At 64.0% G+C, this 55,347-nt stretch carries 61 protein-coding genes (2 of these 61 running past the window's edge); 23 read left to right on the forward strand and 38 right to left on the reverse strand.

Features of this window, described 5'->3' with window-relative positions; all coding sequences use genetic code 11:
• The 22 genes from fliO to AAGW05_RS05035 all read right to left on the reverse strand — a co-directional run.
• Positions 1–81, reverse strand: the start of a protein-coding gene (fliO, locus tag AAGW05_RS04930; RefSeq protein WP_411803359.1) for a flagellar biosynthetic protein FliO. The gene continues 384 nt to the left of window position 1, outside the view; the window shows 81 of its 465 coding nt (coding positions 1–81); the start codon lies at positions 79–81; the stop codon falls past the left edge of the window.
• A complete protein-coding gene (gene fliN / locus AAGW05_RS04935) occupies positions 82–783 on the reverse strand; it encodes a flagellar motor switch protein FliN (RefSeq protein ID WP_411803360.1) in 702 nt (233 codons plus the stop codon).
• On the reverse strand, positions 780–1,688 hold the full coding sequence (locus AAGW05_RS04940) for a flagellar motor switch protein FliM (RefSeq protein WP_411803361.1): 909 nt from the start codon (positions 1,686–1,688) through the stop codon (positions 780–782). The genes fliN and AAGW05_RS04940 overlap by 4 nt, the downstream gene beginning before the upstream one ends.
• A gap of 32 nt (positions 1,689–1,720) precedes the next feature.
• Entirely contained in the window at positions 1,721–2,533 is an 813-nt protein-coding gene (locus AAGW05_RS04945) for a flagellar motor protein MotB (protein ID WP_411803362.1), read from the reverse strand.
• Positions 2,530–3,333 (reverse strand): motility protein A, encoded by an 804-nt coding sequence (locus AAGW05_RS04950; protein ID WP_411803363.1) that lies wholly within the window; start codon positions 3,331–3,333, stop codon positions 2,530–2,532. The genes AAGW05_RS04945 and AAGW05_RS04950 overlap by 4 nt, the downstream gene beginning before the upstream one ends.
• 4 nt (positions 3,334–3,337) lie before the next feature.
• Positions 3,338–3,616, reverse strand: coding sequence for a flagellar FlbD family protein (locus AAGW05_RS04955; RefSeq protein ID WP_411803364.1), 279 nt, complete (start codon positions 3,614–3,616; stop codon positions 3,338–3,340).
• A gap of 209 nt (positions 3,617–3,825) precedes the next feature.
• Positions 3,826–4,998: a flagellar hook protein FlgE gene (locus tag AAGW05_RS04960; RefSeq protein ID WP_411803365.1), complete on the reverse strand. Its 1,173-nt coding sequence runs from the start codon at positions 4,996–4,998 to the stop codon at positions 3,826–3,828.
• Positions 4,999–5,030: 32 nt separating this feature from the next.
• Positions 5,031–5,567 (reverse strand): flagellar hook assembly protein FlgD, encoded by a 537-nt coding sequence (locus tag AAGW05_RS04965; protein WP_411803366.1) that lies wholly within the window; start codon positions 5,565–5,567, stop codon positions 5,031–5,033.
• Positions 5,568–5,582: 15 nt separating this feature from the next.
• On the reverse strand, positions 5,583–6,917 hold the full coding sequence (locus AAGW05_RS04970; RefSeq protein WP_411803367.1) for a flagellar hook-length control protein FliK: 1,335 nt from the start codon (positions 6,915–6,917) through the stop codon (positions 5,583–5,585).
• The gene (locus AAGW05_RS04975; protein WP_411803368.1) at positions 6,914–7,369 is read right to left on the reverse strand and encodes a flagellar FliJ family protein; all 456 of its coding nucleotides are present in this window, start codon (positions 7,367–7,369) and stop codon (positions 6,914–6,916) included. Before AAGW05_RS04975 ends, AAGW05_RS04970 begins: the two co-directional genes overlap by 4 nt.
• Entirely contained in the window at positions 7,370–8,695 is a 1,326-nt protein-coding gene (locus tag AAGW05_RS04980; RefSeq protein ID WP_411803369.1) for a FliI/YscN family ATPase, read from the reverse strand.
• On the reverse strand, positions 8,692–9,363 hold the full coding sequence (locus AAGW05_RS04985) for a hypothetical protein (protein ID WP_411803370.1): 672 nt from the start codon (positions 9,361–9,363) through the stop codon (positions 8,692–8,694). Before AAGW05_RS04985 ends, AAGW05_RS04980 begins: the two co-directional genes overlap by 4 nt.
• The gene (fliG, locus tag AAGW05_RS04990; protein ID WP_411803371.1) at positions 9,353–10,366 is read right to left on the reverse strand and encodes a flagellar motor switch protein FliG; all 1,014 of its coding nucleotides are present in this window, start codon (positions 10,364–10,366) and stop codon (positions 9,353–9,355) included. Before fliG ends, AAGW05_RS04985 begins: the two co-directional genes overlap by 11 nt.
• A complete protein-coding gene (fliF, locus tag AAGW05_RS04995; RefSeq protein ID WP_411803372.1) occupies positions 10,366–11,964 on the reverse strand; it encodes a flagellar basal-body MS-ring/collar protein FliF in 1,599 nt (532 codons plus the stop codon). The genes fliG and fliF overlap by 1 nt, the downstream gene beginning before the upstream one ends.
• Positions 11,964–12,272, reverse strand: coding sequence for a flagellar hook-basal body complex protein FliE (locus tag AAGW05_RS05000; protein WP_411803373.1), 309 nt, complete (start codon positions 12,270–12,272; stop codon positions 11,964–11,966). The genes fliF and AAGW05_RS05000 overlap by 1 nt, the downstream gene beginning before the upstream one ends.
• Before the next feature lie 3 nt (positions 12,273–12,275).
• Positions 12,276–12,662, reverse strand: a complete 387-nt coding sequence (locus tag AAGW05_RS05005; protein ID WP_411803374.1) for a flagellar basal body rod protein FlgC — start codon at positions 12,660–12,662, stop codon at positions 12,276–12,278.
• Positions 12,663–13,004, reverse strand: a complete 342-nt coding sequence (locus tag AAGW05_RS05010; protein WP_411803375.1) for a flagellar basal body rod protein FlgB — start codon at positions 13,002–13,004, stop codon at positions 12,663–12,665.
• A 164-nt stretch (positions 13,005–13,168) separates the two neighbouring features.
• Positions 13,169–13,441 carry a hypothetical protein gene (locus tag AAGW05_RS05015; protein WP_411803376.1) on the reverse strand — a complete coding sequence of 91 codons (273 nt, stop codon included), beginning with the start codon at positions 13,439–13,441 and terminating at the stop codon, positions 13,169–13,171.
• A gap of 38 nt (positions 13,442–13,479) precedes the next feature.
• Positions 13,480–13,902: a flagellar export chaperone FliS gene (gene fliS / locus AAGW05_RS05020; RefSeq protein WP_411803377.1), complete on the reverse strand. Its 423-nt coding sequence runs from the start codon at positions 13,900–13,902 to the stop codon at positions 13,480–13,482.
• Positions 13,899–15,284 (reverse strand): flagellar filament capping protein FliD, encoded by a 1,386-nt coding sequence (fliD, locus tag AAGW05_RS05025; protein WP_411803378.1) that lies wholly within the window; start codon positions 15,282–15,284, stop codon positions 13,899–13,901. Before fliD ends, fliS begins: the two co-directional genes overlap by 4 nt.
• Positions 15,285–15,418: 134 nt before the next feature.
• Positions 15,419–16,600, reverse strand: a complete 1,182-nt coding sequence (locus tag AAGW05_RS05030) for a flagellin (protein WP_411803379.1) — start codon at positions 16,598–16,600, stop codon at positions 15,419–15,421.
• A 119-nt stretch (positions 16,601–16,719) separates the two neighbouring features.
• Positions 16,720–17,625, reverse strand: coding sequence for a sigma-70 family RNA polymerase sigma factor (locus AAGW05_RS05035; protein ID WP_411803494.1), 906 nt, complete (start codon positions 17,623–17,625; stop codon positions 16,720–16,722).
• 177 nt (positions 17,626–17,802) lie between these two features.
• On the opposite strand from AAGW05_RS05035, the gene AAGW05_RS05040 reads away from it, so the two are divergent.
• From AAGW05_RS05040 to AAGW05_RS05055, 4 genes are read left to right on the forward strand one after another with little or no spacing between them, the layout of a single operon-like run.
• A complete protein-coding gene (locus AAGW05_RS05040; protein ID WP_411803380.1) occupies positions 17,803–18,285 on the forward strand; it encodes a flagellar protein FlgN in 483 nt (160 codons plus the stop codon).
• 17 nt (positions 18,286–18,302) lie between these two features.
• On the forward strand, positions 18,303–19,712 hold the full coding sequence (gene flgK / locus AAGW05_RS05045) for a flagellar hook-associated protein FlgK (protein WP_411803381.1): 1,410 nt from the start codon (positions 18,303–18,305) through the stop codon (positions 19,710–19,712).
• A 1-nt stretch (position 19,713) separates the two neighbouring features.
• Positions 19,714–20,601: a flagellin gene (locus tag AAGW05_RS05050; RefSeq protein WP_411803382.1), complete on the forward strand. Its 888-nt coding sequence runs from the start codon at positions 19,714–19,716 to the stop codon at positions 20,599–20,601.
• Positions 20,598–20,990, forward strand: coding sequence for a flagellar assembly protein FliW (locus tag AAGW05_RS05055; protein WP_411803383.1), 393 nt, complete (start codon positions 20,598–20,600; stop codon positions 20,988–20,990). Before AAGW05_RS05050 ends, AAGW05_RS05055 begins: the two co-directional genes overlap by 4 nt.
• A 100-nt stretch (positions 20,991–21,090) precedes the next feature.
• Here the strand turns inward: AAGW05_RS05055 and fdhA are convergent, their stop codons facing one another.
• Positions 21,091–22,302, reverse strand: a complete 1,212-nt coding sequence (gene fdhA, locus AAGW05_RS05060; RefSeq protein WP_411803384.1) for a formaldehyde dehydrogenase, glutathione-independent — start codon at positions 22,300–22,302, stop codon at positions 21,091–21,093.
• A gap of 178 nt (positions 22,303–22,480) precedes the next feature.
• Positions 22,481–22,957: a MarR family winged helix-turn-helix transcriptional regulator gene (locus AAGW05_RS05065; RefSeq protein WP_411803385.1), complete on the reverse strand. Its 477-nt coding sequence runs from the start codon at positions 22,955–22,957 to the stop codon at positions 22,481–22,483.
• 108 nt (positions 22,958–23,065) lie between these two features.
• Here AAGW05_RS05065 and AAGW05_RS05070 point away from each other — a divergent pair, with 108 nt between their 5' ends.
• Entirely contained in the window at positions 23,066–24,487 is a 1,422-nt protein-coding gene (locus AAGW05_RS05070) for an MFS transporter (protein ID WP_411803386.1), read from the forward strand.
• Between the two features lie 210 nt (positions 24,488–24,697).
• Here AAGW05_RS05070 and AAGW05_RS05075 read toward each other — a convergent pair whose 3' ends face one another.
• The 4 genes from AAGW05_RS05075 to AAGW05_RS05090 form a co-directional block, all read right to left on the reverse strand.
• Complete coding sequence (locus AAGW05_RS05075; RefSeq protein WP_411803387.1) at positions 24,698–25,333, reverse strand: LutC/YkgG family protein; 636 nt, start codon at positions 25,331–25,333, stop codon at positions 24,698–24,700.
• Positions 25,330–26,856 carry a LutB/LldF family L-lactate oxidation iron-sulfur protein gene (locus tag AAGW05_RS05080; RefSeq protein WP_411803388.1) on the reverse strand — a complete coding sequence of 509 codons (1,527 nt, stop codon included), beginning with the start codon at positions 26,854–26,856 and terminating at the stop codon, positions 25,330–25,332. Before AAGW05_RS05080 ends, AAGW05_RS05075 begins: the two co-directional genes overlap by 4 nt.
• Positions 26,853–27,650, reverse strand: coding sequence for a (Fe-S)-binding protein (locus AAGW05_RS05085; protein WP_411803389.1), 798 nt, complete (start codon positions 27,648–27,650; stop codon positions 26,853–26,855). The genes AAGW05_RS05080 and AAGW05_RS05085 overlap by 4 nt, the downstream gene beginning before the upstream one ends.
• Positions 27,651–27,720: 70 nt before the next feature.
• Positions 27,721–28,176, reverse strand: coding sequence for an Lrp/AsnC family transcriptional regulator (locus tag AAGW05_RS05090; protein ID WP_411803390.1), 456 nt, complete (start codon positions 28,174–28,176; stop codon positions 27,721–27,723).
• A 115-nt stretch (positions 28,177–28,291) separates the two neighbouring features.
• Here AAGW05_RS05090 and AAGW05_RS05095 point away from each other — a divergent pair, with 115 nt between their 5' ends.
• Positions 28,292–29,008, forward strand: coding sequence for a LysE family translocator (locus AAGW05_RS05095; RefSeq protein ID WP_411803391.1), 717 nt, complete (start codon positions 28,292–28,294; stop codon positions 29,006–29,008).
• 15 nt (positions 29,009–29,023) lie between these two features.
• On the opposite strand, the gene AAGW05_RS05100 is transcribed toward AAGW05_RS05095, so the two are convergent.
• Positions 29,024–30,049: a hypothetical protein gene (locus AAGW05_RS05100; RefSeq protein ID WP_411803392.1), complete on the reverse strand. Its 1,026-nt coding sequence runs from the start codon at positions 30,047–30,049 to the stop codon at positions 29,024–29,026.
• A 366-nt stretch (positions 30,050–30,415) separates the two neighbouring features.
• Between AAGW05_RS05100 and AAGW05_RS05105 the strand changes: the two genes are divergently transcribed.
• The 13 genes from AAGW05_RS05105 (at position 30,416) to AAGW05_RS05165 (ending at position 42,533) form a co-directional block, all read left to right on the forward strand.
• Positions 30,416–31,513, forward strand: coding sequence for a DUF475 domain-containing protein (locus tag AAGW05_RS05105; RefSeq protein WP_411803393.1), 1,098 nt, complete (start codon positions 30,416–30,418; stop codon positions 31,511–31,513).
• A 45-nt stretch (positions 31,514–31,558) separates the two neighbouring features.
• Positions 31,559–32,152 (forward strand): TerD family protein, encoded by a 594-nt coding sequence (locus AAGW05_RS05110; RefSeq protein ID WP_411803394.1) that lies wholly within the window; start codon positions 31,559–31,561, stop codon positions 32,150–32,152.
• 66 nt (positions 32,153–32,218) lie between these two features.
• Positions 32,219–32,800, forward strand: a complete 582-nt coding sequence (locus tag AAGW05_RS05115; RefSeq protein ID WP_411803395.1) for a TerD family protein — start codon at positions 32,219–32,221, stop codon at positions 32,798–32,800.
• Between the two features lie 106 nt (positions 32,801–32,906).
• Positions 32,907–33,488: a TerD family protein gene (locus AAGW05_RS05120; protein ID WP_411803396.1), complete on the forward strand. Its 582-nt coding sequence runs from the start codon at positions 32,907–32,909 to the stop codon at positions 33,486–33,488.
• A gap of 53 nt (positions 33,489–33,541) precedes the next feature.
• Positions 33,542–34,735 (forward strand): toxic anion resistance protein, encoded by a 1,194-nt coding sequence (locus AAGW05_RS05125; protein WP_411803397.1) that lies wholly within the window; start codon positions 33,542–33,544, stop codon positions 34,733–34,735.
• Positions 34,736–34,770: 35 nt separating this feature from the next.
• Positions 34,771–35,328: a hypothetical protein gene (locus tag AAGW05_RS05130; RefSeq protein WP_411803398.1), complete on the forward strand. Its 558-nt coding sequence runs from the start codon at positions 34,771–34,773 to the stop codon at positions 35,326–35,328.
• Positions 35,316–35,867: a TerD family protein gene (locus tag AAGW05_RS05135; protein ID WP_411803399.1), complete on the forward strand. Its 552-nt coding sequence runs from the start codon at positions 35,316–35,318 to the stop codon at positions 35,865–35,867. Before AAGW05_RS05130 ends, AAGW05_RS05135 begins: the two co-directional genes overlap by 13 nt.
• A 7-nt stretch (positions 35,868–35,874) precedes the next feature.
• On the forward strand, positions 35,875–36,675 hold the full coding sequence (locus AAGW05_RS05140) for a hypothetical protein (RefSeq protein WP_411803400.1): 801 nt from the start codon (positions 35,875–35,877) through the stop codon (positions 36,673–36,675).
• 114 nt (positions 36,676–36,789) lie between these two features.
• A complete protein-coding gene (locus AAGW05_RS05145; RefSeq protein ID WP_411803401.1) occupies positions 36,790–37,935 on the forward strand; it encodes an HpcH/HpaI aldolase/citrate lyase family protein in 1,146 nt (381 codons plus the stop codon).
• A complete protein-coding gene (locus AAGW05_RS05150; protein WP_411803402.1) occupies positions 37,932–39,380 on the forward strand; it encodes a phosphoribosyltransferase domain-containing protein in 1,449 nt (482 codons plus the stop codon). The genes AAGW05_RS05145 and AAGW05_RS05150 overlap by 4 nt, the downstream gene beginning before the upstream one ends.
• Positions 39,377–40,546 carry a cysteine protease StiP family protein gene (locus AAGW05_RS05155; RefSeq protein WP_411803403.1) on the forward strand — a complete coding sequence of 390 codons (1,170 nt, stop codon included), beginning with the start codon at positions 39,377–39,379 and terminating at the stop codon, positions 40,544–40,546. The genes AAGW05_RS05150 and AAGW05_RS05155 overlap by 4 nt, the downstream gene beginning before the upstream one ends.
• On the forward strand, positions 40,543–41,358 hold the full coding sequence (locus AAGW05_RS05160) for an HAD family hydrolase (protein ID WP_411803404.1): 816 nt from the start codon (positions 40,543–40,545) through the stop codon (positions 41,356–41,358). Before AAGW05_RS05155 ends, AAGW05_RS05160 begins: the two co-directional genes overlap by 4 nt.
• Positions 41,359–41,456: 98 nt before the next feature.
• A complete protein-coding gene (locus AAGW05_RS05165; protein WP_411803405.1) occupies positions 41,457–42,533 on the forward strand; it encodes a DUF1524 domain-containing protein in 1,077 nt (358 codons plus the stop codon).
• A 75-nt stretch (positions 42,534–42,608) separates the two neighbouring features.
• Here the strand turns inward: AAGW05_RS05165 and AAGW05_RS05170 are convergent, their stop codons facing one another.
• The 8 genes from AAGW05_RS05170 to AAGW05_RS05205 all read right to left on the reverse strand — a co-directional run bounded on the left by AAGW05_RS05170 (position 42,609) and on the right by AAGW05_RS05205 (position 51,584).
• A complete protein-coding gene (locus AAGW05_RS05170; RefSeq protein ID WP_411803407.1) occupies positions 42,609–43,610 on the reverse strand; it encodes an adenosine deaminase in 1,002 nt (333 codons plus the stop codon).
• Positions 43,607–44,026, reverse strand: a complete 420-nt coding sequence (locus AAGW05_RS05175; protein ID WP_411803408.1) for a RidA family protein — start codon at positions 44,024–44,026, stop codon at positions 43,607–43,609. The genes AAGW05_RS05170 and AAGW05_RS05175 overlap by 4 nt, the downstream gene beginning before the upstream one ends.
• Complete coding sequence (locus tag AAGW05_RS05180; protein ID WP_411803409.1) at positions 44,023–45,738, reverse strand: dipeptide ABC transporter ATP-binding protein; 1,716 nt, start codon at positions 45,736–45,738, stop codon at positions 44,023–44,025. Before AAGW05_RS05180 ends, AAGW05_RS05175 begins: the two co-directional genes overlap by 4 nt.
• Positions 45,735–46,532 carry an ABC transporter permease gene (locus AAGW05_RS05185; RefSeq protein ID WP_411803410.1) on the reverse strand — a complete coding sequence of 266 codons (798 nt, stop codon included), beginning with the start codon at positions 46,530–46,532 and terminating at the stop codon, positions 45,735–45,737. The genes AAGW05_RS05180 and AAGW05_RS05185 overlap by 4 nt, the downstream gene beginning before the upstream one ends.
• Positions 46,529–47,578 carry an ABC transporter permease gene (locus tag AAGW05_RS05190; RefSeq protein ID WP_411803411.1) on the reverse strand — a complete coding sequence of 350 codons (1,050 nt, stop codon included), beginning with the start codon at positions 47,576–47,578 and terminating at the stop codon, positions 46,529–46,531. Before AAGW05_RS05190 ends, AAGW05_RS05185 begins: the two co-directional genes overlap by 4 nt.
• A gap of 31 nt (positions 47,579–47,609) precedes the next feature.
• Entirely contained in the window at positions 47,610–49,196 is a 1,587-nt protein-coding gene (locus AAGW05_RS05195) for an ABC transporter substrate-binding protein (protein WP_411803412.1), read from the reverse strand.
• A gap of 79 nt (positions 49,197–49,275) precedes the next feature.
• Positions 49,276–50,487, reverse strand: a complete 1,212-nt coding sequence (locus tag AAGW05_RS05200) for an amidohydrolase family protein (RefSeq protein WP_411803413.1) — start codon at positions 50,485–50,487, stop codon at positions 49,276–49,278.
• A gap of 146 nt (positions 50,488–50,633) precedes the next feature.
• Positions 50,634–51,584, reverse strand: coding sequence for a nucleoside hydrolase (locus AAGW05_RS05205; RefSeq protein ID WP_411803414.1), 951 nt, complete (start codon positions 51,582–51,584; stop codon positions 50,634–50,636).
• A gap of 287 nt (positions 51,585–51,871) precedes the next feature.
• On the opposite strand from AAGW05_RS05205, the gene AAGW05_RS05210 reads away from it, so the two are divergent.
• On the forward strand, positions 51,872–52,903 hold the full coding sequence (locus AAGW05_RS05210) for a LacI family DNA-binding transcriptional regulator (RefSeq protein WP_411803415.1): 1,032 nt from the start codon (positions 51,872–51,874) through the stop codon (positions 52,901–52,903).
• Positions 52,904–52,978: 75 nt separating this feature from the next.
• Complete coding sequence (locus tag AAGW05_RS05215; protein ID WP_411803416.1) at positions 52,979–53,386, forward strand: hypothetical protein; 408 nt, start codon at positions 52,979–52,981, stop codon at positions 53,384–53,386.
• A gap of 19 nt (positions 53,387–53,405) precedes the next feature.
• Here the strand turns inward: AAGW05_RS05215 and AAGW05_RS05220 are convergent, their stop codons facing one another.
• The gene (locus AAGW05_RS05220) at positions 53,406–54,050 is read right to left on the reverse strand and encodes a LysE/ArgO family amino acid transporter (protein ID WP_411803417.1); all 645 of its coding nucleotides are present in this window, start codon (positions 54,048–54,050) and stop codon (positions 53,406–53,408) included.
• Between the two features lie 46 nt (positions 54,051–54,096).
• On the opposite strand from AAGW05_RS05220, the gene AAGW05_RS05225 reads away from it, so the two are divergent.
• Together AAGW05_RS05225 and AAGW05_RS05230 are read left to right on the forward strand one after the other, a co-directional pair.
• Positions 54,097–54,984, forward strand: coding sequence for an ArgP/LysG family DNA-binding transcriptional regulator (locus AAGW05_RS05225; RefSeq protein ID WP_411803418.1), 888 nt, complete (start codon positions 54,097–54,099; stop codon positions 54,982–54,984).
• Positions 54,985–55,144: 160 nt separating this feature from the next.
• A protein-coding gene (locus AAGW05_RS05230; RefSeq protein ID WP_411803419.1) for an MFS transporter crosses the window boundary here: on the forward strand, positions 55,145–55,347 show its beginning. The gene runs 1,075 nt beyond the window's last position; the window shows 203 of its 1,278 coding nt (coding positions 1–203); the start codon lies at positions 55,145–55,147; its stop codon lies beyond the right edge, outside the window.

A 55,347-nucleotide genomic window follows, 5' to 3' on the forward strand; every position in this document is an offset into this window, starting at 1 on the left:
GCGCTTCTGCGCCATCCACAGCAGGACCATGACCACACCGAGGGACAGTCCAACCCGGAGGACCAGGAGGAATGCGTCCACCTAGCCGACCGTCTCAGCCGTGTCCAGGATCTTGGTGATGCGCACGGCATAGTCCTGGTCCACGACAACAACTTCCCCATGGGCGATCAGCCTCCCGTTCAACAACACGTCGGCGGGAGAACCGGCGGAGCGGTCAAGGTCCACAACGTGGCCCGGCTCCAGCCCCAGGACGTGGGCAACGCTCATGCGGGTGCGCCCGATCACCACTGACAACGCCATTTCCACGTCGTGGATGCGTCCGAGCTTCGCGGCGCTCAGTTCCCCGGCGCCCTGCGCGGCGGAACGGCGGATCTTGATTGCCAGCCAGGCGAACGGTTCCTGGTTCGCACCGGTACTGCCGCCGTCGTGCAATTCAAAAAGGGTGGAATCGCTGTCCTGGAAGAGGGCGGCGGAGGCGTTTTCGTACACTTCCCCCAAAACACCGGAGCCGAGCTGGGCCGTAGCCGCCTCAAGGGCCGGCCGCATGACGTCGGCCAGTGCGAACGTGCCGGCGCCGCCCGCCGCACGTGCGGAGGACTCGGCGCGGGCGGAGAGAACCACTGAAATCTCGGCCGACAGCGGGCCAACATAGTCCACAAGGATGCCGACGTTTCCGGCGGGGGCGGCGGCACCTTCGGGCGCAGTTGCGACAAGGGACGTCGGGGAAGGCAGCAGATTGGCCAGCGCGGTGGCCGCCGCCTGGGTGGCCGGGGTCATGGTCATGGGTTTGTCTCCTCGGTAGTAACAATTTGCCCGGCCTTGCGGGATCCGCGGGTCACGCCGATGGCACAGGCAATCGGCTTGCCTCCCACTGTCAGGTCAAACGGCCTCGAAGTGGGGTGGGGAAGGTTCAAGACATCGCCCACTGCCAGATTCAGGATGGTGTCGGGGGTGACGGGCACAGGGGTCAGCGCCAACGCGACGTCAACGGGCACCCCGCCCAATTGAGCGCGTAACTGTGCGGGCGCTGCGGCTGTGTCACTGAGCGGGTTGCTGCTGCCCAATTGCTGGACGAGCACTTCGGCGGGGAGCGCGATGGTGGCCCGCCAGCTGCGTTCACTCATCCTGACGGTGAAACCGGCAACAATCATGAGCGTGTTCGTGGCCGCGGCCTGGGCGAACTGGGAGTTGAAGTGGATGCCGTCGACGGCGGGTGCCTCCACCAGCAGGGAACCGAAGGAGTACCGCAGGTCCTCCAGCGCTTCCTCCATCAGCCGCTGGACCAGCGCGTGCTCAATTTGGGTGAACTTCCGATCAGGCACAGGAGCGGTGGTGGACCCGCCGAGCATGCGCGTTACCCACACAAGTGCCGCCTCGACGGGGAACTGTATGACACCCTTGGATTCCTTGCCGTCCAGGGAAAACAACACCATGGCTGTCGTCGCCGGCAGGGAAGCGGCGTATTCGTCGTAACTTGCCATGGTCACCTGGTCGGTGATCACGGTGGAGGCGCTGCGAATCTTGGTCGTCAGCTGGGTCCCCCACTGCCTAGCGAATGTTTCGAAGGCAAGCTCGAGGACGCGGCTGTGTTCGCGGGCAAGGGTTGTGGGCCGCCGAAAATCGTAGACCTCTAACACCTGGCTGGCCCGGGACTCGGGCAGGGCTGAAGCAGGGGAAAGGACTGGCATATCTGTCACTATCGGCAGGTAGGGACGAGCCGTTAGGAGGAAACCGCCTTTGCTTTCAACGCTTCGGGAATAAGCGCCCGCACAGCCTCGGGCTGATCAGAGAGCACCACGATGTCAACGCGGCGGTTTAGCTCGCGCAGCGCTTCGGTCGAGTTGTCGTTGACCGGGCGTGAGCTGCCGTAGCCGATGGCTCCGATCGTCCGGCCCGGAATTCCCCTGCCCTCCACCAGGTGCCGCACCACACCAACGGCACGTTCTGCTGAGAGTTCCCAGACGGATGGATAGTTCGTGATGGCGTTGGCGGCGTGGCCTTCCACTGAAATGTCCAGTCCGGAGGACTTCAGCACGGGGGCGATGGTATCGAGGACCTCCATGGCCCGGGCTGACAGCTCGGGACTGTCGGGCTGGAAAAACGACTGCGATCCGACGAGTTTCACGCTCAGGCCGCGCTGGTCGATCTGAAATTGCACGTTCTCGGCGAGGCCTTTTGCGTCCAGGCCGGACCGCATGGCTTCCTTCAAGGCGCTAAGCTTGTCCACCTCGACCACGGCGAGGTCCAAGGGGGATTTCACCAGGCCCCCTTTCTTGGCCACATCCTTGGGCGGCACGATAATTCCCGATGCGGTGTCGACCTTGCCGACCTCCACCTGGCCGAAGCCGGTGGCCAGGGATTCCCGAAGCTTCACGTATTTGTCATCATCGACGGTGGACATGGCGTACAGGACAATGAACATGCACATCAGGACGGTGACCATGTCCATGTAGGAGGCCATCCAGCGTTCATCGGGATGGCTTTCCTCCGGCTTGCCCGGGCGTTTACGGCCGGATTTGCGCCCCTTGCTCATGCCGCATCGCGCGCCTGGACGCCGCTGCCTCCGGATTTCTTGCCACCGTGTTGACGGTAGGCAGGCACCATGGCTGTCAGGCGCTCTCGCAGCAACGTGGGCTGCGAACCGGCCTGCACGGCCAGAACGCCTTCGGTGATCAGTATCATGCGGTCCACCTCAAGTTCGGACAGGCGGCCCAGCCGTCCACCAATGGGAAGCCAGATAAAGTTCGCGGACAGCAGTCCCCATAGGGTGGCAACAAACGCGGCGGCAATCATATGGCCGAGCTCTTCGGGTTTGGACAAGTTCTCCAGCACGTGCGTCAGCGACACGACGGTGCCGATGATGCCCACTGTGGGCGCGTAGCCGCCGAGGGTTGTGAAGAACTTGGCAGCCGTGTGGTCGCTCTTGATCTTGGTTTCCACGGCATCGTCAAGAAGTTCCCGCAGGTCTTCCCCGTCGGTGCCATCGGCGATGTTCTGCAGCGCGTTGCGCAGGAACGGGTCCTTTGTTTCGGCCGCGGCAGCCTCCAATGACAGCAGGCCCTCACGCCGCGCCTTGTCTGCCAGTGCAACGATCTGCTCGATGCTCTCCCCCGGCTTCGGCGGCTTGCCGGTGAAGGCCTTCGGCAGTGACTTCACCGCGTGGACAAAGTCCTTCATGGTGGAACCTGCCATGCCGACAGCCACCGTGCCAACCAAAACCAGCAGCATGGGCGCGGGCAGCGTGATGCTGGCAACCGAGGCACCCTCAAGGGTGATCGTGCCGAACAAGGCACCGAAGGCTATGAGCAGGCCGAGAATTGTTGCGGGATCCATCGGTTTACGATCCTGACGTGTGGGGGTTTCCGGAAGGGTGGATGATGCTCAACTTGGGCGGCGTCGGCAACGGCATTTCTTCTTCGACATAGTCGCGTGCCATGGAGATGATACGTGCACGAAAGCAGGCAATCTTTTGGATTATCCCCGCCATGGATTCGGTGACAATGTAATTTGCCCCGTCGGCCATGACCACAGTCGTGTCGGGTGATTCGAAAATGCGTTCAATCAGGTCCGGGTTCAGCGCGAATTCCCGCCCATCCAGACGGGTGACAATGATCATGGACTCATCCTTATGCTTACTGGGACGCCAGCCGTCCCCCACCAGTACTGTCGGCTGTACAGGCGTATTAGTTAGGCAAGGTCACTACGAAGATTGCCCAAAAGGATGATGTCGCCGCCCGCAGCAAATGAACATCCGTGCGGACGACGGCGGCCGGTGGGGGCCGCCGTCGTGCTTGGGACGCCTGCTTACGCGCAGCGGCAGGGCCGTCAGCGCTTGAGCTGGGTCAGTTCCTGCAGCACCTCGTCGGAGGTGGTGATGATGCGGGCGTTCGACTGGAAGCCGCGCTGGGCGACGATCAGGTTGGTGAATTCCTGCGACAGGTCCACGTTGGACATTTCCACGTAGCCGCTGGCCAGGGAGCCCAATCCGTTGCTGCCTGCCGTTCCGACTGCGGCCGCACCGGATGAGGCGGTGGCCCGGTAACTGGAGTTGCCAGCCTTTTCCAGGCCGCCGGCGTTGGTGAAGTGTGCCAGGGCGACGCGGCCGATGATCATGTTTTCGCCGTTGCTGAACGTTCCCGTCAGTGTCCCGTCGGTGCCCATGCTGAAGGAATCCAGGGCGCCTGCCGGGTTGCCGTTGCTTTCGGTGACGGCAACAGTGGCCATGTCGGCGAAGCCCGTGACGGCGCCCATGTTCACGGCAATGTCGCCAATGTTCATGGTCCCTGCCCCGTTCATGGCGCCATTGGTGAAGGTCAGCGCCGTTGTGCCTGTTGCACCGTTGGCGTCGGCGCCGGTAACATCCCAGCCTGCCGTCGACTTGGTGAACGTCAGGGTCACGTTGCGGGCGTTGCCGTTGGCGTCATAAACCTTCATGTCGCGAATCTGCTGGGCGTTGATCGCGGCGTCGCTGGGCAGGTTGCCGCCAAAGGTTGCTGTGGTCGTGGCAGCTGCGGGTGCCACCATTGCCTTGGAGACGGCAACGTTGCCCAGCCCGGCCCCGGCGTTGATCCCGCCGTTGACGGCCGACCAGCCCTGCAACAAGGCACCGTCGGGCGAGACAAGGCGGCCTCGGGAGTCGAAGTCGAAGGAACCGGCTCGCGCGTAGAGCTGCTGCCCGCCCTTGGAGGTGATGAAGAAGCCGTCACCTGAGATCATCATGTCCGATGAGCGGCCTGTCGCCTGCGCCGAGCCCTGGGCGAAGTTGGTGGAAACGCCAGCGACCTGGACGCCGAGACCCACCTGGGCCGGGTTGTTTCCGCCGGCAGCCGCCCGGGCAGCCGAGCCTGAACGCGTTACCTGGGACAGCGTGTCCTGAAACTGCACGGTGGAGGACTTGAAGCCGGCCGTGTTGACGTTGGCAATGTTGTTGCCGGTGACATCAAGCATGGTCTGGTGGGCACGAAGCCCGGAAATGCCTGAATACAGGGAGCGAAGCATGGGTGAAGCCTTTCAGTGAGCGTAGCTGGTGGCTAGCTGGTGCGTGTGTCAGGTGTTGGTGCCGCCTGGGGCATGGGGTCCGGGACAGGCAACGGTGCGGGTTTGGATATTTCTGTGCCGGTGATGCTCTTGGCACCTGAGATGTGGTCGAGGGGTATCGTTTTGTCCCCGACATTGACCAGGGGGACGGCGTTGGCGAAGGAAACTGACTTGGCCACACCGCTGTGCTTGGTCCCGTCGGCGTCCTCCCACGTGACCTGTTGGCCAATCAATGCCGATGCGGCTGTGCGCATCTGCAAGGAGAAACTCTCCGTGGCGGTCCTGTCCATAGCGGTCAGCTTTTCCATGGTGGCAAGCTGGGTGGTTTGGCTGATCATTTGATTGGTGTCCATGGGTGAGGACGGGTCCTGGTGGCGCAGCTGGGCGACAAGGAGGTTCATGAAAACCTCGGAATCCATGACCTGCTTGGGCTCGCGGCGCCCCGGGGTGGTGTTGATCCCGTTGACTACCGACGGCGGCGCCATTGAACTGCCGGTGTTCGTAATCGGTGGAATCGCATTCTCACTCATGATGGGCGTGCCTTTCTATACAGTGATATCGAGTGAATCGTTGGCGGCAACGGGGTGTTCCGGTGCGCGAGCCCTTGGCGTTTGCCTGTCCTGTTTGGCGTCCCGCCCAGGGGGACCCCATGGATTGGCGGGGCCCTGGAAGCTGCGGTGTCCGCCGTGGTCCGGGGTCGTGTTTCCGCCGCCCAAGGAGAGCGTTGACGTCATGCCGCCAGCGGCCAGATCCCTTCGCAGGTCCGCAAGGATACTGCGCAGGCCCTCCCTGCCGGCCTCGGAGGCCGACATCAGTTCGATACGGACCCCATCGGCACCAAGGTGGGCACGAACGGTGACCGGGCCAAGGGAATCGGGGACCACATCGATTTTCATGACGTGCTCGCCCAGCGGTGCCGCCGCCAAGGTGAACAGCGGGCGGGCCAGCTGCTCGGCCAGCGGCGAAGCATGCACCGGGGCCGAAACGGGCACGGCGACAGGGGCCGGCGCCTGGACCTGGGCCTGCGGCGTTGGAGCCATGGCGACGGTGGGCAGGGCCGTCGCGTCGACGTGGACTGCAAGATGCGCTTCGGTTGGGGGCACAGTGCGGGACGACGGCCCGACGGCGGGCTCCGTGACCGCGGCACCAGCGGGCGCACCGGCAGCCACAACGCCGGATGCAATGACTGGCGCAACGCCTGCGGGGGCACTTTGGCTGGCCGCCGCACCCCTGGCACCCATCGCGGCAAGGCCTTCCGCCTGCAAAGCTGCCGTAGCAGCGGGCTCCCCCCCCGCTGCCTGTATCTGCTGCGCGGCGTCAGTTCGCCCGGTTTGCAGCGCTGAATCGGCGGCGCCTGCCTGCACGGCGGGAAGCTGAATGGCCCAGAGTGTGCCGGCGGCACGTGCCGCGGCAGGACCCGGAGCCAGCTCCTGCCCTGCACCCTGAACTGCGCCCGGCTGCGCGCCGTCGCCGCCAGCGCCGGAGGTGTCGCCGTCATCTCCGGCGTCGGAGTCATCGGCGACGGCGTCGCCCGGCAGGCCCGGCAAGGTCGGCAGAGCCTGGCCGGCTACCAGAAGGTCCGCCTGCTGCAGCGCCGTAGCCCAGAAATGGCTGATCGAGGCAGCAAAGGCAGGCGGGCGCCCGGGCAGGGCCGGCCCACCCGTGGGGGCCGGGGACCCGGCGTCGAAGGTTTCGGAAAGGTCCGCAGGATTGCCTGCATCGGACAGGTCCCGTTCCGTCATGACGTTGCGTCCCGGCGCACCGTCAAGCACACTATCTAGGCGGGCATCAAAACTTGCACCCGCATCGGCGGCGGCGCCCGCACCGACAGTGCGCAGGGCACTCTGTTGCACCGGGGACGGTGCGGCAACGGGCTTCACCGGTTCCCCTTCAACGACGTGGCCGTGCCCTGGGTGGTCGGGTCGCCCGCCCGCGAGACCGCATGCTCGTCAAGGAAAAGCTGTTCATCGCGGAGTTCCATCTGATGGCGGTCGAGCTGGTGCCGGCCCGCCAATTTTTCCAGTGATGCCGCGGTTTTTTTGGCGGCCAAAAGTCCCCGCTGGGCTGCCGCGGCGTCCTCGTCCGCGGAAGCCGACAGTGCCGTAAGTTCAAGGAGCATGCTGCGCGAGGCAGACCTCGCGGCAGCGCTGGCCCGCAGTGCGGCGGCCGATCCGGGATCCGTCGGCGCGCCCGCCAGGGTGCCGCGTGCAGTATTGACGGAATCCTGCCGTTCCTTGCGCCGGGCGTTGGCATGGGCCAACGCGGCCGCTGCCTGGTCCTCCTGCGCCTGGCGGAAGCGCAGGAGGCCTGCGAGGCGGAATGTGCGGTCCATCTATGCTCCTGAAATCATGGTGGTCAGGGCGTGCAGCTGTGCCCACGACTGTTGGGCCGGAACTTGTTCGTCCATGCTTTGGTGAAGAAAATCATTGATTGCCGTCCCGTGCTGCACGGCCGCATCAACCAACGGGTTGCTGCCGCCTTGGTACGCCCCGACGTCGATCAGGTCCTGGGCCGCCGCCTTGGCCGCCATCACCTTGCGCAACGTTCCGGCGTCGCGCTTTTGGTCCTGGCTGCACACCTTGGAGGCAACCCGGGAGATCGAGCCCAGCACGTCGATGGCCGGGAAATGCCCCGCCACGGCGAGCTTGCGTTCGAGCACCACGTGGCCGTCGAGGATGGAGCGGACGGCGTCGGCGATCGGCTCGTTGTGGTCGTCGCCGTCAACGAGGACCGTGTACAAGCCGGTCACGGAGCCGGTTTTGTCGGTCCCGGCGCGCTCAAGCAGCCGGGCCAGCACGGAAAAGGTCGACGGCGGGTACCCGCGGGTGGCGGGCGGCTCGCCGACGGACAGGCCAATCTCGCGCTGCGCCATGGCCACGCGGGTCAGCGAATCCATCATGAGCATGGCGTCGACCCCGCGTTCCCTAAAGGACTCCGCGATCCGGGTTGCCGTGAAGGCGGCGCGCAGGCGCAGCAGGGCGGGCTCGTCACTCGTGGAGACCACCACGATGGAGCGGGCCAGACCTTCGGGCCCTAGGTCGTCCTCGAGGAATTCACGCACCTCGCGGCCGCGCTCCCCCACCAGTGCGATGACCGAAACATCGGCCTCGGTCCCGCGGGCGATCATTGACAGCAGCGAGGACTTGCCAACCCCCGAACCGGCAAACAGGCCCATCCGCTGGCCGCGTCCCGTGGTGGTCAGGGTGTCCAGGACCCGCACACCAGTCTGCAGGGGGGCGGTGATGCGTGCCCGTTCCATGGAGTTGGGCGCCTTATTCTCCAACGACACCCCGCTCACACCGGTCAGCGGTCCCAGCCCGTCAATGGGGCGGCCCAGCCCGTCAATGACCCGACCAAGGAGTCCGTCGCCGACGGGTACCAGAAGGGGTTCACGTTTGGCGCGCACGGGGTCGCCCTCGCCGAGCCCGTTCATGGATCCAAGCGGCATGATCTTCACGCTGCCTGCACCGACGGCGACCACCTCGGCGTCCACAGGGTTGCGATCACCAATGCTCACCATGTCCCCCACGGCGCAGCGCAGTCCGCTGACCTGGGCTGCCAGGCCAACCACACCCGTCACCACGCCAACCCGTTCCGGGGCAGCTGCCCGCACGGCCGAGGCCAAGCGGTGCGAGCCCGGCGATGTCAGTGCGCTCATGCCTGCCCGGCCTCGGTGGCGGGCATGCCGTTGTTGGGCGCGGCGGCGGGCAGGGAATCGCCCAGCAGTGCGTCCCGGGCCCTGCGAACGGCAGAGGCAAGGCGGGCGTCGAGGAACCCGTCCGGGTATTCAGCAACGGCGTCCCCCCTGCTGATGGCGGCGTCTTCCGCCAGCACCACGCCGTCGGGCAGCTCTGTGCCCGCCAGTGCGGCGATGTCCGCTGCGTTCATGTGGATGCTCAGCGGAACCTCAGTGCCCACCTTGCCGCAGGCCCGGGCGAGTGCCGCGCGGGCGGACGTTTCACCGTCGCGCAGTTCATGCCCCAGCAGTGCCTCGGCCAGCTCAAGTGCATGGCTGAACAAGGCCGCCTCGGCGTCGGCCAGGACAGGCGCGGTGCGTTGGATCAGCGCGGCACCGGCAAGTCGCAGCGCGTTCAGTTCGGCCGCATTGCGCGCGGCCGAGGCGGCCATCATGGCTGCGTGGTCGGCGTCCTGCCGTGTCCGTGCAACCTCTGCTTCCCCGCGGGCCAGCTGCAGTCCCGCCGCGTAGCCTGCCGCGTGGCCCTGGGTGAACCCGCTGGCCTTGGCGGCCGCGAGGGCCTGGGTCTGTGCTGAAGTGGAGACTACAGGGAAAACAGCCGGGATGGGAGGGGGGTTGTTAGTAGACAATGTCGTCCTCGTCTCCGCGCCGGACGGTAATGTCCCCGACCGCCTCCAGTTCGCGGATGATCCGCACAATGTCGGCCCGCGCCTGTTCCACGTCTGAACTGCGTACAGGGCCCAGCGCCTCCAACTCATATTCAAGCAGTTCACGGTTGCGCTCGGAAATGTTGGACCGGATGGCTTCCAGGACAGTTGCGTGCGCACCCTTCATGGCCAGGGCCAGGATGTTGGCGTCGAGGCCGCGCAGCACCAGCTGCACGTCCTGGTTGTCCAGTTTCACCAGGTCGGCGAAGGTCAGCATGCGTGAGCGGACTTCCTCGGCCAGCTCCGGGTCCCGCAGCGCCAGCTCTTCCAACAGTGCCCGTTCCGTGGCAGCGTCCGAGCGGTTGATGATGTCCACCAGCGGCTGGACGCCGCCAATCACTGCTGTCTGCTCGCGAGGGCCCACCAGTGCTAGGGCACGCTGCTTCAACGTTTCGGCCACGATTCCAAGAGCTTCAGGCGTTGCCGAACCCATGACGGCGATGGCCTGGGCGACGTCGGCACGAAGGTCCCGCGGCAATCCCGCAAGTGCCGCCGATGCCCGGTCCGGACGCAGGTGGGCAAGGATCAGGGCAATGGTTGCCGGCAGTTCGTCTTCCAGCAGCGACAACAGCTGCCCCGGCTCTGCTTCATCCAGAAACTCGAAGGTCTTCCCGGCCATTGAGGAAGCCAGCCTGTTCATGAAACCGGCAGCCCTTTCGCTCCCGAAGGAAGCAGCCAGCAGGCCTGCCGCAAAATCCTTGCCGCCCAGGGCCGCATGCCTGCCCCTCACCGCCATGCCATGGAACTCATCAACAACGGCGTCGGCAACCTCGGGCTGCACCCTGCGCATGGTCACGATCTCCGCGGCAATCGCCTCAGCCTCCGCATCCGACAGGTGGGACATGACGGCCGCCGCCGCGGTTTGGGAAAATTGCATCAGCAGGGCCGCAGCCTTCTGTGTGCCAGACAGTGTTTCACTGGCCATCAGACACTGGCCCGATCATCCATGAGCGAGCGCAACAAGGAGGCTGTCTTTTCCGGGTCGGTGGTGGCCAAGGCCTCCAGCGAGGCGCGCTTTGTTTCGGCTTGGCTGCTTTCGCCCACGGGCAAGGCCACGGGTGCCGGAATAGCCGGCAGCGCCGTCGTGGTGGGTTCAGGGTCCACCGGCACCTTGCTGGCAGTCACCATGAGAGGCGTCTGCTCGCCGAGGTCCACCAATTCCCGCACCTGGCGGCGGTTCTTGCGTGCATAGATGACAGCCGCGATCAAGAGAGCCAGCAGCACCAGGCCGCCGATCATGAGGTTCTGCCACGTCTTTGCCGTCGCGGCTGCACCGGCTTCGGCCTTGGCCGCATCAAGGGCGGCCTTGGCGGCGTCCGCCTGGGCCGTAGAGAAGGGCACAACCTTCATGCTGACGGTGTCCCCCCGCGCGGTGTTCAGGCCTGCGGCCGTTGAGACCATTTCTGTCAGGGTGGCAGCGCTGATCTTGGCTGCCGCGGCAGTGTTGATCGCTACGGCCAGTGACTGCCGCTGCACCGTGCCGGCAGGAATGGCGGTGTTTTCAGTGACCTTGTCGACGGCGTTGTTCTTCGTCGTCGAGCTTGACTTCGAGGAACTTCCTGCCGCGCCTGCACCACCCGGGACGGCGATGTTGTCGGGGCCGAGCACACCGGCACCCGAGCCGGTTCCGCCCGTCACCGTCTCGGCGGAGGTTGCCTCGTTCAGCGCCGGGGCCCCTTTGGGGGAGGTGAAGGATTCCTTGACCCGCTCGGTCGCTGAGTTGTCCATGGTCGCCGTCAAAGTCACCGTGGCGTTGCCAGGGCCCACCACCTTGTCAAGCATCGACTGCACGGCGGCACTGACGCGTTGTTCGTAGGCTTGGGCCTGCTTGTCGCCGCCCCCCGTGGTGCCGGTACCCGCCGCGGAGAGCACGGCTCCGGAGGCATCGACGACAGAAACGTTTGAAGGCTTCAGTCCCTCAATGGAGGATGAGGTCAGGTGCACTATGGCGTTGACCTGCTCATCGGAGAGGTGCACGCCCGGGTTCGTTTCAATGAAGACCGACGCGGTGGGATCCTCCTTGGTGGAGGTAAACACTGTCTTTTCCGGGACGGCAAGCTTCACTGAGGCGGTCGTGAGGCCCTTCATGGCCATGATGGTCTGCGCCAGTTCGCCTTCCATGGCGCGTTTGTAGGTGATGTTCTGTTGAAACTCCGAGGAGGTGACGCCCATGCTGTCAAGCAGCGAGTAGCCGGCAGTGGTTGCCGCGGGCAGCCCTGCCGACGCCGCCTTGAGCCGCTCGTCATACACGTTGGCGTCGGGCACCAGAATGGTGGAACCGCCGTTGACCAGCTGGTACGGGACGTTGTCGGTTTTCAGCTGCGTGACGATGGCGTTGGCGTCAGCTGCGGCAAGGCTGGAGAAGAGCGGCGAGTAGCTGGGTTTCGTGAGCCAGCTGACTAGGGCAATGCCGCCAAGGACAAGGACGGCGAGGCCGATCACGACCAGTGTCTTCTGGGCGAAGGAGAAGCCCTTGGCCATGCCGGAGAATCGTGCAGGCAGCGCGGTGAGGAACGGTGGCATCAGCCCTGCATCCTCATGATCTCGTTAAACGCTTCGACGCCTCGGTTGCGTAGGGTGGAGACCAGCTCGAGGGTCACTGCGGCCCGCGTGGAGGCGATGGTTGCCTGATGGATGTCGTCGAGGTTTCCAGTGACTGCCTTAAGGCTCAGTTCGCCCGAGGTCGACTGCAGTGACTGCAGCTCGGAGAGGGCACCCGTCAGGGACACCCCGAAGACTCCCCCGCCGCTGCCTTCCACACCGCTGTCGATTTTCGGCAGGTAGCCTGTGCCGGTGCTTGCCAGCACGCCTTCGATTCCCGAAACACTCATCGGTTACTTTCCAATCTGCAATCCGGATTCGTACATGGCTTTGGCCCGGTCCACCACAGCGGCGTTGGACTGGTAGCCGCGTTGGGCCATGATCAGCTGGCCCATTTGGGAGGCGAGGTCGATGTCCGGGTACCGCACGTACCCATCCTTGTCAGCCAGGGGATGGTCGGGTTCGTGCACAAGGCGCCCTTCGGCGCTGCCATAGGCGGCACCGGCCACGTATGCGCCGGAGTCACCTTCGCCTGCCCGGGCGATGATGTATCGGGCGCGGAAGGCTTCAGCGTTGGTGGCTGTGGCGTTGTTGACGTTGGCAAGGTTGTCGGAGACGGCATCCAACCATTTGCGGTGCAGTGTCAGGCCAGTGGATGCAATGCCTATTGCGTCGCTCAATTACTGGGCCTTCAGGACGGTGCGCATGGAGTTGAACTCCCCATTCACTGCTTGCGCGGCAAATTGGTAGCGCAGCACGGTTTCAATGTTTGACAGCGTTTCCGTGTCAAGGTTGACGTTGTTGCCGTTGAGCTGGGTCGGCTCAAGGGAGCGTTCGGTCGTGGCCCGGACATTGCCGTCGCGGCGGCTGACGGATTCGGCCAGGGCTTGCTCAAATTTCACCCGCTGGGCCGTGTATCCGGGGGTGTTGACGTTGGCAATGTTGTCGGCAATGGCGCGTTGGCGCAGGGACAGTCCATCCAAGGCGCTCGTGAGCGCCACAGTGACCACAGAATCAAGCACTGCGCTCTTCCTTGATAAAAATGGCGGCCTGTCCGTGGCCAAAGGGGTGAGCCATCCGTGCTCGTCTGTAACTATCGGATGCCAGCGTGCTCCGGTAAGTCTCTTTTCAAACAATTCTTGCTACATCCATACTGCTGCTGGGTCCTGCCAATCGTGTGGACCTGCTAACCCATGACGTCAAGGTAGATCGGCGAAGCATCTCGGCGGCCCGGTTTCAATGCCGTGAGCTCTTCGGCCGCCGCGTCCAAGGAGGAATCGAGTGCCGCGACGAGGTCTTCCTGCGCCAGGGCCAGCTGGCGGGCCCGTCCCAGCAGAGCTGCGGGCAGGGGTCCAAGGTTCGACGGCGGGAACCAGTCAGGCTCGTTTGCACCCTCCAAGGAGAGCCGCCCTTCCAAGTCGTCAAGGACCTCTTCCCAGGGGTCTCTCGTATTGCTCATGGCTACATCTTCCGTGACCCCGGCGAAGTGTGGCCAGGTCATGAGCTGTAGCTGCCATCCGGAGCCACGGGTACGGCCGCTGACGGAAGTGCAGCCGCTTCATGCCACGTGAGCCGCAGGGGTTCCAACAAGGCGATGCACTCCCGGGTCAGGGCCGGATCTCGTTTTATATTTGCCGTCATGAGCGAGGTTCCGGCGTAGTTGTAGATTCCCAGAAGCTGGTCGGCACCCGACCACAGCTCGGGCTGCAGCGAACCGGAAAGCTCGCTGATGATTTCCTGGGCGTGCAGCAGGTTTTCACTGGCAACCGCCCAATCGGCGTCGGTTTGCGCGGCTTCGGCACGGGCCAGATCCAGCAGCAGCCTGTCGTAAAGCATTGTCAACAGGCGGGCAGGGGAGGCCGAAAGGATGGCCTCGCGCTGGTAGGAGTTCAGCGCTCTGGCGCGGTTAGTGGCGATCATTTCTTGCCCGCCGCATCGAAGGAACTGATCTGGGCGGTGAGCCAACTTTGCTGGGACTGCATCTTGCTCATCTGGACCTCAAGGTTGGTGTAAACGGCCTGCAAGGTGGCCCGCCGGCTTGTCAGCCTCAGATCCCAGTCAACAATCTGGGCGTTGAGGCTATCAATGACCGTTTGCTGCCCCTTGACCCGTTGTGTGAGAGCACCGTCGTACGGGTCAGAGATTGACTTGGCTGCCTCGGCAACACGGGAGGCGATGGTTTGGAGCGTTTTCTCCGTGGCGGCGGGGTCCTTGGCGTAAGCAGCGGCAAAGGTTTCAGCATCAAAGGCCAAATCACCGTTCTTGGTGGAGTTGATGCCAATGGTTGACGGGGACAGGCCGTTCACCGGTGCGGTGGCGGCCGTGAACAGCTTCGTTTTGGCATCTGAAACGGTTCTTTCGCCGGTAAACAGTCCACCCGTGGCGCTGGCAGTGCCACCGGCCCCCGATCCAGCGGTCACCGTGGACTGGGTGAAAATAGAGCCGAGAATGACGTTGACGGCGCTGGCCAGCTCCTTGGCGGCCGTTGTAACCTTGCCGGCATCCCGCGAGACGGTGACGGCGACAGGATCTGGCGAAAGCTTGTTGACGGTGATCTCGATGCCCGGCGCAATGGCTGCAAAAGTGTTGTTGGCCGAGGTGATGGACTGCACGGCACCCGTGCCGGCCCAAAGAGTCACCTGCGCGTCCTGGCCTGTGCGCAAGGTGGCCGAACCGGTAACCCCGGTCAGGTCCGTGGCGGTGCCAGCCTCAACCTCGGCAATCGATCCCTGGTGGGCGGTGAAGGCGTTTGCTGTTCCTGTGTCCTTGGCCGTGAACTGCAGGCGGTACTGCGCAACGCCGGCTCCGTCCACTCCGGAGGCGACCTTCACGGCGGAGATTCCGGCGGCTGAGTGGTTGATGGCGTAAGCCATGTCATCGAGGGAGCTGGTTTCGGCGGTGACCTCGGTTTTGGAGCCGTCTGCCTTGACGAAGGTCATGACGGCGGGCGTTGTGGGCCATTCCTTCATGGGGGCGCTGACCATTGAGTGCGCCTGGGCCAACTTGTTGATGGTCAAGTCCAGGCTTGTGCTTTGGGCTCCGGCGCCGATTTTCGCGGTGATGGCATCTGAGGAGGTCTTGGCCTGGTACATGTCCAGGCCGCCGGCCTTGGCCACGACGGCTGTCTGGGTTGTTAGGGCTGAGAATTTTGTGTTGAGCGCCTGCATGGCCGTTACCAGGGCGGTGTCGGTGGCGACTTTGCCCTTCATGAGGGTCTGTGGACGCGCCTCCGCGGCAATGAGCGCATTGATAATGGCCGTGGTGTCCAGCCCGGACGTCAGTCCGTCGATTCCCATGCCCATGAGGTGGTTCCTTTTCGCTGTGCAAATATGGTGCGTGCGTGATGCCGGGATATCCGGCAGTGGCCGCGGGAGCGATTTTTCACTCCCGCGGCCACTGAAGGGGTGCCGGCAATGACGCCGGCGGGCTACTCGATTTAGCCGAGGAGCTTCAGGACGCCCTGGTTGGACTGGTTGGCCTGGGCCAGCATTGCAGTACCTGCCTGGGACAGGATGTTGGAGCGGGTGAAGCTGACCATTTCCGAAGCCATGTCGACATCTGTGATGCGCGACGCAGCGGCGGTCAGGTTTTCCTTGCCCACGTTCAAGGTGTTGACAGCGGACTCAAGGCGGTTCTGCACGGCACCGAGGTCGGCGCGGGCTTCCGAAACCTTGTTGATCTGCGTGTCGATCAGGTTCAGGGAAGCCTGCGCATTGATAGCTGTGTCGAACTTCAGCCCACCTGTCACAGGGGCACCCGCGACACCGGCAGCCAGACCGGTTCCGGCTGCTGTGGTGTCAACCGCGCCGCCATCCTTGGCGGTTACCACGATGGCGATACCGGCACCGTTGTCGTCCTTCTTCACGCTCACGGAGAAGTTGGCCGCGAAGTTGGCATCAGCACGCAGGGCGGATGCGTATTCATCGACGCTCTGGAACTTCGCTGCCGAACCATCCAGCGTGTCCTTCAACGTTCCGGTGGTAATAGTCGTTGTGACACCCGCGGCGGTCGTGCCCGTGAAAGTCGCTGCTCCGGTCGTCAGCGCGGTCACATCGGCAATGGTGAACGTCGTGCCGGTGGTTGTCAGGTCACCGCCGGCAAGCGTTTTTGCAATGGCCCCGACGTTTGCCTTGGAAAGATCGACGGAGATCTGGTTGCTCTCGTTGCCGTCCGCCCCGACCTGGAACTTCATTTCGGCCGTCGACCCGTCCAGGAGCGCCTTGCCGTTGAACTTCGTGGACTCGGACATGCGGGTCAGTTCCTGGGTGAGCTGATCCGTTTCCGCCTTGATTGCCTTGCGGGAATCGTCATTGTTGGAATCGTTGCCGCCCTGAACTGCCAGGTCGCGCATGCGCTGCAACATGGAGTGGGCCTGGGTCAGCGCACCTTCAGCCGTCTGGACAACGGAAATGCCGTCCTGGGCGTTGCGGGCTGCAACGGTGTAACCGTTGACCTGTGACTTCAGGCCCTCGGAGATGGCCATACCGGCGGCGTCATCGGACGCACGGTTGATGCGCAGGCCGCTGGAGAGCTTCTCCATCGACTTGCCCAGCGCATTCTGGGTGGTGCTCAAGTTGCGGTAAGCGTTGTTTGCCGCGAGGTTTGTGTTGACTTGCATTCCCATGAGTAAATCCTCCGTGAGTTGGGGTGGTGTCGAAGCCGCCCATCCATGGGCAGCTACACCCCACTGTCGGCACCCCGTGGCCAAGCGTTAGCAGCAACACATAAATTCCTCGTCTAACCGGCTGCATGACCGCCGGGGGGCATGCCTGCGTAACGCGCCTTGCCGGCCATGGCCTGTCGGGCGCGGGTGGCTCCTCCGTAGGTTCGCGTACCCAATTCGGCCAGGTAGTCTTCCCTGCGGGACGCGGCGATGCGTGCATGGGCCGGAGACTCCGGCGTCGAACTTGCCAGATAGTGCCGTTCCAAACCGTCACGCAGAAGCCTTATACCCTCGGCCCGCTGTTGGGACACGGCCGAGTGGCTTGAGCCCAGCTCCGCGGCGAGTTCTTTCACGCTGCGGTCATGGAAATAGACCTGTTCCACCACGTAACGCATCTTCTCCGGCAGTGCTGCGACGGCCTGACCCAGGAATTCCTCATGTTCGGCCTGCACCACAACTTCCTCGGGGCCATGGGCGGTGGCGACGAGCATTTCGGCAACAACGTCGGTCAGCGGTGTGATGGTGCGGGTGGCGTCGAGTTGCGAGGCTTCAACCACTGCCCGCTCCACCCCAAGCGCTGCAGCCATTTCGTCCACGCTAGGGGCACGCTTGAGCGCCCTGCCCAACGTTTCCTTGACTGCGGCCAGCTCCGACATGCGGCTGCGCGCGCCCCGTGTTGCCCAATCGTCGCGCCGCAATTCATCGGCAAAGGCACCCTTGATGCGGCGACGGGCATAGGCACCAAACGGCACACCCATCCCTTCATCGAAGGACTCGGCACATTGGATGAGTGCAACTGCCCCCACCTGCGCCAAATCTTCCCTGCTCAAGTGATCCGCCCTCAGGCACATCTCAGCCACCAGATACCCCACCAGAGGCAAATTGTGCACAACTAAAGCGTCGCGCCCCACGCGATTCAACTGAAGACCCCCTATGAAACACAAATAAAGACCTCGACGGGCAATCCTCCCCAGGATCATGCGACCGTCGACTGCGCACAAATTCAATCAACTGTATGTCACAAACGGGCCGCCAACCCCTCAGAGTCCCCCAGTGTCGCGTCAACTGGTAGCGTCAGGGAATCCCGCTAACCAAAAGGTCAGGACTGCCGATAGTCATGGACGAAGACAGGTCAGCCCGATGAAAGGACTTAGCCCATGGGTCTTGAGGCATTGACCGCACTATTGTGGCGTGAACGCGAGTTGCTTGAACTGCTCGTTTTTAAGTTGGAGGAGGAGCATTTGATCCTTACTTCAGGGAAAACCCGTTGGCTCGACAACGCAACACGCGAAGTTAGCCATGTGGCTGAACGCCTGCGCACCACCTCGCTGGAGCGCACGGTGGTGGCCGCAAGTATTGCTCTGGACTGGGGCCTTGCCGAGGACTCCGGGTTGCTGGATTTGGCCGAAGCCGCCGCAGCCGGGCCCTGGCAGGAGATTTTGACTGACCACCACCGCGCCATGCTTGCTACGGTGGAACAGATCCGCGGCCTGCGCAACACCAATTTGCAGTTCCTGCGGGCCGGATTGCGGTCTGCCCAAGACACCGCCGCCAACCTCAGCACAGAGGCGGGCACCTACGACCACCATGGACACACCACTCAGGACGCCGTTTCATTGCTCCTGGATCGAAGCGTCTAAAGGACAATTGAGGACTCTTGAGTACTTTTGGCGGCCTGAACACGGCCCTTTCAGGACTGAATGCGGCGCGAACCGGCATTAACACGACGGCGCAAAACCTTGGCAACGTCAATACGCCGGGCTACACGCGCCAGCGCGCCGAACTTTCGGCAGTGGGCGTCCCCGCCCGTGGCGCCCTGAACGACCTCGGCATCCGCACCGGTCAGGGTGTTGGTGTCACGGGAATCAGCCGATTGGGCGATGCCTTCCTTGATGCGCGCGTCCGCACCAGTTTCTCCGCCGCCGGCTACACCGGCGCCAGGGCCCAGGCATTGGCGGACATCGAAGGCACGCTCAACGAGCCCGGCCCCACTGGAATCTCCAGCCAGTTGCAGGGCTTGTGGACCTCCTGGCAGGGCGTCGCCAATTCACCCGGCGAGGCCGCGCCGTCGGCCGTGTTGTTGGAGAAGTCGGCCACTCTTGTGGCGAGCATTGCCGCCGGCTACTCGGCCATGGACAGCCAGTGGTCCCAAACCCGGGCGAATGCGAACGCTGTGGCCCAGGACATCAATTCCACCGCCACCCAAGTCGCCTCGCTGAACAAGGGGATCCGCTCGGCGGCCGCTGCCGGGACCCCGCACAATGAGCTCATTGACCAGCGCAACGCCCTGACCACCAAGATTGCGAACCTGACGGGCGGCACCACACGGGACCTGCCCGATGGCACCAATGAGATCCTGTTAGGCGGTAACGTCCTGCTGTCCGGCTCCAGCAGCAACGAGGTGAAGCTCGCCGGGCCGGGAAAAATGTCCGACGGCGGCACAGTGCAGTTGGAGTGGGCGCACCGGCCCGGCGCCGCCGTGGAGCTTGACGGCGGCAAATTGGCCGGCCTGCTCTCGGTGCTCAAACCGGCTGCTGAGGGTGGCGTGATCGCCCAGACCGCAGCCTCCTACAACACGCTGGCGCAAAAATTGGCCGACACCGTCAACGGCGTCCACCAAGACGGACTCACCCCCGACGGCACCACCGGGCATGCCTTCTTTGAGTTCAAGGCTGGAGTCCCTGCCGCGTTGGGCCTCGCCGTAGTCCCCAAGGACGCCAGCGGCATTGCAGCCGGAAAACCCGGCGTAGGCGGGAAGGACGGCTCCCTTGCGGAGGACATTTCCCAGCTGGGCATGGGCCCCGGCTCCCCCGACAAGATGTGGTCGGAAACCGTGGTGAGCCTCGGCGTCGAAATTCAAGGCGGTCTCCAGCAAGCGGTGCTGTCGGATGTTTCACTCACGAATGCCCTCGGCAACCAGCAGGCCAACGCGTCCGTGGACATTGACGAAGAGAATGTGAACTTGCTGGCGTTCCAGCACGCCTATCAGGCGGCGGCCAGGGTTATGACAGCCGTTGACGAGGCACTGGATGTGCTGATCAACCAGACAGGAAGGGTGGGCCGCTAACATGATCAACCGCGTCACCATGCAGACCACATCAACCGCGTCACAACGCGGAATGCAGGCCAATGCCGCCAAGCTGGCCGAAGCCCAGCTGCGGGCCAACACCTTGCAAAAGAACGTCAGGCTCTCCGATGACCCGGCAGCTGCGGCCGAATCGATGGCCGTGCGCGCAGCCCAGGCCCAGGCTACCCAACACGGGCGCAACATCGACAGCGGCGACGCGTGGATGACCACGGCCAACGGCGCCTTGGACACCTCGGTTTCCTTATTGCAGCACGTCCAGTCTCTGACGTTGCAGGGTTCCAATGCTGCCCTGACCCAGGAGGCCAGGGATGCCCTTGCCACGGAGTTGGATTCCATCCGCGGAGAGTTGCTGGTTCAGGCGAACACGAAACTTGTGGGCCGGAGCATTTTTGCCGGCAACTCCGATGCCAAGAGCGCTTTCCTGGACGGCACACCGCCCACCTTCACGGGCGAGCCGAACAGCACCGTCCAGCGCCGTGTCAACGACGCAACAACCATCCGCGTCGATGCCGATGGCGCCGCCATCTTCGGTACGAATGACAGGTCGGTCTTTGGCCTGATTTCCCAGCTTTCCGCCGATCTGCGCTCGGGTGTAGATATCTCTACCTCGATCGACCCCGTCAACGCCGCCCTGAACAACGTAATAGGCCAACGCTCCGAATTGGGCGCCCGTCACGCCGAACTGCTGCGCGCAAAGGACTCCAATATCACCGCGCAGCTTGATTTGGAATCCCACCGGGCTGGCGTTGAAGACCTCGATCTTGGGGCGGCAATCCTTGATCTGAAAACCCAGGAACTGGCCTACCAGGCCTCCTTGGGCGTCACCGCGAAGGTGCTGCAAACAACGCTGATGGACTTCCTGCGATGAGCCGGCTGCCAGTACCGTCCTCGCAGCTGCGTTTCCTCAGCCCTCCCCCAGGGCTGGCCCCCCTAGTTGATTTCACGTTGGCGCAGCTTGACGGCACCCCGGGGCTGTTTTCACTGACGGCACAGGACGGCTCGGTGCGGTTATTTGTTCTGGATGCCACACTCCACGTGCCGCACTACCTGCCCCAACTGCCGGCATCAGGGCTCGAGTCCATCGGTGCGGAGACCGCTTCGGCACTGATTCTCGTCGTGGTCAGCCCCGGCGCTACGAGCACAGTGAATCTGTCGGCCCCCATCGTGGTGAACCCTGCAACCGGCGCCTGCCTGCAGATCATCCTGGATGGGTCAGACTGGCAGTTGCGCCACCCACTGGGCCCGCCTGCCTCCTGACACCTGTCTTCCGGGTGATCACATGCGAGTCCAAACTGCAGCTGATGCTGATTTCCAGCCCGGAAACCAGCATCAGCTGCAATTTGAACGCGGAGTCAGGCTAGTTCAGGTAGCCGTTGGGGTTCAGCACGTACTTCGTGGCCGCACCGGCGTCGAATTCGGCGTAGCCGCGCGGCGCATCGGTGAGGGCGATGGCCTTTGCGTTTACGTTCTTGGCGATGGAAACCTTATCGTGCAGGATCGCCATCATCAGGCCGCGGTTGTACTTCATGACGGGGCACTGGCCGGTGGTGAAGGACAGTGACTTCGCCCAGCCCGTGCCAAGGCTCAGGCTCAGGGCACCCTTTTGCGCGGCGGAGTCGATGCCGCCCGGATCGCCCGTGACGTACAGGCCCGGAATGCCAAGAGATCCGCCGGCGGCAGTGATGTCCATGAGCGAATTCAAGACGGTGGCGGGGGCCTCCCCTGCCCCATGCCCGTGTCCTTTTGCCTCAAAGCCAACGGCGTCAACGGCACAGTCAACCTCGGGGACGCCCAGCAGCTGCTCGATCTGGGCACCGGGATCGCCGTTGCTCAGGTCGATGGTTTCACAGCCGAAGGTGCGGGCTTGGGCCAGACGGTCCGCGTTCATGTCACCGACAATCACGACGGCGGCCCCCAGCAGGTGTGCGCTTGTCGCGGCGGCGAGGCCGACCGGCCCTGCCCCGGCGATGTAGACAGTGGATCCCACGCCGACCCCGGCCGTCACGGCGCCATGGAAGCCTGTCGGGAAGATGTCAGAGAGCATGGTCAGGTCAAGCATCTTCTCCAGCGCTTGGTCCCGGTCCGGGAACTTGAGCAGGTTCCAGTCCGCGTACGGAACCAAAACGTACTCGGCCTGTCCGCCGACCCAACCGCCCATGTCGACATACCCGTAGGCGCTGCCGGGACGGTCGGGGTTGACGTTCAGGCAGATACCCGTCTTGCGCTCCTTGCAGTTGCGGCAGCGCCCGCAGGAGATGTTGAACGGGACGGAGCAGATGTCCCCAACCTTGATGAACTCGACATCGGGGCCCACCTCAACAACCTCACCGGTGATTTCGTGGCCCAGGACCAGGTCCGAGGGTGCCGTGGTGCGTCCTCGCACCATATGCTGATCGGATCCACAAATGTTTGTTGCCACTGTGCGCAAAATGACACCGTGGGGAACTTTGCGCCCCACGTTCGCCGGGTTGACGCCCGGTCCGTCCTTGAGTTCAAACGTCGGGTAGTCGATGTCAATGACCTCGACAACACCCGGTCCCTTGTAGGCAACGGCTTTGTTTCCTGACATGGATATGCTTCCTATCTGTTAGTTCAGACGACGACATTTGACGCCCTCTAGTGCAACGAGAAACACCCCCGCTGCCGCTACCGGCACCTGCCACGCAAGCAATTCCTTACGTGGTGCTAGGAGCGGGTGGTGGGGTATGCCCCAGCCTAGGCCCAGAATAGGAATTATGTAAGGAAAGTCACGATGTGACGTCACCGCGCGGCCAGGGGCTGCCTTCCAGCCGCTCCACATCACCGTTAAACTCCTGGAGCGAGGCCAGAAACTGCGCCTGGCGCTGTGCCGGCCAAGCCGCCATGACACGTTCAATACCTTGGATGTGGACAGCGCGCGTCGCTTTCATGGCACTGATCCCGGTCGGGGTGGGTGTCACGCGACGCGCCACCTCACCGTTGATATTTGGGGCGAAGGCGAGCAATTCAGTGCGCAACAGTGCCGCCACCTGGCGGTGCACGGTGGAGGCGTCCAGCCGCAGCGCAGCGGCCAGTTCTTTGAGCGTCATGGGTGCAACATTTTCCAAACGGCTCAACAGAACCATGGCCGATCGATCGAGGACTTCCTCGTGCCGGTGATATGGGCGCAAAGCATGACGAGCCAGCAGCATCAGCTCATATTCGAGCTGTTCCAGCACCTTTTCTCCGTGTAGCACAATCTCCATCCCAGCTTTGTTGTGTATGATGCATATTCATTGCATCATACACATATAAATCTTATCGGGAGCCCAGTGTTCAGTAGTAAAAGTTCCACCCGCACACCTTCACCAGGGATGATCGTTGCCACGTTGGCGTTTTGCGGCATCGTTGTCTCGCTCATGCAAACGTTGATCATTCCGCTGATCCCTGAACTGCCCAAGTTCTTAAATGCCTCTGCCACCGACGCCTCCTGGGCCATCACGGCAACCCTTGTGGCAGGGGCCGTCATCACTCCCATCAGCGGACGTCTGGGTGACATGTTCGGCAAGCGTCGAATCCTGATCCTGAGCTTGCTGGCCATGGTCATTGGTTCGGTGCTGTGTGCTCTCAGTGATTCACTGGCGATTATGGTGGTGGGGCGCACCCTTCAGGGCCTGTCCATGGGTGCAATCCCGCTGGGCATCAGCATCATGCGCGATGAGCTGCCGCCGGCGAAGGTAGGACCCGCTATTGCCACCATGAGCGCCACCATGGGTGTTGGTGGCGCCATCGGCATTCCGCTGTCCGCTTTCATTGCCCAAACCGCCAACTGGCACATGCTTTTCTGGGTTGCCGCAGTGCTGGGCCTGGCCTGCACCTTGCTCGTAGCATTTGTCTTGCCCGAGTCCCCTGTTTTCACGCCCGGCCGTTTTGATGGCTGGGGCGCTGCCGGACTGGCAGTAGGCCTGGTTGCACTCCTGGTGCCTGTCACCAAGGGGAGCGAGTGGGGCTGGGACAGCCCCCTGACCATCGGCTTGTTCATCGCTTCAGTGGTCGTCTTGCTCATCTGGGGCGCCTACCAACTGCGCACCACCAACGCCCTGGTTGACCTGCGGGTTTCGGCACGTCCTCGAGTACTGCTGACAAATCTCTCCTCCATCATGGTCGGCTTCGCCATGTACGGCATGTCGCTGATTTTCATCCAGCTCCTCATGGCACCGGCCGCAACCGGCTATGGGCTTGACTTGACCATGACCCAGGCAGGCCTGGCGCTGGCACCCGGCGGCGTTGTCATGATGGCCCTTTCCCCCGTTTCTGCCAAGCTCTCGGCACGCCGCGGCCCCAAGGTCACCTTGACACTGGGCGCCCTCGTCATTGCCCTCGGGTACGTCGTGGCCCTGTTCCTCAACGGCTCAGTGTGGGAGATCATCCTCGCGTCCATGGTGATCAGCGCCGGCTTGGGCTTGGCGTTCGCCTCCATGCCCGCCCTGATCATGGGCGCCGTGCCGATCACCGAGACAGCCGCAGCAAATGGCCTGAACTCCTTGATGCGTGCCATCGGCACCTCCAGCTCGGCCGCCGTCATCACCGTGATCCTGACCTCCATGAGCATGCAGCTTGGCCCGTACTCGCTGCCCACGATGGATGCGTTCCGCGTAACGTTTGTTCTGGCCATCGGTGCCGCCGTGGCTGCTGCGGTACTCGCCGCCTGCATCCCCACAGGTGGTGCGGCGCCCGCCCATACACCAGCTCATGGCACCACGCCGGCCGCCAAGTCGGGCGTGCCCGTCGCCTGACGCCGCTGCTGCGTCACGGAAAAGCCCGGCCCCGCACCAGCGGGGGCCGGGCTTTTCCCTTTTAGCGCCGAGCTTGAGCGTGACGGGCGGGACCCACCTCTTGTCCACCGACCGACCAAACGCTTGGGTCAACAAATCAGAAGATTCCATGGTCGCCATGCTTCCACGGCAGCCAGCGCTTGAGAACCCCGGCGCACCAGTTGGGCGGGCCTACGTCAGGATGATGACATCCAGCGTGCGCGGCCCATGGACGCCCTCGACGCGTTCAAGTTCGATGTCGCTCGTGGCGCTGGGCCCGCTGATCCAGGTCTGCGGGCGGGTGGGCTCAAGCCGCGCAATGGCCTGCGGCAGCACCTCCACAATGTCGTCCTCGCGCAGGATGCAGATGTGCCTGTCCGGGACCAGGGAAATGATGCGCCGGCCCTGGTCGCTGCTGCCATCGAGCATGATGGTTCCGGTCTCGGAAACAGCCGTCGCGGCGGCCGTGACAACGGCATCGACGGCATCCAGTTCAGCCACGGTGAGGCGGCCCTCGGGCGAGTCGACATGCACTGCCGGGGTCCCGGCGTCGTTCTGCACTGCCGTGAGCCACTCCTGCGGAAGTCCGTGCGGCACCACGATCGAGGCGGTGCCTGCCAGCAGTTTGGCGAGCCGCTCGGAGACGTCGGCGGCAGGCGTGAGGAACACGTTCGCCTTGTAATCAACCAACCTGTCGACGAGCTGCTCGAGCCGCTGCTCCCCCGTCATATCCGAGGTGGTGCGGTACTCCCGGGGCACCACAGGCGTTTCCGGCGCGTCACGCAGCGCCGAGAGGATCCGGTTCATGATGTCCTGGCGGGCGCTCATGCCTGCTCCCCTTCGGTGGTGTTGTTGGAAGGCACGACGGCGGCGCCAGGCTTGTGTTCCTTGGCCCACCACTGGCGGAATGACCTGGCGGGCGGGGCGGGGATGTCCCGGCTTTGGGTCCAGCCGCCGGCAATGCCAGGAAGCTTCTTGATGACCTTGGCACGGCCGGCCACAAGCTTGCCAAGCGGCAGAGCCTTTTCCAGCGTGTTCAGGTGCGAACCGGAAGCGAACGCCCATTCGGCACCCTTCATCATAAGGTCCATCTGGGAGGGAATCTTGAGATTTGAACGCTTGGAGTCGACGTCCTCACCGCGCAGGTGGACGAGGATTTCGGGGATGTTGATCTTCACGGGGCAAGCGTCAAAGCAGGCGCCGCACAGTGAGGAGGCGTAGGGCAGCGAGCTGTTTTCCTCGCTCTTGATGCCCGTCAGCAGCGGCGACAGGATGGCGCCGATGGGGCCCGGGTACGTTGAGCCGTAGGCGTGGCCGCCGGTCCGTTCGTACACGGGGCACACGTTCATGCAGGCGGAACAGCGGATGCAGTTCAGTGCCGTCCGGCCCATTTCATCGGCAAGGGCGGCGGTGCGGCCGTTGTCGAGCATGACAAGGTGGACGTTTTGCGGGCCGTCGCCGGGGGTGACTCCGGTCCACAGCGAGGTGTACGGGTTCATGCGCTCACCCGTGGAGGAACGCGGGAGCAACTGCATGAACACCTCGAGGTCGCGCCATGACGGCAGCAGCTTTTCAATGCCCATGACGGTGATGAGGGTTTCGGGCAGCGTCAGGCACATGCGGCCGTTGCCCTCGGATTCCACCACTGTCAGCGTGCCGGTGTCGGCGAGGCCGAAGTTGGCCCCCGATACGGCAACCTTGGCGGAAAGGAACTTCTTGCGCAGGTGCTTGCGCGCGGCCTCGGCAAGGCGTGCTGGCTCGTCGGTCAGGTCGGGGTCGACCACCGGCATTTCCCGCAGGAAGATCTCCCGGACCTGGCTGCGGTTCTTGTGGATGGCAGGAACAAGGATGTGGCTTGGCTTGTCGTGGTCAAGCTGGACGATCAGCTCGGCCAGGTCGGTCTCAAAGGCGGCGATGCCCTGCTCTTGAAGGTACTCGTTCAGCCCAATTTCCTGGGTGGCCATGGACTTGACCTTGACCACCTCGGTCACTCCGGTTTCGCGGATGAGCGCGGTGACGATCTCATTGGCCTCCTGGGCGTCGCGCGCCCAGTGGATGGTGCCGCCGCGGGCGGTGAAGTTCTCCTCGAACGTCTCAAGCAGCGCGGGCAGGTTCGCCATCGTGGCGTCCTTGATGGCAGCCCCGGCGTTACGCATGTCCTCCCAGTCGGGAAGCTCGGCCACCACTTTCAGCCGCTTGTCCCTGATGGTGTGCGTTGCGTGGCCCAGGTTGGCGCGCAACTGGGCGTTGCCAAGCTCCCGGTGTGCCGCCGTCGGAAATTTCTCGGTGGCATTGAGGTTGCCGTGGCCAAAGACGGGCAGCGACGGCATGCCCAGAAAGGTGTTGCTCATCGCTTGCTCCCTGCCAATTTGACCTCACCGGTGACTGTTGCGGGGTTTTCGAGCGTGCTTGCCAGGATTTCGGCGAAGTGCAGCGTACCCACGTTGCTGCCCTGCCGGGACAGCCCGCCGCCAATGTGCAGCAGGCAGCTGGCGTCGCCGCCTGAGCACAATTCGGCGCCGGTGCCACAAATGTTGGCGGCCTTGTCGGCGTTCATGGCGGCGGAGACGTCGGCGTTTTTCATGGAGAAGGTGCCGCCGAAGCCGCAGCACTGCTCGGCCTCGGGCAGCGGCACCATCTCGATGCCGCCGACGCTTGCCAGCAGGTTCAGCTGGCGGTCCGCTAGGCGCAGCAGCCGCATGCCGTGGCAGCTGGGGTGGTACGTGACCTTGTGGGGGAAGTGCGAGCCGAGTTGTTCCGCGGCGTTCGTGATGCCCAGAACGTCGGTGAGCAGCTGTGAGAGTTCGTAGGTCTTTGCGCCGACGACGGCGGCCCGGGCTTCCAGCGCGGGGTCGCCACAGCGCCGTGCCACCATTTCGTGCTGGTGCTTCACGCTGGCAACGCAGGATCCCGACGGCGCCACGGCGACGTCGTAGTCCTGCGTGTCGAAGGCCCGGACATGGTTGGCCACCACGGTGTGGGCTTCCTTGAAGTAGCCGGAGTTCACGTGCATCTGGCCGCAGCAGGCCTGGCCGGAGGGAAACACCACCTCGTGTCCGAGCCGTTCAAGGATGGCAACCGTTGCTTGGGCCGTGCGCGGATACATGGCGTCAACGATGCAGGTGGCGAAGAGCGCAATTTTCATGTTTTCCACTGTAGGGCAAAACATAACCGATGTGGACTGACCACACCCTAAGACGCGTAAACACCCCGAATTACAGGGGCAGGCCAGCGCCCGGTTTAAGGTTCTTCATGACAAGGGTTGAGCTGACACGCTGCACGCCGGGCAGCATGGTCAGCTCGTTGTCAAAGCACTGCTGGTAGTCGTTGAGGTCCTTGGCCATGACCTTCAGGATGTAGTCGGGATCCCCGAACAGGCGCTGGGCCGAGGTGATGTGGATGTTGGCCGACACCGTTGCCTCGAACTCGTCGATCGTGGCGCGGTCGACGCGGGCAAGTGTCACGAATACGAGCGCCTCAAAACCCAGGCCGACGGCGGCAGGGTCGATAATGGCCCGGTAGCCGCTGATGGCCCCCGACGCCTCCAAATCCTTCAGGCGACGGTGGCACGGAGCAACCGTCAGCCCCACCTGGGCGGCCAGCGCCGTGGCACTCATTCGACCGTCATTTTGGAGGGTGCGCAAAATTTCCTTGTCAATGGCGTCAATCACCTACAGATCTTATCGCGACAGGCCTGTTTTCGGGTGAAAAAGGTAAGCACTTATGGCTTCGATTTCCCTAAGCTTGCCGTAACCCATCAACAGCGAGGCACGCAGCAGGAGCACCATGGAACCGCACGCACTTATTGGCTTCCTCATTGTCGCCTTCACGCTGACATGCACGCCGGGCCCGGACTGGGCAGTTGCCATCGCTGCGGGCCTGGGCAAGCGCAGTTTTGTCCCCACGGTCGCCGGCCTGTGCAGCGGCTACGTGCTGCTCACACTCTTGTTGGCGGCGGGAATTGCTGCACTCATGACAGCCATCCCCGGCCTGTTGCTGTGGTTGACGGTGGCAGGGGCCGTTTATCTCCTGTGGCTGGGTTTAATGATCACCAGGTCGTGGCGCGGCGCAGGTTTTGTCACAGTGGGGCCCAACGGCGAACTTCCCATTGATGCGACCGCAGTGAACACTTCAGCACCGACCGGCGCGGGCGCGCCCGGATCGTCGTGGAGGTTGTTCCTGCAGGGCTTTGGCACGAGCAGCATCAACCCCAAGGGGCTGTTGCTGTTCGTGGCCCTGACACCGCAGTTCATCAAGTCCGACGCCGCGTTTTCGGTGCCGCTACAGTCGGCGGTCCTCGGCTTGTCCTTCGTCGCCATGACTGCTGTCATCTACACCCTGGTGGCGGCAGGATCACGGAAGTTGCTGCGGTCCCGGCCGGCCGCGGCCCGCGGCGTCACCCTCTCCAGCGGCATCATCATGTGCGGGCTTGGCGCCGCGCTCCTCGTGCAGCAGATTGGCCCCGTGGCGCAGGCCGCCGGGCACCTGCTTGCCCAAGGCTGACGCATCCCCCCGGTGCTACGGCTTGAAGAGCTTGGCCAGCAGCTTCGGATCAACAATTTCGGCCCGGATGACCTCGCTGACAGCTTCGGGCGTGGTTGTGGTCCCGGTCCGCCTTTTCACTTCCTTGCGGATCTGGTCAAGGATCGTCTCGGACAGGATGACGTCCAGCAGCGCCTTGGGCTCGGTGGCAGCCCTGTGCTTCCAGGATTCGTCGATGCGCCGGCGCTTCAGGGCTTCGCGGTGGAGCAGGAACATCATCTCCGCCTTCTCCTCCAACGTTGCCGGCCCCAAAAGATCAATTTCGAAGGCCATGTTCACCACCACCGGCAGCCCGCCGGTCAGGTGGTAGGCCTGCCACACGGCACCGTTGGTCAGGATCATCCACTCGATGCCTTCGTTCACGGCATACATCTGCACCTGGCGCAGGTGCCGTTCGTTGAGTTTCTGGCTGATCCTCTTGACCTCGATGAAGGCCACCATCTGCTTGTCGATCCGCACCCCGTAGTCGGCAAAGTCCTGCTTCACCATGTATTCGGTGGTGAGGTCCCTGAACTTGTCGTAGTCCAGGCCCTCGCACAGCAAGTCGGTGACAATCAGGCGGGTGTCACCCTCATTGGCGTCGCGTGCCTTCAGATCCTGCAGCGGCTTGATGTACCGTCCGATGGCACCACGCACCTGCTCGAGGGCGGACACCTCCCACTTCGGGATGCGCGACGCCGGTGCGGCTGCTGGCGCCCCTTCAGGCGCGATGTCGGGCCTTTGCCCGGACGGGGCAGTCGGGCTGAGCAGGTCCTCGGGAAGGAAGAGGTAGGGGTCGGCCACTCCGAAGGCGGCCTGCTTGAACATCCAGCTGATGGCCGGTTCCCACTGCTGAACAATGCCGGCTCCGCCACCATCCACGGCCACCACCTTGGTATGTGCGATGAGTTCCAGATCGCCGTGGTCCGGCACCTGGCGACCGGTGCGGGCAACCTCCGCCGCCCACCGCACCAGAATGTTGAGCCTGTTCTGTCCTTTTGTATCCAGTGAAATCTCGGTCATGATTCACAGCTCCTTGCTCGTTGCACGATGCCACGGCACGCATGGTGTTGGGAAGACCCTACTGCCTGCATCGGACAACTTCGCCCTTATGCGCCGCCATGACGGCCGCCCTGATCCGGACGTCGAGCGGCGGCCACCTCCAGCGCCACTTTGTCGGAGCCGTGCGGCAGTATGGCTGTCATCACTTCCAGCGGCAAATAAGGAACCTTTCACCCTCGTCAACCATTAGGAATATGTAGTGTGAATAGAGATAATTGAATTTGCAGGATCCGCGCGTGAGCTGTCCGGCCGCGTGCGGCTGTATCCAGACCGACCACAAATCCCCGGCCCACCCTTCCGGGGGACTCTTGAGGAGCTTGTCAGCGCGTGTTCTTGAAAACTTTTGGCTGGTCCTTCGGGATCACCGCGGTGGCACTCGTAGTCGCGTTCTTCTATGGTGGCGTCGAGGCACTGGTCCTTTGCGCAATTCTGGGTGTCCTTGAGGTCAGCCTCAGCTTTGACAACGCCGTGGTGAACGCCCGCATCCTGGAGAAGATGAGCGCGTTCTGGCAGAAGATCTTCCTCACCGTGGGCATCCTGATCGCCGTTCTCGGCATGCGCATCGCCTTTCCCCTGTTGATTGTGGGTGTCACCGCCAACCTCAACCCACTCGAAGCGGTTCAGCTGGCCCTTGAGAAGGGCGACATCCACACTCCCGGCAGTTATGCCTACCTCCTGCACGACGCGCATCCGCTGATCGCCGCCTTTGGGGGCGTCTTCTTGCTGATGTTGTTCCTTGACTTCATGTTTGAGGAACGTGAACTGCACTGGCTGGGCTTCCTGGAAAAGCCGCTGGCCTTCATTGGCCGCTTGCAGGGCGCCGCCATGGCCATCTCCCTCGTCATCCTCGTCATTGCGGCTGTCATGGTACGCCCGGGCAAGGAAGTTGACGTGCTGATTGCCGGCATCTTGGGCATGATCACGTACCTGCTGGTCAACGGCCTTGGCGAGCTGTTCAATGTTGACGGGGACGAAAGTCCCGAGACGGCGGCAGTAGCCAAGAAGGCCAACAATGGCGTGGGAAAGGCGGTTGGCAAGGCAGCATTCATGCTCTTTCTCTACCTTGAGGTCATTGACGCGTCCTTCTCCTTCGACGGTGTCATTGGTGCCTTCGCCATCACCTCAGACCCCATCATCATCGCCTTGGGCCTTGGCCTGATCGGGGCCATCTTCGTCCGTTCGCTCACCGTATTCCTCGTTCGCGAGGGGACCCTGGATGACTACGAATACCTTGACCACGGCGCCCACTGGGCCATTGGCGCCCTCGCCATCATCTTGCTGCTGACCATCAGCATCGAGGTCAACGAGGTCATCACAGGTGTCATCGGCGTGTTCTTCATCGGCGCCGCATTCCTGTCCTCCATTGCCCGGAACAAGCGGATTACCGCGGCCCAGAAAACCCCGGCGGACCAGCTTTGCAGCTGATCTTCGACAAATTTTCCCCACCCAATTCACAAGGAGCAAAACGTTATGGGACTTAGTTTGCAAAAGGGCCAGGCCCTTTCACTGAAGAAGAACGACGGCGCTGCCCTCACCCGGGTGCGGATGGGCTTGGGCTGGGACTCCGCAGCCCCCGTCAAGAAGGGTTTCTTTGGCGGCTTGAAGAAGGCTGCCGACGTCGACCTTGACGCATCGGCCATCTTCTTCGACGCAAGCGGCAATACCCTGGACACCGTGTTCTTCAACCAGTTGCAGAGCAAGGACGGCTCCACGCGCCACACGGGCGACAACCTCACAGGCGAGGGCGAGGGCGATGACGAGACCATCCTGGTTGACCTTGCCAAGGTTTCCCCGGCCGTCGCCCAGATCGTGTTTGTCATCAGCAGCTACAGCCGGCAGACCTTCGACACCATTGAGAACGCGTTCTGCCGCCTTCTTGACGACTCGACGGCAGGGTCCCCCGAGGTTGCCCGCTTCCAGCTCACCGATTCAGGCAACCACACGGCCATGATCATGGCCAAGGTCTCCCGCGAAGGTACAGGCTGGAAGTTCACAGCCATTGGCGACCGCGCAAACGGACGCACCGCGATGGATCTGATCCAGCCCGCAGCCGCGGCACTGTAGGGTTTCGGCACAAGCATTTAGTTTTATTTCTCAGCACCGCTTCGTCATATGAGGAGTTTAGTTTTCATGGCATCTTTGACACTTTCCAAAGGCAGCAACCTTTCTTTGACCAAGGCCGATCCCGGCCTGCAAATGGCCATGGTTGGTTTGGGTTGGGACCCGCGCACCACCAGCGGGGAGGCCTTTGACCTTGATGCGTCGGCCATTCTGGTCACGAATCGCGGCAAGGTCCGCAACAACGATGACTTCATCTTCTACAACCAGCTGGAATCCAAGGACGGCTCCGTCGTCCACCAGGGCGACAACAGGACCGGTGAAGGCGACGGCGACGACGAGCAGATCCTGATCAACCTCGCCACCGTATCCCCCGACGTCGACAAGGTTGTCATCGTGGTCTCGATCGACCAGGCCGAGGCCCGCCGACAGAACTTCGGCCAGGTCCGCGACGCCTACTGCCGCGTGGTCAACCAGAACAACGACCACGAAATCGTCCGCTACGACCTCTCCGAGGACGCCGCATCCGAGACGACGATGGTCTTCGCCGAAATCTACCGCAACGGCGGCGAATGGAAGTTCCGCGCCGTCGGCCAGGGTTACGCGAGCGGCCTGCACGGCATTGCAACCGACTACGGGATTGTCCTGGACTAGTCCCCACGTCCTCCCCAATCCCAGCCGCTGGCGCGTCAGGGGTTGGGCCCCTCGGACGCGTGGGCCCAGCAACTATTGACCATCCACACAGTAAGGACTAAGAATCATGGCAGGCTTGACACTTGCAAAAGGCAACAATCTTTCGTTGACCAAGACCGACCCGGGCCTGCAAAAGGCACTCATCGGCTTGGGCTGGGACCCCCGCACCACCACAGGCGATGCCTTCGACCTGGATGCCTCGGCACTCCTGGTGGCAGCGTCAGGAAAGGTGCGCTCCGGCGATGACTTCATCTTTTACAACCAGCCCGCCTCGAAGGACGGTTCAGTCACCCACCTTGGCGACAACCGTTCAGGCGAGGGCGCCGGCGACGACGAGCAGATCCTCATCGACCTCACCAAGGTCGCCGCGGACGTTGAGCGTGTTGTCATTGTTGTCTCGATTGACCAGGCGGACGCCCGTGGCCAGAACTTTGGTCAGGTCCGCGGGGCATACTGCCGTGTGGTCAACCAGGGCAACGATACGGAAATTGTGCGCTTCGATCTGAGCGAAGACGCAGCACCTGAGACGTCCATGCTGTTCGCGGAAATCTACCGCAACGGTGCCGAATGGAAGTTCAAGGCCGTGGGCCAGGGCTACTCCAGCGGCCTGGCCGGAATCGCCACCGACTTCGGCGTTCCGTTGGGCTGACCCACACCTTTTGTCCACCCTGCAACCCTGCTACCGGAAAATTGGATCCCACCATGTCTTCAGCACTGACCCCTCCCACCGAAGCCGAAAATGCACTTGTCCTGAAGGCCCCGGACGCCCCGGAGATTATCGTGGCGGACGAGGCCCCCGGCATGGTTCCCGTGCCTGCCGAGCGCCAGGCCGAGATCAGCCGCCAGGCGGCGGATTTCATTGCCGAGATCGCCACCTTTGATGCCCGCAGCCCGGAATTCACCAGCAAGGTTGACGGCATTTCCAAGCTGGCCGGCACCGAGATGACAACATCCTCCGACGCCTCAAGCCGGATGTTGGAGCGCTCCTCAACATCCGTTGCAGGTGCCAAGAAGAGCGGCAACAGCGCCCAGGCCCAGGTTGCCGGAACCTTGAACGACCTGCGCACCACCGTCGAGGACCTCACCCCGAACAACGCGGACCTCAGCGTTGGCCGCAAGGTCCTGGGCTTCCTGCCGGGCGGGAACAAGCTGGCCAAATACTTCCAGAAGTACGAGTCCGCTCAGACCCAGCTCGACGCCATCATCAAGTCCCTGATGGCCGGCCAGGACGAACTCCTCAAGGACAACGCCTCGCTTGCAGGGGAAAAGGTCAAGCTGTGGGAAACCATGCAGGGCCTGAGCGAATACGCGGTCTTTGCCAAGGCACTTGACACCGCCTGTGTTGAGAAGATCGACGCCACCCGCGCCTCCGGCCAGATCGAGCAGGCCCAGAAGCTTGAGGCAGACGTCCTCTTCCCGATCCGCCAGCGCCACCAGGACATCCTGACCCAGCTGGCAGTGTCGGTGCAGGGCTACCTTGCCATGGACCTGATCCGCAAGAACAACCTTGAGCTCATCAAGGGCGTGGACAGGGCCCGCACCACCACCATTTCGGCGCTGCGCACCGCCGTCATCGTGGCCCAGGCCCTGGCGAACCAGAAGATGGTGCTTGACCAGATCGACGCCATCAACACCACAACGAACAACATGATCCTGAAGACCTCTGAGATGCTCAAGGACCAGACGGTCCGCATCCACCAGCAAGCCGCCAGCTCAGGCGTCAGCGTTGAGACGCTACAGAAGGCCTTCGACAACGTCTTCCAGACCATGGATGCCATTGACACGTTCCGCGCGTCGGCAGCCAAGAACATGGAAGGCACCGTGCACGCACTGGAGGACGGCCTGGCCAAGGCCAAGCCGTACCTGGAGCGTTCACGCCAGTCTGAACGCGAGTAGGCTGGAAAGCACGACGACGGAACAAGGGTGGCGCTATGATTGGCCGTTTTGTAGGGGGCTTTTTTGGCGGCGGCGGGGCACCCGAGGTGCCCGGCCGTCCCGTTGTTGACCCCATTGCCGAGGAGATTTCCCAGATGGGCGCCTCGGTTGACTCACTGCGTGCTGCGGTCCGCCGCTCGGGGAGCAAACTGCCGCCGCTGTTGATGTCCCAGCTGCGCCACCTGGGCGACCTGATGCGCGACGCCGTGGCAGACATCGCCGTCAGGGGTTGTTCAACCGAGCAGCGAGTGCTGCTCAATGCCATGATTTGCAGCTACGTGCCCACCCCGCTGCAGGCGTACCTGGCGCTGCCTGCGGCGCACCATGACGAAGAGTCCTCGGCGACATTCCTCTTTGCGGAGCAACTGGCCACCCTTGAGATGACCCTTGCGGATTTGCTCAACCAGATCCGCATCGGTGCCGTGGAGGAACTTTCCACCCACGGGCGCTTCCTCGCGGACAAGTTCTCCGCCCAGGATGCCGCCCTGCAGCTTCAAAACCCAGTAACAGAGCGGGACCCATTGCGTTTGGAGGGCCAGTCTTGGCAACACTAGTGGCGGGGGCCAACGCGGCCCTGACAGCTGAAAACCCGGGCCTTGGCCACGTCGTGGTCGGCATGGGCTGGGACACCATCCCCAGCCGTGGGCCGCAGGCGGAGTTGGTGCCGTTTGCCCTCATGTGCGACGCCGGTGGCCAGGCCGTTTCAAACGACCATCTGGTGTTCTTCAACCAGCTTGTCAGCGCCGACGCCTCCGCCACGTTCATCGGCGACGGCGACATGGAGCAGATCGACGTCGAACTGGCCCAGGTTCCGGCTGAAATCTCGAAGATTATCTTCCTTGCCTATGCGGATCCGGAATTCCGGGGCCCGGGGAACTTTGCCTCGGTGCGCAGCGCCCACATCCGCGTTGCCACGGCAGAAAACCGTGAGCTCGTGCGCTTTGACATCTCCGTGGCGGGGCTTGAGTCGGTGACGGCAATGATCTTCGGCGAGCTGTACAGGCACCGCGACGACTGGAAATTCAGGGCTTTGGGCCAGGGCTACAGCACGGGTCTGGCCGGCGTGGCCAAGGACTACGGAATCGGCCTGTAGGCCCCACATGAACCCTTCGTCGACCCCGCGCACAGACCTGCCGTTCCTGCGCCGCCGCATCAAGGCAGGCACCGCACAGCCGCCGGCACCCGCCGCAGCCCTCACGGCTCCGGCCCTCACTGCTCCGGCCCAGCAACCCTCGGGCGGGCTCAACCTGGGCCGCCCTCAGGGCCAGCCGCAGCGCCCGTCCGGCTTGGTGCTGGGAGGCGGGGCACCGGCGTCGTCCGTGAATCCCCGCGCCCAAAAGCTCGCGGCACAACGGGAGCGGGCCAAGCGGGAGGACCACGAGGTGGGCCTGCTGTTCCCAGCCCCTGGCATTGCGGAGCTGTACGAGCTGAACTTTGCAGACAGGGTTCTGCGGTTGTCCGCGATGCAGTCGGCGGTGGGCAGCCTTGTTGTCAGTGGCAGCACGGCTGCCGCGTGGGAAAGCGTGCGCAAGGTGGTGGGCGGCCAGACTGTCGAGGGCCACAGGGCAGGCACCTCCGTCATGACAGCAGGCAACAGGGAACTCGTGGGCTACCACGGCCGGGATGCGTTGATCGTGCTGCGCCATGTCCGCGAATTGCGCCGCGCCATTTTCATCAACCGCAGCAGCGCCACTATGGGGGTCCGGCTGTTTTCGGGCGAGAGCGTTGCTCTGCCACCGGCAGCCGACGGCACGCAGATGGTGTTGCTGGTCCACAGGATCGGCAATGTGCTTGAGCTGCGGGCCGAGCCCGTCCCCCACGACTGGCCCGACCTGCAGATCTGGCAGGAGTTCGATTTTTCCATGACCCGCAGCGCACCTTCCTCCGCCTACGGACGCTAAGACATATTCCCGCCACGGCATACAGTGCCTGCCTGCAGCAGCTTGAAAGGGCCAATGCGACATTTCCGTTCCCTGACCACTTCCCAAACGACAGGTCTTTTTCACCGTCTTCCGGTGGAGCTGACAACGGAAAGCGCCCCGGAACTGCTGGCTGTCGCCCTGGGCGGCACCCTGTACACCCCGGCAAACCGGCCGGATCTTGTCAAGGATGTACTGCGCCAGCGTGACCTTGGCTGCGTGTCAATGGTGCTGTGCCTTGAGGACTCCATCCCCGACGCCGACGTTGACCGGGCCGAGGACAATGTCATTTCCGCGCTCCGCGGCCTCGACGCCGGAGCGGAGGACCTGCCGCTGCTCTTTGTCCGCGTCAGGACCCCCGAACAAATGCTGTCCGTGGGCCGGCGGGCCGGTGCCGCCACGGGACTGCTGACCGGTTTTGTCATCCCGAAGTTCGACAACGAGTCGGGCGTCGGCGCCTCCTTCCTTGACGCCCTGCACGTTCTCCAGTCAGAGCTGGGCTTGGACGGGACAGCCGCTGCTCCCGGCGCCGGAGCGGGCCGCACGCCCAGGCGTCTGCGCATCCTGCCCATCCTGGAATCCCCCGCAGTCATCCATGTGGAAACCCGTGCAGCGGCCCTGACAAACATCCATGCGCTACTTGCCACAAACCGGGAGGATGTCCTCTCGGTGCGGATCGGCGCCACCGACATGTCCAGCGCCTTTGGCCTGCGCCGCTCCCGCGACCTGACCATTTACGACGTCACCGTGGTGGCCAACGTGATCGGCGACATCGTGAACGTGCTGGGGCGGCCCGAGGGCGGCTTCGTCATTTCAGGCCCCGTCTGGGAGCATTACTCAAACACCGAGCGCGTACTGCGCCCCCAGCTGCGCGTCACCCCGTTCGCCCGGCCCCAGGAGCAGGAACTGCGCCAGCGCATCATGACGGCGGGCCTTGACACCTTGATCCGCGAGATCCAACTCGACCTGGCCAACGGGCTGCTGGGAAAGACTGTCATTCACCCCACCCACGTCGCCCTCGTGCACGCCCTGAGCGTCGTCAGCCATGAGGAATACCTCGACGCACTGGCCATCGCCGGCAATGAAAAGGGCGGCGCCGCGGCGTCCCCCTACGGAAACAAAATGAACGAGATGAAGCCGCACCAGGCGTGGGCCAAGCGCACACTCCTGCGTGCCGATGCCTTCGGCGTGTCCACCGCGAACATCACCTTCGTGGACCTTCTTGAAGCGAACATGGCATGAGCGGCGGCAGCGAAACACCCGCATGGACAGGCGGATTCGTCGCCGGATGCCTTGACGTGGCCATCCACAGTGACCCGGCCGGCGCCGTTGCCGTGCAGGACCTGGTGGGGCTGGCCGTGCGCCGCAACCCCAAGCGTGCCCACCTGCTGGTGTCACGGGTCCTGGCCAAACATGTGCCCACCGAACCGGCGCTTGTCATCGCGGCGGGGGAACTGCTGGGCGCCTTTGTCGCACGGGAGCTTTACCCCTCAACGTCCGACGCGACACGCCTCTCCGCGGCAGCCGGGCAGCTCACCGCAGTCCTGGCATCCCCGCCCGGGCAGCGGCAGGCCGCCATCGCAGCCCTCGCCGGGCAGGTGGCGGGGCTGCGCACAGTGGTGCCCGACGCCGTCGTGATTGGCTACGCCGAAACCGCAACCGGGCTGGGCCGGCTGGTGGCGAATGCGCTGGGCGCCTACTACATCCACTCGACCCGCCATGCAACGCCCGGCGTGGAGGCTGTGGCGGGATTCCAGGAGGGGCATTCACACGCCACCTCACACGCCATGGTGCCCACCGATCCGCAGTGGCTCCAGCGAACAGGGCCCGTCATTCTTGTCGATGACGAGTTCAGCACGGGTTCAACTGTCATCAACACCATCCGCGAGCTGCATGCCCTGACTCCGCATGGGGAATATGTGGTGGCGGCACTGATCGACCTGCGCAGCGCCGAAGACCGCGCCCGCTTCGAGGCTTTGGCCGCCGAACTGGGCGCCAGGATTTCCGTGACGGCGCTGGGGACGGGTTGGATAGAACTGCCCGAGGACCTACTGGGCCGGGGTCAGACCCTGGTGGAACACCTTCAGCAGGCACAACAGGTAGTTGACGCCCCCGGGGGCCGCCTCGCCATGCTTGAACTGGCTGCCGAGGACCTCACCCCTGTGCGCAGCGACAGGTTCGGCAACCGCACCGCACCGGCACCCGCCACCATTGAGGCGATTGCCGGGCACGTCGGCGCCTACCTTGCAGCCCACCGCTGCCAGGGCCCGTTCATTGTCCTCGGCTGCGAGGAAAACATGTTCCTCCCGCTGGCCGTGGCCAGGGAGTTGGATCGCCTGCGCCCGGATGCCGACGTGCGCTTTTCCACGACGACCCGCTCCCCCATCGTGCCCCTTGACCGTCACGACTACGCCATTGCCGGCGCCCTGACGTTTGCCAGCCACGACCTCACCAACGACGGACCGGGCCCCCGCTTTGCCTATAACCTGAACGGTACGGGGCAACGGCCCGGCACCATCGTGGTGTTCCCTGAACCGGGTACGGGCCGCGATGAACTGCTGCACAGCTCCGTCCCGGTCCTGCCCCCGCTGGCAGTGGCGCTGCGTGCGGTGGCCGATGACGTCCTCGTCGTTCTTCTTCCTGCCGACAACCCGGCCACAACCCCACAGACCGAGGTTTCGCCATGAGCCAGTTTCCCCTGCCCACGCCCCTGACCGGACCGGATTTTGGTTCCTATCCTGCGGAGGATGTCACCTGGCTGTTGAAGGACTTGAGCCATATTGCGTTGGAGGCGCCCACGGAGGAGCGCGAGCAGGCCATCCAGTCGGGCGCGGCGAATTATGCCCAGTCGCTTCCGGTGGAATACTCGCCGAGTGCCGAATACCAGGCACTGTACACGCAGGCAGTTCAGCGCGCCGGCACGCGGATTGCCACGGCCGTCGGGGTTGTGACCGAGCTTGCGCTTGCCGGCCGGAACAACCAGCCTGTGCTGGTGTCGCTGGCACGCGCGGGCACCCCCATCGGCATCCTGATGCGGCGTTGGGCCCGGCAGATCCACGGGATCGAGCTGCCGCATTTCACCATGAGCATCGTGCGCGGCGTGGGCCTGGATCCCACGGCACTGCGCTACCTTGCGGCCAACTTCGACCCGGCCAGGATCCTTTTTGTCGACGGATGGACAGGCAAGGGCGCCATTTCACGGGAGCTGACGGCGGCGCTTGACGATTTTGCCGCCGGCACCGGCGTCCGCTTTCAGGACGACCTGGCAGTGCTGGCCGACCCGGGCCACTGCGTTTCGATGTTCGGCACCCGCGAGGACTATCTGATCCCCTCCGCCTGCCTGAATTCCACAGTGTCGGGTCTTGTCTCACGCACGGTCTTCAACGTTGAGCACATTGGTCCGCACGACTTCCACGGCGCGAAGTTCTACGCGGATCTGGCCGGCAGCGACGTTTCAAACGACTTCCTGACCGCCATCGGCGCCCACTTTGATGCCGTGCGCCCCGCCGTTGAACGCCAGGTGGCCCAGCACGTGGCCGCCGCGCCGGCGCCGAGCTGGGTGGGCTGGGAGGCAGTTGAACGGATCAGCACCGAGTACGGGATCAACAACGTCAATCTCGTGAAGCCAGGCGTCGGTGAAACCACGCGCGTGCTGCTGCGCCGGGTGCCGTGGCGGGTGCTCGTCAACCCTGATGCCGTTGACGACGTGGTCCATGTCCTGCTGCTCGCTAAACAACGCGGCACCCCCGTGGAGGAAGTGCCGGGCCTGCCGTACAGCTGTGTCGGCCTGATCCATCCCCGCTTCGACAAGAGCGCCGTGGGCGCCGACGGTAAGGCCGTGCACAACGCATGAGGGCCACAACTCTGGTCGCCTGCGACCTCGACCGCACGCTCATTTACTCCAAGAGCGCCCTCTGGCTCACGGGCGAAGACAAGGACGCCCCGGCCATTGTCGTTGCCGAGGTGTACGAGGGCGCGCCGCTGTCCTTCATGACGCGGGCCGCCGAGGAACTGCTGCTCTCGGTGAAGTCGGCCGCCACGTTCGTGCCCGTCACCACGCGCACGCAGGCCCAGTACGAGCGCGTGCGGTTGCCGGGCCCCGTGCCCGAGTACGCCGTCACCTCCAATGGCGGGGTGCTGGTGCACCACGGCGTGCCGGATGCCGCGTGGCGCGAGCAGCTAACGGGCACCATGGCTGCGGCCTGTACGCCGCTTGAAACCATCGAGGCGTACCTCGGCCGCTCCGGTTTCGCCCCGTGGATCCTGCGTGTGCGCCGCGCCGAGGACCTCTTTGTCTACGCGATCATCGACCGTGACGCCATGCCCGAAACCTTCCTGGCGGCGCTCGTGCAGCTGTGTGCCGAGGGTGGCTGGAGCGTGTCGGTGCAAGGCCGGAAGCTGTATTGCGTCCCGCTGCCCATCAACAAGTCCGACGCCCTGGCCGAGGTGGCGCGCCGCACAGGTTCGGGCACTGTCATAGCCGCCGGCGACTCCCTGCTCGACCAGGACATGCTTGACGGCGCGGACCTCGCCTTCCGCCCCCTCCACGGCGAATTGCATGACGCCGGATACCTGGCTTCCCATCTGCGGCTCACCTCTGTGCGCGGCATCCTCGCCGGGGAGGAAATCCTGCGCAGCATCCTTGCGGAGCTCACCGCCGCCTGACGCCCCCGTGTCGTTGGCTGACTGTAAGCTGGGAGTTCACCTCATGCCACCTACCTTGGGAGAACCACGCCTTGTCTTCAGCACGTCCAATCCGCTCTTTGAGGGCCACCGATTTCATCATGGGGTCGGTGCTTGCGTCGGTCCTCCTGGTGACCACAGCGTGCGGCGGCGCACCCGCGACCATGGTGGCCCCGCCGTCGGCCATGGCCAAGCAGCCCGCCACGACAAACGCTACACCGAGCCCCACGCCCGAGGCCGACGACCAGGCGCCGCTCGACGGCGACGTCACCCCCAACGCGGGCAATGCGGACCTGGCAGCCAACAAGCAGCCGGCCTATGCAGCCAAGGCGCTTGAGGTACTGGCGACGCTTCCGATCAAGGGCCGAGCGCCCAAGACAGGCTACAGCCGGGAGAAGTTTGGCCAGGCCTGGGCGGATGTGGACAGGAACGGCTGCGACACCCGCAACGACATCCTTGCCCGCGACCTCACGGCCAAAACTTTCAAGGCCGGATCCCGCGAATGCCAGGTGCTCACCGGTGTCCTGGCTGACCCCTACACTGCCACCACGATTTCCTTCGTGCGGGGGCAGTCGACAAGTGGCGCCGTGCAGATTGACCATGTGGTTGCGCTGAACGACGCGTGGCAGAAGGGCGCCCAGCAGCTGAGCGTCGACCAGCGCACGGCACTCGCCAACGACCCCCTGAACCTGCTCGCCGTTGACGGCCCCAGCAACCAGCAAAAGGGCGCCAGCGACGCGGCCACATGGCTGCCACCGAACAAGGGCTACCGCTGCGAATACGTCGCCCGGCAGGTCTCGGTCAAGGCCACCTACAAGCTGTGGGTGACCCAGGGTGAACATGATGCCATGGCAACTGTCTTGGGTGGCTGCGCCGACATCCAGGTGCCCACAAACCAGACCCCTCCCCCGGCGGAGCCGGTCGTGCTGCCGCCACCGGCACCCGTGAAAGAGGTCGCCCCGGTTGAGGCCGCGCCGGCGCCTGCACCCGCACCTCCCGCGGCTCCACCGGCACCGCTTGTCCAGCCGCCGGCTGCCGGGGTCTACTACCAGAACTGCTCCGCGGTGCGGGCCGCCGGTGCCGCCCCGATCCGCGCCGGGGATCCCGGATTCCAGGCCAAGTTTGACCGCGACGGCGATGGGGTCGGCTGCGAGTAGGAACACGAAAGGCCGCCCGGGATTTGTTCCCGGGCGGCCTTTCGTTGGTTAAGCCTTGTGGCTCAATGCGCAAGTTCAGCCCTGCTGCGTGCGCCAGTGATGCAGTTCACCCAGGAGGGCCGCCTTGCGGTCGGCGTCGGCGAAGGATGAGCGGATGGAGTTGCCGGCCAGGGTGGCAACGGTGTCGGCGTCGAAGCCGAATTCTGCGTTGAGTGCCGCAAAGTTCACGTCCACGTGGCCGCCAAAATAGGCCGGGTCATCGGAGTTGACGCACACGTTCAGCCCGGCTGCCAGCATCTGCGCAAGAGGGTGGTCCGCCAGCGTGTCAACGGCGCGCAGGCGCACGTTGGACAGCGGGCACACGGTCAGGGGAACCTGTTCGGCGGCAAGGCGCCTGACCAGTTCAGGATCTTCCATGGACCGGATGCCGTGGTCAATCCGCTGCGCACCCAGCAGGTCAAGGGCGTCGGAAACATAGCTGGGCGGGCCTTCCTCGCCGGCATGGGCGATCAGGTGCAGCCCGGCCGCCCGTGCGCGGTCATAGAGGCGAACAAACTTCGACGGCGGGTTGCCGACCTCGGCCGAGTCCAGGCCAATGCCGGCGATGGGTGCATCCATGGCCAGCAACGCATCGAGGATTTCAAGCGCCGACTCTTCGGATTCATCCCGCAGGAATGCCGCAATGAGCTTCGTCGACATGCCAAAGTCCGCCTCGCTGGAGGCCAGGGCCGTGGCGATGCCGTTGACCGCCGTCGAGAGTGCCACGCCGCGCGCCACATGGGCCTGCGGGTCGAACATGATCTCGGCATGGCGTACGCCCCCGGCCGATGCACGGGCCAGGTAGGCGCGGGTCATGTCCGCGAAGTCGGCCTCGGTGAGCAGCACTGCCATGTTGGCGTAGTAAAGGTTCAGGAACGACTGCAGGTCCGTGAACTCGTACTGGGCCTGCAGCTCCCCCAGCGTCGGGAACGGCAGCGTGAGCCCGTTCCGCGCCGCCAGGGCAAGGATCAACTCGGGCTCAAGCGTGCCCTCGATATGCAGGTGCAGCTCGGCTGCCGGAACGTGGCGCTGTGTCATCGCGTCTCCTCTTGTGTGGTCCGGCCGTTGCCCGGCTGCGGGCGCACGGCGGTGATGTCCATGGCCACGAGCGGGCCGGGAAGGGCTGCCCCCAGCACCGTGCGCACGGGGTAGGGCTGCGGGAACCTGCGGGCGAACACCTCGTTGACTTCCGGGAAGTTTACCGCGAAGTCCTCGATGATGACAGTCACCTTGACCACCTCGCGCAGGGACAGTCCGACGTCGGCCAGTGCACGCTCAAGGTTGTCCACCACGGCCTCGGCCTGGGCCGAAATGCCGTCGGGGATGCTGCCTGTGGCCGCGTCAAAGGGCCCAATTCCGGAGGAATAGAGCACGCCGTTCACTTCCGCCAGGTGGCTGTACGCACCGTAGGGGGTGCCCAGTGCCTGGACGTTGCGGAACTCCGCGCCGTTCACGGGGCACCCTGCAGCTGTCCGGGGATGGATTCGAGCAGTTCCTGCGTGTAGGCCTTCGCCGGGTGGTTGAGGATCTGCGCGGCCGGGCCCGCCTCAATCACATCGCCAAAGCGCATGACCACAATCTGGTCAGACACCTGGCGGATGACCCCGAGGTCGTGGGAGATGAACAGGTAGCTGAGGTTGAACTGGGCTTGCAGGTCAACGAGCAGCTGCAGGATTTGTTCCTGGACAGACACGTCCAGCGCCGATACGGGCTCATCCAGCACGATCATTTCAGGCCCCAGGGCAAGCGCCCGGGCAATCGCAACGCGCTGGCGCTGGCCGCCTGAGAGCTGTCCCGGGCGGCGGTTGATGAGGTCGGGGGAAAGCTGGACGCATTCAAGCAATTCCCGGGCCGCCTCGCCCTGGCGCTTCCGCTCGCCCAGCTTGAACGCACGCAGCGGCTCGGTGATGATCCGTTCAAGGGTCATGCGCGGATCAAGGGAACCAAACGGGTTTTGGTACACGACCTGGATGCGCCGGCGCAGCTGGCGAAGCTGCTCCCCGCGCCACGAGGTGACGTCCTGGCCGTCGAACAGGACGGTTCCGGAGTTGGCGCCTGCGATGCGTGCTGCAATGCGGGCCGTGGTTGTCTTGCCCGAGCCCGACTCGCCGACAATCGAGAGCGTCTGGCCGCGTTCAACCGAGAAGGAGACGTTGTTGACGGCCGTCAGGACGCTTGCGGGTGCGCCGGGGGTGCGCAGCGCAAAGGTCTTGACCAGGTTGCGCACCTCAAGGACCGGCACTCCGGTTGCGGCGGCTTTTTCGCGTCCGGCAAACATGGAGCTGCCAAGGGGCGCCCCGCCATCGCCGGGCAGGGGGCGCGCCTGCAGCCGCCCGCTGTTCAGCCCGGGTGCGGCGGCGACGAGCCGGCGCGTGTAGTCGTGTGTGGGGTTGGCCAGCACGTCGGCCGCGCTGCCCGCCTCAACGATGCGTCCTTGCTGCATGACGAGGATTTCATCGGCACGGTCGGCGGCAACGGCAAGGTCGTGGGTGACGAGCAAGACGGCGGTGCCGCGCTCGGCGGCAAGCCGTTCAATGCGGTCCAGCACCTGCCGCTGGACTGTGACGTCCAGGGCACTGGTGGGTTCGTCGGCAATGACGAGGTCGGGGTTGCAGGCCCAGGCCATGCCGATCAGGACGCGCTGGCGCATGCCGCCGGAGAGCTGGTGCGGGTACTGCCCGGCCCGTGCTGCGGCGTCGGGAATGCCCACCTCGCCTAGGATCTCCACGGCGCGTGCGGCCGCGGCGGACACGCTCACCTTCCCATGCAGGCGCAGGGCTTCGGCAATTTGCGCACCGATCTTCATGAGCGGGTTCAGCGAGTTGCTGGGGTCCTGCGGCACAAAGCCAATGCGCGCGCCGCGGATGCTCCGCAGCTTCCTCTCGCTCGCGGTGGCGAGGTTTTCGCCGTCGAACGTTATGGCGCCCGAGGTGATGCGCCCGCCCGTTGACAACCTGCGGATCAGCGACTGCGAGATGGTGCTCTTGCCGGAACCGGATTCACCAACGATCGCCACGATCTTCCCGCGCGGGATGCTGAAGCTGACACCGCGCACGGCCGGGAAGGTCTCCCCCGCGCTGACGTACTCAATGTGCAGGCCGCTGACCTCCAGGATGCTGGCGCCGGCCGGTACTGCGGGGGGCGTGCTGACTGGTTGGTGCGTCACTTGGCTGCTCCTATTTGCTGGGCCACGCGGTTCACTGAGAGGACGACGGCGACAACCACCAGGCCGGGCAGGATGCTCAGCCACGGGGCGGTTGCCACGAATTGGCGGCCCGATGCCACCAGCGAACCCCATTCGGGGGTGGGCGGCTGCGGACCAAAGCCAAGGAAGCTCAGGGCCGACACTGACAGGATGGCTGTGCCCATTTCCAGTGCCGCCATCGATATGACGGGGCGTGAGGCGTTGGGCAGCACGTGGGTCAGCAGGACGGTGCCGCGCCTGACACCGAGGGCGCCAGCCGCTTCAACGTACTCCTCGTTGCGCACGCGCAGCACCTGGGAGCGCATGACGCGGGCGAATGAGCCGGCCGCGCCGAGGGCAACACCGAGGGCAACGGACCACGGGCCGAAGCCGAGGGATGCGACAACGATCAGGGCCAGCAGGATGCCGGGGACGGCAATGAACACGTCAACGACGCGCATGATCAGGAAGTCGGTCTTGCCGCCGATGGCACCGGCCAGCAGGCCGACGACGGCACCCACGACGACGCCGATGATGACAGCGAGGGCGGCCGCGGCGACCGACAGACGGGCGCCGTACACGACGCGCGAGTAGACGTCGCGGCCGAGGTGGTCCGTGCCGAACCAGTGCTGTGCGCTGGGCCCGAGCATCTTCTGGGCGGCAACCCCGTCAAGGGGGCTGTGGGTGGCAAAGAGGGAAGGCACGGCAACCGCCAGCAGGACGAGCAGCAGGAAGACTGCGGAGATCAGCAGCCCGGGTTTCTTGAACATTCTCATGCTGTGGTCCTAACGGGCTCTGAAGACTCGGGGGCCTCCGGGCCGGCCGGTGATTTTGGTGCGGCGAGGGTGGGGCGGATCCGCGGGTCGATGATGCCGTAGCAAACGTCAACGATCAAGTTGACGAGCGAATACACAATCGCCACCACAATGACGACGCCCTGGATCACGTTGATGTCGCGGGCGAGGACGGCATTGACAGTCATGCGGCCAATGCCGTCCCGGGAGAAGACAGTCTCCACCACGGCGGTGCCGCCGGCGAGGTAGCCGATCTGCAGGCCAAGGATGGTGATGGAGGCCAGCAGGGAGTTGCGCAGCACGTGGCGGGTGAAGATGCGTCGCGGGGACAGGCCCTTGGCGACGGCGGTGAAGACGTAGGCCCCGTTGGCCGCCTCAAAGACGGCGGAGGAGAAGACCTGGAAGAAGATGGCGCCCACGGGCAGTGCCAGGGTGATCGAGGGCAGGACGACGCTAAGCGGGCTCCGCGTTCCCGACGACGGGAACCAGCCAAGGCCAAAGGCGAACACGCTGATCAGGACAAGTCCTGTCAGGAAGGCCGGGATGGCGACACCGAGCGGCGGGATCTGCAGCAGGGTCTGGCGCAGCCAGTGGGAGCGGGTCAGGAAGGCCAGGTAGGTGACAACCACTGCAAGGAGGATGCCGATGACCAGGGCCAGCCCGGCGATGGCGGCGCTGTGCGGAAGGACCCGCCCAATCATGGTGGCCACGGGCTGTCCGGTTGAAATCGACGTGCCGAAGTCACCGGTGAGCACGCCGCCGAGGTGCCTGAAGTACTGCGTCCACAGCGAGCCGTCGAGGCCGTATTGCACACGCAGCCGTTCCAGTGCTGCGGGATCCGTGGTGGTTGCGTCGCCGCCCTTCAGGGACAGCGCGGCAAGGACGGGGTCCCCGGGCAGGAAATGGATCAGCAGGAACGTCACTGTGTACGTTGCCCAGATGACGAAGATGAACTGGAGCAATTTTGGCGCGGCAAAGATCAAAATCGTGCGGGCCCGTTGCGCGAACGACGCTCCTGCTGAATCCATGGTTATTTCCTTAAAGCGATATGCGGTTCGGCTACTTGGAGACAGTCATGTCGTACAAGTTGATCCGTGAAGCCGAATCAAACTCGATGCCTGAAACCTTGTTGGTTGAGGCATGCAGCTGGACGGTTTCCAGGGTCGGGATGACGTAGCCTTCCTTGATGACAAGCGCCTGGATCTTGGTGACGAGGTCCTGGCGGGCGGCGGCGTCTGCCGTCTTGGCCTGCTCCAGCAGCATCTTTTCAAGTTCGGGGTTCTCAACTACGCCCCAGGCCGACTTGGAGCCCTTGGAGAGGGCAACGCGCAGGACGTCGGGGTCGGTGCGGGTCAGGGCCGCACCCAGGAACTCGTAGTCGTGGCTGGCCACGGCACCGAAGAAGTCACCGGCAGTGACCATCTTCAGCTGCAGGTCCACGCCAATCTTCTTCAGCTGCATCTGGGCTGCTTCAAGGACGTCCTGGGCGTAGAACGCCGTGACAGTCACTGTCAGCTTCTTGCCGTCTTTGGCGTAGATGCCGTCCGAGCCAAGGGCCCAGCCGTCGGCCTCGAGTAGTGCCTTGGCACCTGCCGGGTTGTACTTCATTTCATCGCCCTGGCTGGCGTAGCCCGAGGTGGTGGACGTCAGAGCGCTTGTCGGCGCCTTGCCGCTGGCTGAACCGGCCAGGGTGTTGATTTCCTTGCGGTCAAGGCCGATCTGCAGTGCCTTCAGGATTGCGGGATCGCCCAGCAGGCCCTTTGTGGTGTTGGCGATCAGCGAGTTCGGGATGCCCGGGTTAGCTGCCGCGTACAGGTTGAAGCGATCGTTCGTGAAGCGTGCTTCATCGGCGTAGGGGACGTCCTGGATGACGTCGAATTCGCCCGAATCCAGGCCGCCGGTGCGGACGCTGTTCTCGGCAATGACAGGGAACGTGATTGTCTTCACCAGGGCGTCGCCTGTGTGCTTGCGCAGTTCCGAACCCCAGTTGTAGCCATCACGGCGGCTGATCTTCACTGAATCGTTCTGGGTGTAGGAGTCAAGCACGAACGGGCCCGAGCCCAGGACCGACTGGCAGCGCGCTTCGGGCTTGGCCTTCGTGGTCGCGGCGGAGACCATCGACAGCGTGGTCGTGGAGGCGCCCTGCATGAACTGTGCGTTGGGGGCGGAGAAGTTCACCTTGAAGGTGCTCGGGTCGAGCACGTCGGTTCCCGTATATCCGGCCAGCATCTGGGACGCCAGCGATGCCTTGGGGCCCATGGCGAACAGGGCGTCAAAGTTTTCCTTGACGACCTCGGCTGTCAGCGCGGTTTTATCGCTAAAGGTCACGCCGTCACGCAGGGTGAAGGTGAACTGGGTGAGGTCGCTGTTGGACTTCCAGGTCTTCGCCAGCCAGGGCTTGAGCTCGCCGGTCTTGGTGTCCTGGTCCAGCAGTGAATCTGTCAGCTGGCGGCTGACGTTCAAGGCTGTGGTCAGGGTGACCTGCTGGGGATCCATGCAGCCCGGATCTTCCTTGAGGGCGAATACGACGCTGCCGCCGGAGGCGTCTGTGCCTGCCGCGGAGCAGGAGGCGAGGGCGCCGCCAGCCATGAGCGCGGCCAGGGCAAATGCCCCGGTGCGCAATACGTTCTTCGATGCAATCTTCACGAATGGTCCTTGTCTGGGATGGTGCGGGTCTAAATGGTGCGAAATCTGAAATCTACAAAGGCCCGCCGGGGCCCGTGGATTACGCCGGCAGTTCGCCGCTGACCACACGGCCGCGGGAGACCACTGCCACAATGTTTTCGGTGCGCAGGTCCTGGATGTTTTCCCACGGACGGCCCTTGATGACGATGAAGTCGGCGCCGTAGCCGGCCTGGAGCTTGCCAACGGTGGAGCCAAGTCCCACGGCGTCTGCCGCGTCGGAGGTGGCGGCGACAAGCGCGCGCTCGGGGGTCCACTCGAACATGCCGGCCATGAGCCGGACTTCCTCCATCTGGTCGCCGAATTCGACCATGAAGCCGTTCGCGTCGGTGCCCAGCACAAAGCGGACACCCGCCGCGCCGGCGCCGTCGAAGTTGCGGTTGCGTTCCTCGACCACGGCCTTGGCCTTTTCCTGCGCCTCGGCCGAAATGGTGATGCGGCCGTCGGCGATCGCGTCGTTGATCAGCAGGGTCGGCGCCACGGGGATGTTGCGCTCCACCAGGACGGGCCAGTGCCTGCTGATGATTCCGGTTCCGTGCTCCAGGGAGTCGGCGCCCTGGGCCAGTGCGATGTCAACGCCGTCGGTGGAGTGCGTGTGGGCTGCAACGGGCATGCCCAGCGCGTGCGCCTCGTTAACAGTGGTGGCGATTTCTTCGTTTGTCTGGTTGCGCCAGCCCACCTTGTCGCCCATGGACAGGACGCCGCCGCTAGTGTAGATCTTCACGCCGTGCGTGCCGGCGCGGGCCCACTGGCGGACAAGCTTGCGGCACTCGTCGGGGCTGTCTGCCACGGGTTCGCGGTGCGGGAAGTGGGGAGGTGTGAACAGGTCCCCGTGGCCGGCGGTCATGCCGACCTGGCCGTGCACAAGGACGCGCGGGCCCTCGAGGATGCCTGCCTCGAAGGCTCGGCTGACGGCGAGCTGGTGGCGGTCGCCAGCCAAGTCGCGCAGCGTGGTGACGCCGGCGCGGGCTGCCTTTTGGGCGTTGGCGGCAATGTGGAGTGTGCGCTCCTCGGACGGGGTGACCAGCGGCCAGGAGACCCAGTCGACCTTTCCTTCGCCGGCGTACCCGCCCAGGTGGACGTGCGTGTCGATCAGTCCCGGGATGATGCTGTACTCACTGGGGGCGTCCGAGTCAGAAGGTGCAACCTCCGTGATGTTGCCGTTTTCCCAGCTGATGGCTGCGGTGCCGAGGAAGTTTTCCCCGTCCCACAGGGCTGCGCCCTCCAGGCGCTGCATGGGCGTGCTCTGGCTCATGAGTTTCCTTATCCCCGGCCAGCGCAATGGCGCCAGGCCGCAATGTGATGTGTTGCTGCGGTGTTGGTTGAAACGAGGGTGCTCGCTCGGGTTGGGCGGCCTGCCCCGAAGTCAATGAACGACGCCGGCCACCCGCCTTGGTTTTTCTAGGCGCCGAGTGCCTCGAGAAACTTTTCGTGGAAGGCTTCCGCGTCGATGCTTTCCACAATCCTGATGACGCCCTTGGCGCGCGGGTCCACCGGTGCCGGACGCGTCGCACGCAGGTCCCCCACCAGGGCGCCGCGGGACGGGCCCTGGCCCAGTTCCACGTAGGCGTTGACGAGCTTGTAGCGGCCGAGTTCGGGTTCCAGCGCTAGTGCCATGGCCAGCGGGTCATGCAGGACGGCGGTGCGCACGCCCATGGTCTTTTCGTGGAAGTCCAGGTAGTGCGCCATGATCTTCCAGGCCAACTGGGCACGGGGGTCGGTGCTGTTTTCAATGCGGGCAAGGCCGGCTGGTGTCAGGACCGTTGACAGTGTGATTTCAAGGCCGACGAACAGGACGTCCCACTCGGCGTCGACAACCAGCTGGGCTGCCTCGGGGTCGTGCCATACGTTGGCTTCCGCGGCGGGGCTGATGTTGCCCTGGATGCCCACAGCACCGCCCATGACCACCACGCGCTTGATCAGTTGCGCAAGCTTCGGTTCAAGCAGCAGCGCCATGCCGATGTTGGTGAGGGGGCCGATCGCCACCAAGACCAATTCACCGGGGTGCAGGCGCGCCTGGGCCACAATTTCGGCAGCCGCAAGTGAACCTGAAATGTGGCGGTTCGACTCCGGCAGCTCGGAATTGCCCAGGCCGTCGTCTCCGTGCACGTACTCGGCTGTGTGGAGTTCCTGCGCGAAGGGCCGTGCTGCGCCCTGATGGACGGGCACGTGGTGCAGGCCGACGGCGTCGAGCAGGGTCAGCGTGTTCCGGGCTCCGCGTTCCACGGGGACGTTGCCGTGCGTGACAGTGCACAGGCGGAAGTCCGCGCCGTGGTGCGCGCCGTAAAAAATGGCAAGGGCGTCATCGATGCCTGTGTCGCAGTCGAGGATCAGTGCGGTTGTCATAGTCATAAGTCCTACGTCGGATCTCTAGAATCTAGGGACTACTGCGTTCCTGACTTAGTCAAGTTCACGGCAACGTCTTGGTTCGCAATCCTGACGCCGGTTTTGAGAAATCCATTTCTCAGTCCCAGCAAATTACACCCCACGCAACAAATGCAAGTCAAATCAGCGCATTACCCTGTCATCACCGACTTTCCGTGGCACGACGGCACCCTGGCGCACTTTTGACACTATAATTTACATCACGTGGGGGCAGGCTTTTCGGCATTCTCCGTGTATGTCGAGAGGACGATTTCATGAACAAACGCATCACCATGCTTGACGTTGCGGATGCGGCGGGAGTTTCCCCGGCAACGGCGTCGAGGGCGTTGTCCGGCAACCCAAAGGTTGACCCGGAGTTGGCCCGGCGCGTCGTTGATGCCAGCATCCAACTGGGCTATTCCGCCAATGCCATGGCCCGGGCACTGCGGACCCGGCGCACCGACACCATTGGCGTTGTGGTCCCCGGCATCAACAACCCGTATTTTCCCAGCATCGTCGAGGCGCTTGAAGGGATCCTGGCCGAATCAAACCGTTCACTGATTCTGTGCAATTCCCGTCAGGAGCCGGTGTTGGAGTCGTCCCGGATCGACCTGCTGATCAACCGCATGGTGGACGGGCTCGTGGTCATTCCGGTGTCAACCCGGGAGTCCGCCGCCGCGGTGGCCGCGGCCGCACAGCGGGTTCCGCTAGTGCAGCTTGACCGGTACGCAGAGGCACCGGGCACCGACTATGTGGGCAGCGACAACACCACGGGACTGCGGTTGCTCATGGACCACCTGCGGGACATGGGGTGCAGGACGTTTGCGTATGTTGGCGCACACCCCACCACCAGTTCGGCCCATGAACGGCACACCGAATTCCGGGCGCTGACAGCCCCGCAACGCCCGGCCGCCCCGCACCACTGGGAACTGCTCGGTGATTTCAGCATGGAATGGGGATCCGCCGCAGCTCGCCTGCTGCTGGCTGGCGGGCCGCTGCCGGATGCCATCATCTGCGGTGCCGACGTGGTGGCGATCGGCCTGCTTGCCGTCTTGAATGACGCCGGCATCGGCATCCCTGCGCAGGTGAAGATCGGAAGCTTCGATGACGTCTCTCTCAGTCTCATCACCACGCCGAAGCTCACCTCGGTGCGCCACCCCGTGGCGGACCTGGCCCGGGAAACCATTCGCCTGCTCGATGAAAGGTCCCTCAACCGTGGGGGGCCAGGGCGGAAAAGCATCTTCTGCCCGCAGCTCATGGTCAGGGAATCGACGGCCGGCCTTGAGGTGGGCGGCGCCGGGGCGTAAGCCCGCCAACCATCGCCCGGCGAATTGCCAGTCTCGTCCTCTGGAAACTCGAGCAGTAATAGCTAAAATGATCTTGTGAGTTCCCGCAGCGACCAGCCCCTGGTCCCAGCAGTATGGCAACGCCATGACACGGAGATCCTGCCGTTGTGGCTGGAGCGGCTGCGCCGTGAAATGGGGCCGACCGTGGCGAGCCGTTACGCATCCGGGCTGTTCTTTGAGGATAGGCGCCGTCCCATCGCCCAATGGTTCAACCCGGCGCTGAATGCGGCGTTGCTGGTGGGGATCGAGACATCCGCGGAGTGGCCGGTGCAGCGCTTCGGATTGTTCTACGCACCTCCCGAAGGCGGCGTGGTCCAGGTCCACATGAACACCCACGAGTGGTACACCCGCACACCCACGAAGTCACCCACGCAGGAACAGGCATTTAATGGTGCAATCGTGTCCGCGGAATCATTTCTGCAGGCTGAAATGGACTTCCTCTAAAAAGCCCTCGTACTGCGGGCTACGCGCCGAGCACCATTGTCACGCCAAGGAAAAGCATGACGGCGGCAATCAGCCAGTCGAGCACGCGCCAGGCCCCGGGTTTTGCAAAGACCGGGCGCAGGAACCGCGCCCCGTAACCCAGGGCGCTGAACCACATCAGGCTGCCCAGCGCCGCGCCCGCTCCGAACCACCAGCGCAGTTCACCGTGCTGGTTGGCGAGGGACCCCAACAACAGCACCGTGTCCAAATAGACGTGGGGGTTCAGCCAGGTCAGCGTCACGACTGTGACAAGCGCGGCCTTCCTGCTTAAGGAGCCCTGCTGGGTGCCGGCTGTCAACGCACCGGGGCGGAGTGCACGTCTGGCGGCAAGGACCCCATAGGTCAGCAGGAACGCGGCCCCGGCCAGCCTGATCACCACAACCACGGCAGGCACGGCAGTAATTACGGCACCAATGCCAAGGATGCCCCCTGCAATCAGGACGATGTCGCTGAGCATGCAGACAAGGACCACGAGCCCCACGTGTTCGCCGCGGATTCCCTGCCGGAGGACAAAGGCGTTTTGGGCGCCAATGGCCATGATGAGGGCAAGCCCGGCGCCGAGGCCGGTTGCCGACGCTGCGGCGATATCAAGTGGAGTCACAGCCAATGAAACTACTATGCTCATGATTGACAGTACAGCTAATTATTTTCATGCATCCTAAGGAAATTTCATGGTCGCATTTCAGACGGAGCAGTTACGCACCTTCGTGGCGGTGCTTGAAAACGGCACCTTTGATGCCGCCGCGCGCCAACTGCATGTCACGGCGTCGGCCGTTTCGCAACGCATCAAGGCCATGGAGCAGCTCGCCGGACAGGTCCTGCTGCTGCGGACAACACCCATTGCCGCCACGTCGGCCGGAGGCGTTGTGCACAGGCTGGCCCGCCAACTTCGCCAGCTGGAATCTGACGCGTCCACGGAGTTGGGTTTGAACGGAACCACCAGCGATGCCCTGGCCATTGTCGTCAACGCCGATTCCCTGGCAACCTGGTTTGTTGACGCCCTGGCCCTTGTTCCCTCCACTGCCGGGCTGATGTTTGAACTGGTGCGCGAGGACGAACAGCATTCGGTGGCGCTCCTGCGCTCGGGCGAGGTCATGGCGGCCGTGACAGCGACGGCCGAAGCCGTCCAGGGCTGCACATCCGTGCCGTTGGGAGCCATGGAGTACAGGGCCGTTGCCTCTGCGAAATTCCTTGGCACATGGTTTCCCCGCGGATTCTCCCCCGCACTCCTTGCAGCAGCCCCGGCCGTGCAGTTCGACCGCACCGACACCCTGCAAAAAAATTTCTTCACGGACATCACAGGAACTCCGTTGTCCTGTCCGCAGCATTTCATCCCCGACACCGTGCAATTTGCCGAAGCTGTAAGACTCGGGCTGGGCTGGGGCCTCATGCCGGAGGCCCATTGTGCGCAGGGCCTTGACACGGGCGACCTTGTTGAACTGGTTCCCGGACATGTTTCACGCATCCCGCTGTACTGGCAGCGCTGGAAGATCCAGTCGGCTGCCCTTGACCACCTGACGGCCGCGGTGACAAGCGCCGCGGCCCGGGCACTGAGCTAGACGGGCCAGCGGGGCCGGGCTCCGCCGTGCCGCGGCAGTCATTGCGGGTGTGGTTGGCATGCCCGGACGCTCCTCTGTCACACTTGTTTGGTCTGCTTTCACCCCAAGACATTTTGGCCGGCCGCCAGCCGCTGCCGGCCGACCCCAGCAAAGGATCCGCATGAGCACCACCTCCCTCCAGCGCCGCAACCAGGGCGTGCTGGTCGTTGGCCAACTGCTGTCAGGCGTTGGCGTCGCATCCGGCGTTGCGGTGGGTGGCATCCTGGCCGCCGAGCTGGCAGGCACGACGGCGGCATCAGGCTTTGTGCAGACCGCCTCGGCCCTGGGCGCGGGGCTGGTTGCCGTGCCGCTGGCGAACCTTGC

Origin of the sequence: Arthrobacter sp. LAPM80 (assembly GCF_046736435.1) — a bacterium.
In the GTDB taxonomy this organism is placed as follows: domain Bacteria; phylum Actinomycetota; class Actinomycetes; order Actinomycetales; family Micrococcaceae; genus Specibacter.

Bases quoted from the DNA above. Each gene is read 5' to 3' on its own strand.
- AAGW05_RS05125 (WP_411803397.1), top strand. From the start codon at position 33,542: ATGTCTTCAGCACTGACCCCTCCCACCGAAGCCGAAAATGCACTTGTC.
- AAGW05_RS05000 (WP_411803373.1), bottom strand. From the start codon at position 12,272: ATGAGTGTTTCGGGAATCGAAGGCGTGCTGGCAAGCACCGGCACAGGC.
- fliS (WP_411803377.1), bottom strand. From the start codon at position 13,902: ATGATCGCCACTAACCGCGCCAGAGCGCTGAACTCCTACCAGCGCGAG.
- AAGW05_RS05015 (WP_411803376.1), bottom strand. From the start codon at position 13,441: ATGAGCAATACGAGAGACCCCTGGGAAGAGGTCCTTGACGACTTGGAA.
- AAGW05_RS05040 (WP_411803380.1), top strand. From the start codon at position 17,803: ATGGGTCTTGAGGCATTGACCGCACTATTGTGGCGTGAACGCGAGTTG.
- AAGW05_RS05070 (WP_411803386.1), top strand. From the start codon at position 23,066: ATGATCGTTGCCACGTTGGCGTTTTGCGGCATCGTTGTCTCGCTCATG.
- AAGW05_RS05050 (WP_411803382.1), top strand. From the start codon at position 19,714: ATGATCAACCGCGTCACCATGCAGACCACATCAACCGCGTCACAACGC.
- AAGW05_RS05075 (WP_411803387.1), bottom strand. From the start codon at position 25,333: ATGAGCGCCCGCCAGGACATCATGAACCGGATCCTCTCGGCGCTGCGT.
- AAGW05_RS05130 (WP_411803398.1), top strand. From the start codon at position 34,771: ATGATTGGCCGTTTTGTAGGGGGCTTTTTTGGCGGCGGCGGGGCACCC.
- AAGW05_RS05030 (WP_411803379.1), bottom strand. From the start codon at position 16,600: ATGCAAGTCAACACAAACCTCGCGGCAAACAACGCTTACCGCAACTTG.
- AAGW05_RS05185 (WP_411803410.1), bottom strand. From the start codon at position 46,532: ATGAGAATGTTCAAGAAACCCGGGCTGCTGATCTCCGCAGTCTTCCTG.
- AAGW05_RS05190 (WP_411803411.1), bottom strand. From the start codon at position 47,578: ATGGATTCAGCAGGAGCGTCGTTCGCGCAACGGGCCCGCACGATTTTG.
- AAGW05_RS05225 (WP_411803418.1), top strand. From the start codon at position 54,097: ATGGTCGCATTTCAGACGGAGCAGTTACGCACCTTCGTGGCGGTGCTT.
- AAGW05_RS05100 (WP_411803392.1), bottom strand. From the start codon at position 30,049: ATGACCGAGATTTCACTGGATACAAAAGGACAGAACAGGCTCAACATT.
- AAGW05_RS05055 (WP_411803383.1), top strand. From the start codon at position 20,598: ATGAGCCGGCTGCCAGTACCGTCCTCGCAGCTGCGTTTCCTCAGCCCT.
- AAGW05_RS05155 (WP_411803403.1), top strand. From the start codon at position 39,377: ATGAGCCAGTTTCCCCTGCCCACGCCCCTGACCGGACCGGATTTTGGT.
- AAGW05_RS04975 (WP_411803368.1), bottom strand. From the start codon at position 7,369: ATGGACCGCACATTCCGCCTCGCAGGCCTCCTGCGCTTCCGCCAGGCG.
- AAGW05_RS04940 (WP_411803361.1), bottom strand. From the start codon at position 1,688: ATGCCAGTCCTTTCCCCTGCTTCAGCCCTGCCCGAGTCCCGGGCCAGC.
- AAGW05_RS04945 (WP_411803362.1), bottom strand. From the start codon at position 2,533: ATGAGCAAGGGGCGCAAATCCGGCCGTAAACGCCCGGGCAAGCCGGAG.
- fliF (WP_411803372.1), bottom strand. From the start codon at position 11,964: ATGCCACCGTTCCTCACCGCGCTGCCTGCACGATTCTCCGGCATGGCC.
- fliG (WP_411803371.1), bottom strand. From the start codon at position 10,366: ATGGCCAGTGAAACACTGTCTGGCACACAGAAGGCTGCGGCCCTGCTG.
- AAGW05_RS05065 (WP_411803385.1), bottom strand. From the start codon at position 22,957: ATGGAGATTGTGCTACACGGAGAAAAGGTGCTGGAACAGCTCGAATAT.
- AAGW05_RS05140 (WP_411803400.1), top strand. From the start codon at position 35,875: ATGAACCCTTCGTCGACCCCGCGCACAGACCTGCCGTTCCTGCGCCGC.
- AAGW05_RS05220 (WP_411803417.1), bottom strand. From the start codon at position 54,050: ATGAGCATAGTAGTTTCATTGGCTGTGACTCCACTTGATATCGCCGCA.
- AAGW05_RS05150 (WP_411803402.1), top strand. From the start codon at position 37,932: ATGAGCGGCGGCAGCGAAACACCCGCATGGACAGGCGGATTCGTCGCC.
- AAGW05_RS05080 (WP_411803388.1), bottom strand. From the start codon at position 26,856: ATGAGCAACACCTTTCTGGGCATGCCGTCGCTGCCCGTCTTTGGCCAC.
- AAGW05_RS05160 (WP_411803404.1), top strand. From the start codon at position 40,543: ATGAGGGCCACAACTCTGGTCGCCTGCGACCTCGACCGCACGCTCATT.
- AAGW05_RS05200 (WP_411803413.1), bottom strand. From the start codon at position 50,487: ATGAGCCAGAGCACGCCCATGCAGCGCCTGGAGGGCGCAGCCCTGTGG.
- fdhA (WP_411803384.1), bottom strand. From the start codon at position 22,302: ATGTCAGGAAACAAAGCCGTTGCCTACAAGGGACCGGGTGTTGTCGAG.
- AAGW05_RS05170 (WP_411803407.1), bottom strand. From the start codon at position 43,610: ATGACACAGCGCCACGTTCCGGCAGCCGAGCTGCACCTGCATATCGAG.
- AAGW05_RS04955 (WP_411803364.1), bottom strand. From the start codon at position 3,616: ATGATCATTGTCACCCGTCTGGATGGGCGGGAATTCGCGCTGAACCCG.
- AAGW05_RS05035 (WP_411803494.1), bottom strand. From the start codon at position 17,625: ATGATCCTGGGGAGGATTGCCCGTCGAGGTCTTTATTTGTGTTTCATA.
- AAGW05_RS04965 (WP_411803366.1), bottom strand. From the start codon at position 5,567: ATGAGTGAGAATGCGATTCCACCGATTACGAACACCGGCAGTTCAATG.
- AAGW05_RS05085 (WP_411803389.1), bottom strand. From the start codon at position 27,650: ATGAAAATTGCGCTCTTCGCCACCTGCATCGTTGACGCCATGTATCCG.
- fliD (WP_411803378.1), bottom strand. From the start codon at position 15,284: ATGGGCATGGGAATCGACGGACTGACGTCCGGGCTGGACACCACGGCC.
- AAGW05_RS05210 (WP_411803415.1), top strand. From the start codon at position 51,872: ATGAACAAACGCATCACCATGCTTGACGTTGCGGATGCGGCGGGAGTT.
- AAGW05_RS05120 (WP_411803396.1), top strand. From the start codon at position 32,907: ATGGCAGGCTTGACACTTGCAAAAGGCAACAATCTTTCGTTGACCAAG.
- AAGW05_RS05115 (WP_411803395.1), top strand. From the start codon at position 32,219: ATGGCATCTTTGACACTTTCCAAAGGCAGCAACCTTTCTTTGACCAAG.
- AAGW05_RS04980 (WP_411803369.1), bottom strand. From the start codon at position 8,695: ATGAGCGCACTGACATCGCCGGGCTCGCACCGCTTGGCCTCGGCCGTG.
- AAGW05_RS05095 (WP_411803391.1), top strand. From the start codon at position 28,292: ATGGAACCGCACGCACTTATTGGCTTCCTCATTGTCGCCTTCACGCTG.
- AAGW05_RS05110 (WP_411803394.1), top strand. From the start codon at position 31,559: ATGGGACTTAGTTTGCAAAAGGGCCAGGCCCTTTCACTGAAGAAGAAC.
- AAGW05_RS04950 (WP_411803363.1), bottom strand. From the start codon at position 3,333: ATGGATCCCGCAACAATTCTCGGCCTGCTCATAGCCTTCGGTGCCTTG.
- AAGW05_RS05205 (WP_411803414.1), bottom strand. From the start codon at position 51,584: ATGACTATGACAACCGCACTGATCCTCGACTGCGACACAGGCATCGAT.
- AAGW05_RS04960 (WP_411803365.1), bottom strand. From the start codon at position 4,998: ATGCTTCGCTCCCTGTATTCAGGCATTTCCGGGCTTCGTGCCCACCAG.
- fliN (WP_411803360.1), bottom strand. From the start codon at position 783: ATGACCATGACCCCGGCCACCCAGGCGGCGGCCACCGCGCTGGCCAAT.